Raw genomic sequence first — 57254 nt, 5'->3', positions numbered from 1 at the left:
CCGCTGGACGAGACGGCGGTGGCCTCGGCGGCGGCGAAGCTCAGCGGGTCGGTGAAGGTCGGCCCGAAGCTGCGCCGAGTTCTGGCCGGAGCGTCCGGAAACCCGCGCTACGTCGGGGAAATCGTGAACGGCTTGACCCGCGAGGGCGGCCTGGCGGTCGCCGATGGCCGCTCCGAGCTGGTCAAAGGTGACGCCGGGATGCCGCGCTCGCTGGCCGAAGCCGTCGTCGGGCGGCTCGCCTTCTTCGACAGCCAGACCACCGGCCTGCTGCGGATGGCTGCGCTGCTGGGCTCCACGTTCTCGCTGACCGAACTGTCCACCGTTTCAGAACGTCCCGTGTCCGCGCTGGTCGGCTACATCGAGGAAGCCCTGACCGCCGGGGTTCTGGTGGAATCGGGGCTGCAGCTGAGCTTTCAGCACGCGCTGGTCCGCCAGGCCCTCCACGAGACCACCCCGACCGCGCTGCGGCTGGCGCTGCACGAGCAGGCGGCGCGGGTCCTCGAGGACTCCGGGGCTCCCGTCGAGCGGATCGGCGAGCAGCTGCTCGCCTCGATCACCATCGGCGACGACGAGGTCGACGACTGGGGGCTGGACTGGCTGGCGCGCAACGGTCGCGCGCTGGCCCACCGTGTCCCGGCCTGCGCCGCGGAAGTCCTCGAAGCCGCGCTCGTCCCGATGCCCGCCAAGGCCGAGCAGCGCGACGTCCTGCTGGCCGCGCGCGTGCTGGCGCTGGTGCAGCTCGACCGCCCCGAACGGGCTCACGAGCTCAGCGAACGCGCGCTGGAGGAGGTCGACGACCCGGCCTGCGCCGCGGAGCTGAGCTGGTACCGGGTGTGGTCGCTGGCCGTGCGCCGGAAGGGCGACGAGGCCGCCGCCCTGGTCGCCGAAGCCGAGGCCACACCCGGTTTCGGGCTCCGGTGGCTGGCCCGGATGCGCGCCACGCTCGCCCAAGCGCAGCTGATGGCCGGCAACTTCACCGAATCCGACGAGACCGTGGGCCGGGCGCTGGCCGAGGCCCGCGAATCCGGCGACGACTACGCGCTCGGCCTCGCCTTGCACGTGCGGGGCACCGCGCGGGCGCGCAACAGCGATCTCGCCGAAGCCCTCGTCAGCTACCAGCAGGCCGGAGCCGCGCTCGGCGATTCCCTGGAGAACGCCGACCTGCGGCTCCAGGTGCTCAGCAACCGGATGATGCTGCTGTTCGCCCTCGGGCACGCCGCCGAGGCCGAGACCGTGCTGCACGAGATGCTGGCCATCGCCGAGAGCAGCGCCACCCCGTCGCGGCTGGCCGTCGTGCGGCTGTCGGCGGCCAACCACTACTTCACCGTCGGCCGCTGGGACGACGCCGCCGCCGAGCTGCAGGCTGCCGGTGAGCTCACCGGGGAGATGACCCCGCACCAACTGCGCTGGCTGCACGGGCTCTCGGCGATGCTGGCCGGGTATCGCGGCCAGCGCGAGGCCTTCGAACAGCAGCTGGCGGTGGCCGGGGAGGCGACGCCGGATTCCCAGGAGAACTCGGGTTTCCTGATGGTGGCCGGTGTGCTGGGCGCCGAGATCGATGGCGACCTGCAGCGGGCGAAAGCCATTCTCACCGAGGCCCTGGACGCCAGCGAGCGCATCGGCAGCAACTACGTGTGGCTGCCGATGCTGGTCCGGTTCGCGTTGCAGACCGGCGACGAGGAGACCGCCGCCCGCGCCACCAACGCCTGCGTGCAGGGCGCCACGGTCGGCGCCGCGCCCAACATCCTCGCCGCCGCGCAGCACTGCCGCGGCCTGCTCGACGGCGACCCGATCACGTTGCGCGCCGCCATCGAGCACTACGACAAGACCAACCAGCCGCCCAAGCGCGCCCGGGCCCTGGAGGACCTGGCGGCGGTCCTGGCCGAGCGCGGCGAGATCCCCGCCGCCCGCAAGGCCTACGTGCAGGCGGTGGAGATCTTCAACAACCTGGGTGCGAACTGGGACCTGCAGCGCGCCGCCGCCAGGATGCTCCCGCACGGGATCCGGACGCCGCGCGCCAAGCGGCTGCGCGCCACCACCGGCTGGGAGGCGCTGACCAAGACCGAACGGCAGGTCGCGCTGCTGGTCGGGGACGGCAAGTCCAACCCGGAGATCGCCGCCGAACTGTTCGCCTCCCGGCGCACCATCGAGGTGCACGTCTCGCACGTGCTGGCCAAGCTCGGCGTGCGCTCCCGGGTCGAGGTCGCGGTGGAGGCGACCGGACACCGCGCCTGACCATCAGGGCCTCTGACGGTTTTCGCGTGCTCCAGGTCACAAGAACTTGCCCCGGCTCGTGAGTTGAGCTCACGATCGACCTGAAAACAATCAGGCTTCCTGATGGTCAGCGTTAGGCAGAGAGGTTCACCATGCCCGCTTCGCATGACGGAAATCCCTGGGGTGACACGGTTCTCGTCGACTTCGAGGACGGCATCGCCTGGGTGACGCTCAACCGCCCCGACAAGCGCAACGCGATGAACCCGGCCCTCAACGACGAGATGGTGCGCACCCTCGATGCCCTCGAAGCCGACCCGCGATGCCGCGTCCTGGTGCTCACCGGGGCCGGCGAGGCCTGGTCGGCGGGCATGGACCTCAAGGAGTACTTCCGCGAGGTCGACGAGGCCGACGACCCGTCGGTGCAGATCAGGGTGCGCCGCGCCAGCGCCGAGTGGCAGTGGAAGCGGCTGGCCAACTGGTCCAAGCCGACCATCGCGATGGTCAACGGCTGGTGCTTCGGCGGCGCCTTCACCCCGCTGGTGGCCTGCGACCTGGCGATCTCCGCCGAGAACGCCCAGTTCGGGCTGTCGGAGATCAATTGGGGCATCCCGCCCGGCGGCGTGGTCACCCGCGCCCTGGCCGCCACCGTCAGCCAGCGGGACGCGCTGTACTTCATCATGACCGGCGAACTCTTCGACGGTCGTCGTGCCGCCGAGATGCGCCTGGTCAACGAGGCGGTCCCCGCCGAGCGGCTGCGCGAGCGCACCCGCGAACTGGCCGCCAAGCTCGCCACCACCAACCCGGTCGTGCTGCGCGCGGCCAAGGTCGGCTACAAGGTCGCCCGCGACATGCCGTGGGAGCAGGCCGAGGACTACCTCTACGCCAAGTTCGAGCAGTCCCAGTTCCTGGACGACACCAACGGCAGGCAGAAGGGCATGAGCCAGTTCCTGGACGACAAGTCGTACAAGCCAGGACTTTCCGCCTACAAGGACTGACGCGCGCCCTCCGGCACCCGTCCTGCTCGGCCGTGCGGGTGCCGGAGCCGCAGTGCGTCGCGATCGGAGCGGAACGGACGGTGAAAATGCGCGATGATGGGGTGGTGACCGCCGACGATGCTCAGCCGTTGACCCTGTACCTGGTCAAGCGTCTGGAACTGGCCATCCGGGCCCGGATGGACGAGGCGCTGCGCCCGCTGGGGCTGACCACGCCGCAGTTCACCGCGCTGACCGTGCTGCGGCACCGCGACGGGCTGTCGTCGGCCCAGCTGGCGCGCCGCTCCTTCGTCACGCCGCAGACGATGAACGAGATGGTGCGCGCGCTGGAGCGCAACGGTCACCTCGAACGCCACCGGGACCCGGACAACCGCCGGGTGCTGCTCATCGCCCTCACGCCATCAGGCCGTGACCTGCTGGAACGGTGCGACCCGTTGATCTCGGGGATCGAGGCGGAGATGCTGGGCGCGATTCCTGAGGTGCAGCACGCGCTGTTCCGGCAGAGCCTGGAGCTCGGCTGCGACGCGCTCGGCTGACGGTGGCAGAGGAGAACGGGTGGACGTCGAGGAATACCTGCGGCACGACGGCCTGGGACTGGCCGAGCTGATCGCGTCGGGACAGGTGACGGCGAGCGAGCTGCTGGAGGCGGCCAGGTCCCGGGCGAAGGCGGTCAACCCCGCCATCAACGCGATCGTCGCCTGGCTCGACGACCACGCCGGGCAGCGCGTCGCCGGGGAGCTCTCCGGCCCGTTCGCCGGTGTGCCGTTCCTGCTGAAGGACCTGCACCAGGACCTGGCCGGGACCCAGAGCGCCGACGGGTGCCGCGCGCTGGCCGGCCGCAAGGCCACCAAGACCGACACCGTCGTGCAGCGCTGGCTGGACGCCGGCCTGGTCGTCTTCGGCAAGACCAACACGCCCGAGTTCGGCTCCAAGGGGGTCACCGAGCCGGTCCTGTTCGGCCCGGCGCGCAACCCGTGGGACCTCCAGCGCACCCCGGGCGGCTCCTCGGGCGGCTCGGCGGCAGCGGTGGCGGCGGGGATCGTGCCGGTCGCCGCGGCCAGCGACGGCGGCGGCTCCATCCGGATCCCCGCGGCCTGCAACGGGCTCGTCGGCCTCAAACCCGGGCGCGGGCTGATGCCGGCGGGGCCGGTCGAGAGCGAGCAGCTCAACGGCCTGGCCACCAACGGCGTCATCTCCCGCACCGTGCGCGACTCCGCCGCCATGATCGACGCGCTGATCGGGCCCGAACCCGTCAGCCCCTTCGCGACGGCCCTGCCGGATCGGCCGCTGGCCGAGCAGCTCGACGAGGCACCCGGCACGCTGCGCATCGGCTACACCGCCCGCTGCGCGCTGCGCGAGCAGCCGCACCCCGAGGCGGTGCGGGCGGTCGAACGCGCGGCCGAGCTGCTCACCGAACTCGGCCACGAGGTCGAGGAGGTCGACCCGCCGCACGACGACCGCCAGCTGGGGCGGGACTTCCTGCTGATGTGGTTCGTCCACCAGGCCGTGGAGACCGACCGCATCAGGCGCGAAACCGGTTGCGGGGACGAGGGGTTCGAGCCCGACACGCTGATGATGGCCGCGCTGGGCCGGATGGCCGGTGCCGCCGAGCTCCAGCAGGCCCAGGAGCGGCGACGCGAGCACGTCGCGGCGCTGGCCGGTTTCCACGGCCGCTACGACCTGCTGCTGACGCCCAGCCTGGGTGAGCCGCCGATCCAGGTGGGATCGCTGGAAACCCCGCCCTCGCTGCAGGCGATCTCCCGGGTTCTGGTGCGCACCAGGACCACCCGCGTGCTGCGGTTGATCGGCATGGTGGACCAGATCGTCGAGAAGAACCTCGCCTGGGTGCCCTACACGCAGCTGGCCAACATCACCGGACGCCCGGCGATCAGCCTGCCGCTGCACCGCACCGGCACCGGCTTGCCGCTGGGCGTGCAGTTCGTCGGTCCGCTGCAGAGCGAAGCGCTGCTGCTGCGCCTCGCCCGCCAGCTCGAAGTGGCCGCCCCCTGGACCCAACCAACCCCGCTTCTGGAGGCTGCTTAGTCGGGCCAGGCGGGGTGGCGCTTCTCGAGGAACGCGGCCATTCCTTCGCGGGCGGCCGGGAGCTGTGATGCGGCGGCCATGACTTCCAGCGCGATGGCGTAGGCGTCCTGCTCGGGCCGGCCGAGCTGGGCGTAGAGGGTCTGCTTGCCGAGGCCCTTGCTGGTGCGGCTGCCGCGCGTCGCGCGGGCGAGCAGGTCGCCGACTGCCTCGTCCAGCGCGTCGTCGGCGGCGACCCGGTTGACCAGACCCCAGTCCAGCGCGGTGGCCGCGTCGATGACGTCACCGGTCAGCGCCATCTCCATCAGCCGCTTGCGGCCGATGTTGCGGGCGACCGGGACCGCGGGCGTGTGGCAGAACCAGCCGCCCTTGCCGCCGGGCAGCGTGAACCCCGCCGATTCGGCGGCCACCGCCAGGTCGCAGGCGCCGACCAGCTGGCACCCGGCGGCGGTGGCCAGGCCGTGCACCTTGGCCAGCACGACCTGCGGCACCGACTGGATGGTGTCCATCAGCTCGGTGCACAGCTGGAGCAGTTCGCGCACCCCGGTGAGGTCGCGCGCGGCGACGTCGCCGAAGTCGTGCCCCGCGGAGAACACCGGGCCGGCACCGGCGAGCACGATTCCCGTCGCGTCGGACTCGCCTGCCGCCCGGAAGGCCGCGAGCAGCTCGGCGAGGTGGTCGTGGGAGAGGGAGTTGCGGCGAGCCGGCCGGTTCATGGTGATCGTGACGGTCGCGTCGTCCCGCTCGGTCAGGATGTGCGCGTAGTCGTCCATCTGGCGACCGTACCGCGAACGGAGATCAACAAGTGGAAACCAGTGCTTCCAATTGGTTGAACCAATTCCGCCGATTGGCGGTACAGGCCCCCGGTGCGCGTTTGAAGAATGCGGGTTACCCGGGGTCGCGAACCGTTCACATCCGACGTGGGCGGGAAGTAGGAGGTGCGGGCGTTGACGTTGCCGGACGAGTTCAGCCGGGGAGAGCGGTTCACCGCTGTCACCACCGGAGTCCTGGTGGCGTTGCTGCCGGTCCTCGCGATGCGCAGCGATTCGACGCTCGACGCGGGCGACCAACGTCCGCACGCGGCGACCGCACCGGCGCCCAAGCCTCCCGCCGGCAACCGCACGGGGGTCAACGGGCGCACGTCCCACGATCCGGTCCTCAGCCCTCGGTTCCACGAGGACCTCCGGCGCGGCGGGATCGAACGCGGTACGGGACGGCTGGGGCAGATCCCGCCCGGGACGCTGGGGATTCCCGGCGTCGTGCTGGCCGCCTACCAGCGCGCGCAGGACTCGCTGGCGAAGTCGGACCCGGGATGCGGCCTGCACTGGTCGGTGCTGGCCGGGATCGGGCGCGTGGAGTCCAACCACGCCAGGTCCGGGCAGGTCAACGCCGCCGGGCGGACCCACTCGCCGATCCTGGGGCCGCGGTTGACCGGCGGACCGGGCATCGCGGCGATCCGCGACACCGACGGCGGCGGGCTCGACGGCGACGCCGCGTGGGACCGGGCGGTCGGGCCGATGCAGTTCATCCCGAGCACCTGGCGCTCCTACGCGCACCGCGGCGCCGACCCGCACAACGTCTTCGACGCGGCCCTGACCTCCGGCCGCTACCTGTGCGCGGGAGGCGGGAACCTCCGCGACCGGAACCAGCTGGCCGCGGCCATCTTCCGCTACAACCCCTCGGAGACCTACGTCCGCACCGTCCTGGCCTGGGCGGACCGCTACGCCAAGGGCGTGATCACCACGCCGGGGCTGCCGCCCGGCGCGGTGGACCCCACACCGTCCTTGGTGGACACCCCGCCCGGGGTGCCGATGGGTACGGCACCCGCACCCGCGGGCCCGGCCCCGGCAGGGCCGGCTCCGGCAGGCGCCCCGCCGGCACCCCCGCCAGGCCCGGCACCGGCACCCGCCCCGGCTCCAGCACCCGCGCCTGCCCCGGCACCGGCGCCCGCGCCCGCTCCGGCACCCGCCCCGGCTCCAGCACCCGCTCCCGAACCGGCCCCGCCGCCTCCGCCGTCCTCGAGCGAGCCGCCGCCCCCGCCGCCGAGCGAACCTCCGCCGTCCAGTCCCCCGCCGCCGGAGCCCACCTCATCGGCCCCGGCCGAGCCGGCGGAATCCACCACGACGGCCCCAGCCTCGTAGCGCATCGGACTGCTGCGGCTTCGCGGGAATCGGTCAGGTGGGCGTCATAGGCGGGGCGGAAGTCGGCAACGGGTAGCCGAGTTGGGTGGAGATCGTGGTGGCCGACTCGGCCGTCGCCCGGCCCGCCGCGTCCAGGTCGGGGAGGCAGGTCGTGGGCGCTGAGATGTTGAGGGCCGCGATGACCCGCCCCCGGAAGTCCCGGATGGGAGCCGACACACCGGAGAGGCCCGGTTCGAATTCCTCGGTGACCTTGGCGTAGCCGGTGCGGCGCGCTCGCTGGATCTCGGCCCAGAGCTGCGGCAGCGACCGGGTTTTCGGGTCGTGGCCACCGGTGAGTTCAGCGGGGAAGCGGATGTGCAGCTCGTCAGGGGACGCGTCGAGCAGCAGGACGCGACCTGCCGAGGTGCAGTGGGCGGGCACGCCGCGGCCTTCCCAGTCGTGGGCGCGGTAGGAGTGCCCGGAGACCGACAGCACGGTCAGCACCTCCTCGTCGCGCAGCACGCACAGGTGACCGGTCTCCTCCAGCTCGGCGGACAGCCGGTGCAGCACGGGCTCGGCGGTGCGCACCAGCCGGTCCTCGACCGTGCGCGCGACCAGCGAGAACAGCCGCCACCCGAGCCGGTATTCGAGCGTGTCCGGATCGCGCTCCACGACCCCTTCCTCCGCCAGTGCCTGCAGCGCGCGGGAGACCTGGCTCTTCTCGCGGCCGGTCAGCTGGGCGATGCGCACGACGCCGAGTCCGCCCGAGCGCTGCGCCTCCGGCGAGGCGAGGGCGTCCAGCAACGCCAGGTCGCGGCGGAGTCCGTGCCCGGTGGGCCTGGTCGAGGGCATGCGCGGAGCTTAAGCACGGCGGTTGGCATGAGCGCAACGCGCGTTGCGATGTGCCGAGATCGCTTGCCGGTCGCGGCCGGGCGTTCCTAACGTCGAAGCGGATCGGAGGCGCCATGCAGATCGTCGACATCACCCTGGACCGGCTCCGCCTGGAGCTCGACCCGCCGCTGCGCGCGGCGTGGGATCCCGACCCGCGCGGGCACTTCGACGCCACCCTCGTCCGGGTCCACACCGACGAGGGGATCACCGGCATCGGCTCCGGCGATGCGATGGACGGCTTCGAGGCCGTCCGGGACCTGTTCGTCGGGCAGGATCCGCTCAACATCGTCCGGCACGTGCGGGCGATCGAGACGGCGAACTTCCACGGCGGCCGGTTCTGGCCGCTGGAGGCGGCGCTGTGGGACGTCGTCGGCAAGGTCGCGGGCCTGCCGGTCGCGAACCTCTTCGGCGGTGCCGCCCGCTCGCTGCCCGCCTACGCCTCGACCGCCGAGCTCAAGTCGCCGCAGGAGCGGGTCGAGGTCGCCTGGCAGGTGCGCGAATCCGGGTTCCGGGCGATGAAGATCCGCATCGATCGGGACCGCACCGAGGAGGGCATCGCCGCGGTCGCGGCCGTCCGGGACGCGCTGGGGCCCGAGTTCGCGATCATGGTCGACCTCAACCAGTCGTGGCGGATGGCCGGTGACACCGCCGACGCCACCGACCTCACGGCCACCCGAAGGCTGGTCCGGCGGCTGTCCGAACTGGACGTCTTCTGGGTCGAAGAACCCCTCCCGTACCCCGATGCCGACGGGTTCCGGCGGCTCCGGGCGGACAACCCGGGCGTGCGGATCGCGGCGGGGGAGATGCACCACTCCGTCCCGGAACTCCTGTCCTACCTGGAGCAGGACGTGCTGGACGTCTACCAGATGGACGTGGTGCTGGCCGTGGGCATGCACCGGGCGCGGACGCTGGCCGAGCTGGCGCAGCACAAGCACCGCGCGTTCACGCCGCACAGCTGGACCAACGGCATCGGGCTGCTGGCGAACCTGCACGTGTCGGCCGGTGTCGGCGGCGGACCGTTCTTCGAGTACCCCTACGACCCGCCGGGCTGGACGCCGGAGCGGCGCGACTTCATGCTCGCCGAGCCGGTGCGGGTCAACGCCTCCGGTGAGCTGGAGGTGCCGCAACGGCCGGGCTTGGGCGTCGAACTGGACGAGGAGGCCGTGCAGCGGTGTCGGATCGGCTGAGCGTGGCAGCGGCAGGGCGGGTGGAGTTCGGCCCCGGGGTGCTCGCGGAACTGCCCGGGTTCATCGAATCACTCGGCGAGGAACGGGTTTTCGTCGTGACCGACCGAGAGCTGCGGGCCAGCGGGATCGTGGGGCGGATCGAGCGGATGCTCGGCGACGTCGAGCACGTCGTGCACGAGGACATCGGCCCCAACCCGCCGGTCTCCGAGGTCGATCGTGGCGCGGCCCGGCTGCGGGAGTTCGGCCGGGCGGTGGTCCTCGCGGTCGGCGGCGGCTCGGCCCTGGACGCCGCCAAGGGGATCGCGCTGCTGGCGGCGAACCCCGATGCGACCGCGTCCGACCCACCCGCCGACCCGCTCGACGGACTTCCGCTGGTGGCGGTGCCCACGACGGCCGGAACCGGCGCGGAGACAAACGGTTTCGGCGTCGTCGAGAACCCCTGCCGGCGCTGCAAGGTCTACATCGGACACTCGTCGGTCCGCCCGCGCATCGCCGTGCTGGACCCGGAGCTCACCGTCGGCCTGCCGCCGGCCATCACCGCCGCCAGCGGTTTCGACGCGCTCGTGCACGGCGTCGAGTCGCTGGCCTCGCGGGGCGCCAACCCGTTCTCGCAGGCCTCCGCGACGCAGGCGATCACCATGCTCGGCCGGTCGCTGCCCACCGCCTACCGGGACGGAACCGACCTCGACGCCCGGTCCGAGGTGCTGCTCGGCGCGCACCTGGCCGGGCACGCGCTGACGCTGTCCGGGCTGGGCCTGGTCCACGGCATCGGCCACGCCCTGACCGCCCAGGCCGGGATCCCGCACGGCGTGGCGCTGGCCGCGGTGGCGGAGGAGGTCATGGCCTTCAGCGCCGCCGAGGCCGACCGCGCCTACGCGACCACCGCGGCCGCCCTCGGTGCCGCCGACGCGATCGGCGCCGTGGCCGGGATCGGGGCGGCGCTGGAGATCAAGAAACCGCTGCGCGAGCTCGGCGTGCACCGGGAGCAGCTGCCCGCGATCGCGGCAGGCGCGGCGTCGGACGCGGTGACCCGCAACGCGCCGCGCCTGCCGGAGGAACGCGAGATCCTCGAACTGCTGGAGGCCGTCTACTGAATCAGTGGAGGGTGTCGAGCGCGTCCTTGGCGAACGGAACGAGCTCGTGCTGCCGGTCGGCGAGCACCTTCTCCGACCACTGCGGGTCGGCGAGCAGCGCGCGGCCCACCGCGACCAGGTCGAACTCCTCGCGCTCGAAGCGCTCCAGCAGCCGCTCGATGCTCTCCACCGAGGCGCCCTTGGTGCCCAGCGTCTCCGGCTCGAACATCGCGTCCAACCCGACCGAGCCGACGGTGATGACCGGCTTGCCGGTGAGCTTCTTGGCCCACCCGGCGACGTTGAGCTCCGAGCCGGACTCGGGGAACTCCGGCTCCCAGTAGCGGCGGCCCGAGGCGTGGAAGGCGTCGACGCCGGCGTCGGCCAGCGGCGCGAGGATGTCGGCGAGCTCGTCGGGGTCCTCGGCCAGCTTGGCGTCGTAGTTGTGGGCCTTCCACTGCGAGAAGCGCAGCACGACCGGGAAGTCGGGGGACACCCGCTCGCGGACCGCCTTGACGATGTCCGCGGCGAACTTGGTGCGCTCGACGTGGTCGCCGCCGTAGGCGTCGGTGCGCTTGTTGGTGCGCTCCCACAGGAACTGGTCGATCAGGTAGCCGTGCGCGCCGTGCAGCTCGATGCCGTCGAAGCCGATGCGCTCGGCGGCCCAGGCGGCCTCGGCGAAGGCGTTGATCAGGTCGTCGATGTCGGTCAGGGTCAGCGGCGAACCGGCGCCCGGCGCGCCGTCGAGGCCGATGCCCGACGGGCCGACGACCGGGGCGTCCTTGAACGGACCGGCACCGGCCGGGCGCTGGATGCCCACGTGCCACAGCTGCGGCATGATCTTGCCGCCCTCGGCGTGCACGGCCTTGACCACGCGCGACCAGCCGGCCAGCTGCTCCTCGCCGTGGAAGCGGGGGACGCGCGAGCTCATGCCCGCCGACGGGTGGTCGACGAAGGTGCCCTCGGTGATGATCAGCCCGGTGCCCGCGGCGGCGCGGCGCGCGTAGTAGGCGGCGACGTCCTCGCCGGGGATGCCGCCCGGGGACATGGTGCGGGTCATCGGCGCCATGACGATGCGGTTGGGCAGTTCGGCGGAACCGAGCGTGAACGGGCGGGCCAGTGCCTGCGAAGCGCGACTGCTCACAGCGATGATCTCCTGTCCTGCGTTCCAGGCGTGACGTCCCGGAGCTGAAGTGTGCAAGACAAAGGTACATATTCGATTCAGGAAACTGCAACTGTGACAGTCGCTATTATGGTTGCGTTGCTAGACTGCGGCCTGACCTGCGGACGGAGGTGGAAGACGTGCTCGACATCCGGTTCTGCCGCGCGCTCCAAGTGATGATGCGGCTGGCCATCGCGGCCGAGGAGGGCTCCGAGGTCCGCAGTTCCACCCAGTTCGCCGAGGAGCTGAGCACCAACCCCAGCCTCGTGCGCAAGCTCCTCGTCCCGCTGCACAGCGAAGGCCTGGTGATCTGCACCAAGGGTCGTGGCGGCGGTGCCAGGCTGGGCCGACCGGCCGAGGAGATCACCCTCGCCGAGATCTACCGCTGCGCCGTCGGCGACAAGCCGCTGTGGGCGCGCTCGCCCGACGGCGAGCACGTGTGCATGGTCGCCGCCCGCACCGGCGAGTTCTTCGCCAACCTCACCGCCGAAGCCGAACGAGCCGTGCTGACCTCCCTCGGCGACCGCACCCTCGCCGACAGCGTCCGCGAGATCCGCGCCCTCGACGCCGAACCCGCGCGGCGATGACTTGCGGTTGACGCGACGTCAACTGGTTGGCTGCTGGCCATGAACCCGCTGCAGCACACGCCGCTGACCATCGGCCAGGTCGCCGAGCTCGCCGACGTCTCGCCCCGCACCATCCGCCACTACCACCAGGTCGGGCTGCTGGGCGAGGCCGAACGCGACTCCGCCGGACGGCGCGTCTACCGGACCTCCGCGATCGCGCGCCTGCTGTGGATCCGCAAGCTCGCCGACCTCGGCCTGAGCCTGGCTCAGATCAAGGACGTCGCCGACGGTGCCACCGGGCTGGAGGAACTGCTCGACGGCGTCGAGCGGGAACTGGCCGAGCAGGAGGCGCGGATCGCCCGGCAGCGCGAGTCGCTGCGCCTGGTGCGCGCCGCCGGTGGCGCGCCGGCGCTGATCGGCGAGGTCGGCAGCGAGACCGAGCAGGTCTCGCGGATGCGCCGGCTCGCAGGCGTTCCGGGCGAGCAGCAGCGGGACATGCTGCTGCTGGTGGAGAAGGCGTTCGGCCCGCAGCGCGCCGTGCTGCAGGCCGCCACCGACAACCTCGCCGCCACCGACGAGCACCTGCGGGCGCTGACCGACCGCGTCACCGACCACTACGAGCACCTGGCCACGGCCGACCCCGACGACCCGAGGGTCGAGGAGTGCGTCCGCGACCAGGTCGAACTCGCCGAGGCGGTCCGGCGCGCGGAGCTCGCGGCAGGCATCGACGGCGACGCCCTCTGGAGCGACCTCGCACCCGAAGAAGCCCCGGATCCCGAGGTCAAGGCCCTGGCGATCCAAGCCATGACCTCCGAGGCCCCGCAGTTCTCCCCGGCCCAGCACCGGGCCATGCGCCTCTACTTGGCCCGCGCCGTCCACACGTGAGCGAACCCCCCAGCGGGCACTGCCGCGGTCCACCCCGGCTCCCGCGGCCCGAACCCGGATTTCAATGGAGATCAGAATCACGAGTTCAATGGAAATCGGGGTTGCGATTTCCATTGAAATCCGGTCATGGGGGTGACCGGTCGGGGGCGGTGGTGGTCAGGCGGTGGTGTGGCGGTAGCCCTCCACGGCCACGCGGGCTGCCCGGGCGGACTTCTCGACCACGAGCTCCGGGGTGTAGCCGTGCTTGGTGAAGACCCCGTTGAGCCAGAACGCGCCGTAGCCGTGGGCCTGGGTGAACAGCTGCTCCATCAGCTCCAGGGCGTCGGCCGGGGCGGCCACCGACATGGTGCGGAGCAGGAACTGGTCGGTGAGGCGCCGGGTCTGGTCGTGGAGCTCGGCGTAGCGGGGGCCTTGCAGGACGTCGGCGTTGATGAGGTCCATGCCGACCCGCTGGCGGATCAGGTAACCGGTGTAGGTGCCCGCTGCCGCGGCCAGGCCTTCGACCGGGTCGGCCTGCTCGGCGGCGGCCTGCTCGACCTCGTCGGCCAGCTGGCGGGCGACCTCGGTGGCCACCCCGGCCAGCAGGCTCTCCCGGTCGGGGAAGTGCCGGTAGGGCGCACCGGGGCTGACCTGGGCGCGGCGGGCCACCTCGGCGACCGAGAAGCCGTCGACGCCCCGCTCGGCGATCAGCTTCAGCGAGACGCGCACGAGTTCGGCGCGCAGATCGCCGTGGTGGTACTTGCTGCCCATGTCCTGGATCACAGCTCCCGATCGGAATATGTAAGACCCCTCTTACGTCTCGATGTAAGGAGGCTCTTACATCGAGAGCGTGTGCACAAGCTGTTCCTTGGAGGGTTCATGAGCACGATCACGAACGCTATCGCCGTTCCGTCCCCGGGGGCACCCCTGGAGCAGACGACGATCACGCGACGTGACCTGCGCCCGGACGACGTGCTGATCGACATCGCCTACGCCGGCATCTGCCACAGCGACATCCACCAGGCCCGCGAGGACTGGGGCACCGCCATCTTCCCGATGGTGCCGGGCCACGAGATCGCGGGCACCGTCGCCGCCGTCGGCTCCGAGGTGACCAAGTACCAGGTCGGCGACCGCGTCGGCGTCGGCTGCATGGTCGACTCCTGCGGCGAGTGCGAGTACTGCCAGGCGGGCACCGAGCAGTTCTGCGTCAAGGGCAACGTCCAGACCTACAACGGCGTCGGCTTCGACGGCGAGAACACCTACGGCGGGTACAGCCAGCAGGTCGTGGTCAAGGACGCCTTCGTCTGCGGCATCCCGGAGGGCATCGGCCTCGACGTCGCCGCGCCGCTGCTGTGCGCCGGCATCACCACCTACTCGCCGCTGCGCCAGTGGGGTGCGGGTCCGGGCAAGAAGGTCGCCGTCGTCGGCCTGGGCGGACTCGGCCACATGGCGGTCAAGCTGGCCGCGGCGATGGGCGCCGAGGTGACGGTGCTCAGCCAGAGCCTGAAGAAGCAGGAGGACGGCCTCAAGCTCGGTGCGAAGGACTACTACGCGACCAGCGACGAGTCGACCTTCCAGACCCTGGCCGGTCGCTTCGACCTGATCCTCAACACCGTCTCGGCCGAGCTGCCGATCGACTCCTACCTGGGGCTGCTGCGCGTCGGCGGCGCGATGGTCAACGTCGGTGCGCCGGGCACGCCGCTGTCCTACAGCGCGTTCTCGCTGATCGGCGGCAACAAGTCGCTGGCCGGCTCGATGATCGGCGGCATCGCCGAGACCCAGGAGATGCTGGACTTCTGCGCCGAGCACGGCATCGGCGCGGAGATCGAGACCATCTCCGCCGACCAGGTCAACACCGCCTACGAGCGCGTCACCGGCAGCGACGTGCGCTACCGCTTCGTCATCGACACCGCCACCATCGGCGCCTGACGAACGATCGCGGAGATCCCGGGGGCGCCGAACGCGGGACGCGGCGCCCCCGGGATCGTTCACTCCGGGCGGTAGACGTGCAGCGCTCCGTCGCGGGCGGCGAACTCGAAGACGTTGCCCATCAACGACACCTCGCCGTCCCGGGCCAGCGCCACCGGTGAGCCGAGCACCTCCACCAGGACCCGGTCGCGCTCCTCCTGGACGTAGGCGCGGTTGTGGAACAGCGCCCCGGTGATCGCGCCCGCGACGAACCGGGTTCGCGAGAACGGCAGGTCCGCGCGGATGTAGCGGACGTCGAGCACCCCCGTGTCCAGCCGGGGCCGCCAGGTCGGGGCCAGCCCCTTGGGCTGGTAGCCGTTGCTGCCGGCGAAGAACAGCCAGATCTTGCGCCGAATCCCGTTGATCCGCACCGGGATCGGCTCCGCCCTGGCCAGCACCCGCACCAGGGCCGCGGCTCCGGCCGGCCACTTCCCCCAGCGCTGCGCCCACTTCGCGCGCAGCCGCACCATGTCCGGGTAGCCGCCCAGGCTCGCGGTGTTGACGAACCACTGCTGCGGGAGGTCGTCGACCAGCACCGTTCCCAGATCGACGTTGACCGCCGAGCCGGTGCGCAGCGCCTGGACCGAGTCGACGGCGCTGGTCACCCCGAGGTCGCGCGCGAAGTGGTTGAACGTCCCGGCGGGCACCACCAGCAGCGGCAGCCCGCGCACCGCCGCCACGGCCGCTGCCGCCGCGACGCTGCCGTCACCTCCGGCCACACCGAGGGCCTTGGCCTCGCCGGTGGTGTCGAGGTGGGCGTGCAGCCGCTCGGTCAGGTCGCTGCCGGGCACCGGGTGCACCAGCTCAGCGCGCGGCAGCAGCTCGGCCAGTTCGGCCGAGGGGTCGCGGGCGGGATCGCCCGAGGAGGGGTTGACCAGCAGGACCAGGCCCTCGCCGTCCTCGACCGCGACCGTGCGCGTGCTCGGACGCGCGATGCCGGGAGTCGAAGGCCGGACCGGCCACCACCGGCTGGTCGCCACCGCCACCGCGGTGCCGATCGCGGCGCCGAAGAGCACGTCGGTCGGCCAGTGCACCCCGGTGTGCACGCGGGAGTACGCGACCGCCCCGGCCAGCGGCAGCAGCGCCAGTCCCAGTTCCGGCGCCTCCATCGACGCGGCCGCGGTGAACGCGGCGGCCGACGCGGCATGACCGGACGGGAAGGACGACGACGAGGGCGGTGCGCTGAGCCTGCGCCGCGCGGGCAGCAGGTTCGCCGCCGGTCGGCGGCGGGGGAGCAGCGGCTTGCCGATCCCGTTGGTCACCGCGCTGGTGAACGCGATGGCGCTGGTCCCGCGCAGGGCCGCTCGCCGCAGCCGTCCGTGCCTGGTGGCCAGCACCGCGGCCACGCCCAGCCACAGCTTGCTGTGGTCGGCGAGGTGGGTGAGCCCGCGCAGCGCGGGATCGGCGGTGCTGCGCGGCCACGAGGCGGAGCGCAGCACGAAGTCGTGGTCGGCGGACTTCAGCCGGCGGACCACCCCGCGCACGCAGCTCAGCACGTCGAGGACCCTAGCCCGCGCGGCCGGTGCTCACCGCCCGTCGGTGTCCCGGAAGATCACCCAGCGCATCACGCTGTACATGTAGACCGCCTCGCACAGGCCCGCGATGATCCGCGAGGCGTGGTACTGCAGGCCCAGCGCCGCCAGGCCGCTGCCGAGCCCGAGGATGAACGCCAGGTAGTTGATCAGGATCGCCACCGCGTAGAGCACCGCCTGCGGTCCGACGGGAGCGTGCGAGCGGAAGTTCAGCGCCCGGTTGAGCACGAAGCTCAGCGCGAAGGCGATCAGGTAGGCGACGGTGAAGGCCACCGGGACCGGCCAGTGCAGCGCGCTGCGGAACAGGGTGAGCAGCAGCAGGTCGAAGGCGAACGTGGAGCCGTTGATCAGCGCGAAGCCCAAGAAGCTGGGTGCCACGACGCGCGAGAGCCCGAAGGGGAGTCTTCGCGTCACGGCTTCCATCGCGGTGTGGAACCGCTGCCCGAGGTCGGGCGTGGACTGCGGTGCGTTCGGCTCGGCCTTCTGCCCGGCGGTCATGCCGCAACGATGGCATGCCGGGGTGAACGCGACCCGTCGAGGGGGCGTCCGGCGCGTGATGGTGGCGCCTATTGCTTCAGTGGAAAGTGAAACCAATTCGAAATCGGTGTGCCGGAGGGCGGACCAGATCAGTCCACAAAGGATTGCGAAAGAAGTTCGCCCGGCCGTTCGCCGTTCAACGACCCCGCCGTGAAGATCGACATCGGATGGCGCATAATTGATCCCGGCAGCGCGTGCTCTCCTGCCCAAATTGTGCTCTTTACCTACTTTTCGCTGGTGAGAACTGTGTCCAAGCACGCCCAGCCCCGCCCGGAGTCCGGCCTCACCCGGATCGCCGAAGGCGGGCGCACCTGTCCGGTCCCGTCCGACATGATCGCCCTGCACGGCCCGTGGGGCACCCGCCGAGCCAAGCGCCGCCTGATCTCCACCGGCGTCGTCACCGCCGACGTCGGCGCCCGCGCCTGACGCGACACCCCCATGGGGTGCGGTCCGCGACCTGGCGGAGGTAGAAAGGACGCCATCGGTGTCCTCGAACTTCGCAGGAGGCGGATCATTCGCATCGAGCGGCCTGTCACCAAAGCGGCCCTGGTGGTCAACGTGCACTCGCGCACCGGGGGCAAGGCCTACGCCTACGCCCTGGACCGGTTGCGCGAGCTCGGCGTGCCCCTGGGAGCCACCTATCCGCTGCACGACCCGTCCCGGCTGGTCGAGACCGTCGACTCGGCGGCCAAGAGCGGCCACGACCTGATCATCGTCGGCGGGGGAGACGGCAGCGTCAGCTCGGTGGTCGACTGCCTCGCGCACCGCGACGTCCCGCTCGCGCTGCTCCCGCTGGGCACGGCGAACGACTTCGCCCGCACCATGCACATCCCCGACGACCTCGACGGTGCCTGCCAGACCATCCTCGGCAGCCACATCGTCGACGTCGACCTCGGGCTGTGCGGGGACAACTACTACGTCAACCGGGCCTCGGTGGGCATCGGCGCGGAGGTCGCGCAGGCCATGTCGCCTCAGCTGAAGCGCTACGTCGGTCCGCTGGCCTACCCGGTGGCCACCGCCAAGGCGTTCCTCAAGCACCGGCCGTTCGCGGCGAAGCTGCGCTTCCCCGACGGCGACCACGAGGACCGCGAGTACGGCAAGCTGCTGCAGGTCTCGGTCGCCAACGGCCGCTACTTCGGCGGCGGGCAGCTCGCCGCCAGCGACTCCGGCATCGACGACAACGCGCTGGACATCACCGTTCTCCGGCAGGGCAACATCAGCCAGCTCGCCGGCGTGGTGCGCGGGCTCAAGACCGGGGAGCCGAACGACCAGGTCGAGCAGTTCCGCACCCGTGCGGTCGAGATCGTCACCGACGAGCCGCAGCCGATCAACATCGACGGCGAGGTCGTCTCCAGCACGCCGCAGACCTTCAAGGTCGCGCGCAACGCGCTGCACGTCGTCACGCCGCGCACCTGGGCCGACGGCGAGGCTCCCGAGTAGCTCAGGTGTAGGCCGACGGGGTCGGCAGGTCGCCGAGCAGCGCGTACCTGCCGACCTCGACGCGCTTGTAGGCCACCGGGTCGTGCAGGCTGTGGGTGCGCAGGTTGCGCCAGTGGAGGTCCATGCCGACCGAGTTCGCGGTGGCGCGGGCCCCGGTGAGCTCGAAGACCCGGTTGGCGGTCTCCAGGCCCGCGTCGATCGCCCGCTGCTTGGCCGCGGAGACGAGAACCGCTGCCCGGCCCCGGTTCTCGCGCGTCACCGACTCGCGGTCGGCGTGCAGCAGCTGCGCCAGGTTCGCCCCGGCGGCGTCGGTGAGCGTCTCCGCCGCCCACAGCTTCGACTGCAGGTCGCCGTACCCCTCCAGGACGTAGAACTCCTCGGCACCGGAGTTCTTGCCCTCGCCGCCGTAGGGCCAGGCCCGGGTGTGCCGCCGGGTGTAGGCGACGCCCGCGCGCAGCGCCGCCTGGGCGATGCCGAGGTAGAAGTTGGCGAACACCAGGTGCAGCGCCGGCACGTGCAGGGTGCTGAAAGCGGAAGAGCGGTAACGCTTGTCGACGTACCCGGCCGCCGCCGACCACGGCACCCGGACGTCGGTGATCTCCACGCTGCCGGAGGCGGTGAGCCGCTGGCCGAGGTTGTCCCAGTCGTCGCCGAAGGTGATCCCGTCCTGCCGGGACGGCACGACCGCGAACACGCTGCGCCCGCCGGGTTCCAGGGTTCCCTCCAGCACCAGCAGGTCCGAGACCTTGGCGCCGGTGGAGAAGAACTTCTTGCCGCGGTAGACCAGCGCCTCGCCCTCGTCGGAGACGATGAGGTCGTTGTCGCGCGGGTTGACCACGCCGCCGAAGAAGTGCTCGTTGCGGGTGTAGAGCTCGTCGACCTCGGCGATCTGTTCGGGCGTGCCGACCAGCCGCATCGCCCACGCCCACACGTAGTGGTGGCCCAGCAGCTGGCCTATCGAACCGTCGCCCGCGGCGACCTCGCGCACCACCCGGCAGGCGGTGGTCCAGTGCTGCTCGGCGCCGCCGTGCTCCGCCGGACCCAGCAGGGTCACGAGTCCGGATTCCTTGAGCAGGCGGACTTCCGCGGTCGGAGGCGCACCGGCCCGGTCGCGCTCCACGGCGTCGGCGGCGAGAACTCGGGCGACCGCACGGCCTCTCGCGATCCACTCTTCGGCGGTCGACGGTCTGGGCTGATCGGCCCAGCGTGGAATCTCGTTGCTGATCAAGGCCATCCCCTCCGAGGAGTCCGGGCCCCGGCGTCCGACCTGACCGCCGGCGAAGCGAAAACGCCACGACGCCACGCACGATAGCGCCTCCGCGATCAGGGGCCGGGGTGGGTGCGCGGGTGCGAAGTCCGTGCCGCGTTCGGCGATGAGCCGGTGTTCGCGAGGTTTGCTCCGGTTGGAGTGTTGTTTCCGGGAGTTCTGCTCCTAGCGTGTTGGGAAAGCCCTTTCTTCTCGTCCTGCGGAGGTTGACGATGAATTGGAAAGCGTTGTCCACGGTCGGTGTCGTGCTGGCCGCGGTGGGGATCGGCAGCGGCGTGGGCGTCGCCGCTGCGGCCGACGTGCCGGTGGAGGCGACGATCCAGGTCGGTGCGGGCGAGACCTTCGACGGGAGCGGGGACCGCTACTTCGGGGCGGGTGACCTGGGCGAGGGCGGTCAGGGGGAGGGGCAGCCGGCGATGTTCGAACTCGCCGACGGCGCGACCCTGTCCAACGTGGTCATCGGTGCGCCGGCCGCCGACGGGGTGCACTGCCTCGGCTCCTGCACCTTGCGCAACGTCGTGTGGGAGGACGTCGGGGAGGACGCGGCGACCTTCCTCGCCACCGACCCGGCGGCGACGATGACCATCGAGGGCGGCAGCGCCAGCGCGGCCGACGACAAGGTGTTCCAGCACAACGGCCTCGGGACGATGATCATCCGGAACTTCGCGGTCAACGACTTCGGCAAGCTCTACCGCGCGTGCGGCAACTGCGACACCAACCCGCAGACCCGGCACGTGCAGCTGGAGAACATCACCGCGATGGCGCCGGGCACCAGCCTGGCCGGGATCAACGTCAACTACGGCGACACCGCGACCTTCACCGACATCACGATCGTCGGTGACCGGGAGATGGACGTGTGCACCTGGTACGAGGGCGTCACCGACGGTGAGCCCACCGAGACCGGAAGTGGCCCCAGCGAGCAGTGCCGCTACGACCCGGCTGCGATCCGCTACGAATAACCGGAGCACTGGACTCCACAAGTCCACGTTTCCCCTGGTCAACTGCTGTGAAGTTGGCCGGGGGTCCGGGTCCGCTCATCCGCACGGGTTAGCCTGGTCGGGGCGTTCGAGCGGAAGGGCTTCGTGTGACAGAGGTGGGCGCGCTGCTCGCCGGCCGGTACCGGCTGGAGCGGCGATTGGGCAGCGGCGGCATGGGCGTGGTGTGGCTGGCCTCCGACGAGCTGCTGCAGCGCCCGGTCGCGGTCAAGCAGCTCAGCGCGGCCGAGGGAGCCAGTCCCGAGGTCGCCGAGGAAGCGCGGCAGCGCGCGATGCGCGAGGGCCGCATCGCCGCGCGCCTGCACCACCCGAACGCGGTGGCCGTGCACGACGTGACCGAGCACGACGGCTTCCCCGTGCTGATCATGGAGTACCTGCCCTCCCGCAGCCTCGCCGATGTGCTGGCGGAGAAGGGCCGGATGACGCCGGGCGCGGTGGCGAGCATGGGGGCGCAGGCCGCTGCGGCCCTGGACGCGGCGCACGCGGCCGGGATCACCCACCGCGACATCAAGCCGGGCAACCTCCTGCTCGGCGACGACGGCACCACCAAGATCACCGATTTCGGCATCTCGCACGCCGCCGACGACATCGCGGTCACCCGGACCGGAGTCATCGCCGGCACGCCCGCCTACCTGTCGCCCGAGGTCGCCCGGGGGCACGCGCCCACACCGGCCTCGGACGTGTACTCGCTGGGCGCCACGCTGTACGCGGCGGTCGAGGGCATCCCTCCCTTCGGGGACGAGGCGACGAACTCGATCGCGCTGCTGCACGAGGTGGCGGCCGGGCAGTTCCGCCCGCCGCAGATGGCGGGCGTGCTGGCACCCGTGCTGGCCCGGATGCTGCAGGTGGACCCGGCGCAGCGGCCCACGCCCGCGCAGGCGAGCGAGGCGCTGCAGGCCGTGGTCTCCGGGGCGCCCTCGCCGCTGCCCGAGCCCGACCACACCCAGCCGATCTCGGCGGTGGCCGCCGCCGCGCCCGGCGGCGGAACGCGCCTGGACAACGTCCCGGTGCGCAGCCCGCGACGGTCCCGGCGCTGGATCTACCTGGCCGCCGGCGCCGCCGCGGTGGTGCTGGTCCTGCTGGCGGTCCTGCTGCCCTCCGGTGGCCAGGAGCAGCCGAAGGAGCAGGCGGCCGCGCCCGCGGAGCTCGAACGGGTCGTCTCCGACTACTACGCGCTGCTGCCCGAACACCCGGGCAACGCGTGGACGCGGCTGGGCACCGGTCTGCAGGCGCAGGGGCGCGCGGGCTACGAGGGCTTCTGGTCGAGCGTCGCCGACGTCCGGGTCGTCGAGCCTCCCCAAGCCAGCGGTCCTGGCGTCGTCCGCGTGACCGTCGAGCTGGTCATGCCCGACGGCACCCGCATCACCGAGCTCCACCAGCTCGGGTTGCGCGGTGCGCAGCAGCCGAAGATCGAATCCGACGCGATCCTGAACTCCTCGACCAGCGCTCCGCCTCCGCCCCCGCCGCCACCGGCCCGCGTCGAGCCTCCCCGCGAGAAGGAGGAGGGCAAGAAGGACGAGAACAAGGGCAACGAGGACCGCAAGGGCGAAGAGGACAAGAAGGGCGAGGACAACTGACCGGTCGTGAACGGGAAGGCCGAGTCGTGCGCACGCTGCTGATCGACAACCACGACTCCTACACCTACAACCTGTTCCACCTGCTGGCCCGGGTGAACGGCTGCGAGCCGCACGTGGTCACCAACGATGCGACCGGGGCGCTCGACCTCGACGCCTACGACAACGTCGTCCTCTCGCCCGGTCCCGGCACCCCCGAGCGCGCCCGGGACTTCGGCATCTGCGCCGAGGTGCTGGCCAGGGCCACCGTTCCGGTGCTGGGCGTGTGCCTGGGACACCAGGGCCTGGCGGTCAGCGAGGGCGCGAGCGTGGTGCCCGCCCCGGCCGCGCGGCACGGTCACCGCACCCGCGTCACCCACGACGGCGACGCGATGTTCGCCGGGATCCCCGCCGAGTTCGGGGCCGTGCGCTACCACTCGCTGTGCGTGGCCGAGCCCGTCCCCGAGGAGCTGCTGGTGACCGCCCGCGCCGAGGACGGCGTGGTGATGGCGTTGCGGCACAGGCGGTTGCCGCGCTGGGGCGTGCAGTTCCACCCGGAGTCGGTCGAATCCGAGCACGGCGAGAGGTTGCTCGCCAACTTCCGCGACCTCACCCCGGGCCGAAGCCCCGCGCCGCCGGTGCGGCCGGTTCGAGAAGTGCCGGCGCAGCGCCGGTTCCGCGCGAATGTCGTGGAGCTGGAGGGGGCGGTGGACGCCGAATCCGCGTTCGCGCAGCTGTTCTCCCGGTCCGAGAACGCGTTCTGGCTGGACAGCTCCCGGGTCGAGGCCGGCCTGTCGCGTTTCTCGTTCCTCGGCGACGATTCCGGTCCGCTCGGCGAAACCCTGGTCTACCGGGTGGGTTCCGGTGACGAGCCGGTCCTCGACCGGTTGCAGCGGGAGCTGCAGCGCTGCGAGATCGAGGCGCCGCCCCTGCCGTTCGACTTCACCGGGGGCTACGTCGGCTACTTCGGCTACGAGCTCAAGGCCGACTGCGGTTCGCCCAACCGCCACCGCTCGCCGACCCCGGACGCGGCGTGGATCTTCGCCGACCGGTTCGTCGCCGTCGACCACCTGCGGCAGCGCACCTACCTGGTCGCGCTGAGCGAAGGCGACCGCTCCGAGGCGGTCGACTGGCTGGCGGGCACGGCCGCGCTGCTGTCCCGGGCACCGGAGCTCGCCGAACCCGATGACGTCGAGCCCGTCCCGGTGGAGTCCGCGCTGGCCCGCGATCGCGCCGAGCACGTGCGAGACGTGCTCAGGTGCAAGCAGCTCCTGCTGGCGGGCGAGAGCTACGAGATCTGCCTGACCAACTCCGCCGAGCTGCCGGCCGCCGAAACCGCCCTGGAGACCTACCGCCGCCTGCGCCGCCGGAACCCCGCGCCGTACTCGGCCTTCCTGCGCTTCGGCGGGGTGGAGATCGCCTGCTCCTCGCCCGAGCGGTTCCTCAAGGTCACCCCGGACCGGGTCGTGGAGGCCAAGCCGATCAAGGGGACCGCTCCGCGCGGCAGCGAACCCGAGGAGGACGCGCGGATCCGCCGGGAGCTGGCGGCCGATCCCAAGACGCGGGCCGAGAACCTGATGATCGTCGACCTGATGCGCAACGACCTCGGCCGGGTGTGCGCGGTGGATTCGGTGCACGTGCCCGAGCTGATGGCGGTGGAGTCCTACGAGACCGTGCACCAGCTGGTCTCCACGATCCGCGGGTCGCTGCGCGAGGAGCAGGACGCGATCGACTGCGTGCGCGCGTGCTTCCCCGGCGGGTCGATGACCGGTGCGCCGAAGCCCCGCACGCTGGAGCTCATCGGCGAGATCGAGGACCGCGCCCGGGGCGTGTACTCCGGCGCGATCGGCTACCTGGGTTGCTCGGGGGTGGCCGACCTCAACATCGTCATCCGCACGATGGTGCTGGTCGACGGCCGGTGGCAGGTCGGTGCGGGCGGTGCGATCGTGCTGGACTCCGATCCAGCGGCCGAGTTCGAGGAGATGCTGCTCAAGGCCGCCGCGCCCACGCGCGCGCTCCCGTCACCCGGGCGCGCGCATGGCGGTGGCCAGCAGGGCCGCGGCCGGGCCGGTGAGCTGAAGGCCTGAGCGCCAGACGGCGTGCAGCGGCCGCCGCAGGTCCAGCTCGCTCACCGGGACCTCCACGAGCCGGTTCTCGGCCAGATCGGTGGCCGCGGCCAAGACGCTGAGCACCGCGGGACCGGCGCCGGCGACGACGGCGTTGCGCACGGCCGTGGTGGAGCGCAGCTCCAGCAGCGGGGCCACCGGGGTCGCGCCGACTTCCGACAGCGCGCGGTAGAGCTTCTCGCGGGTGCCCGAGCCGTGTTCGCGCACGATCAGCGGGGTCGCGGCCAGTTCGCTGGGGGTCAGCGGCCGTCGCAGCCGGGTCCAGGGGTGCTCGGGCGGGACGATGACGACCATGCGGTCGCCGGTCACGTAGCGCACCGAGACGCCCTCGGGCGGGTCGGGCGCTTCGATGAAGCCGAGGTCGGCGTGGCCGTGCCGGACGGCGTCGGCGACGGCGGCGGAGTTGGTGACGTCGAGTTCCAGGTGGACCTCGGGCAGGGCTTCGCGCAGCTGGCCGATCCAGCGCGGCACCAGGTACTCGGCGACGGTCATGCTCGCCGACACCCGCAGCTTGGACTCCTGCTGGGCGCGCAGCGCCCGGGCCCCGTTCATCAGCCCGTCGACGTGCGCGAGGACCTCGCGGGCCCAGCCGCACACCATCTCCCCGGCCGGGGTGGTGGTGCAGCCCTGCCTGGTGCGTTCCAGCAGCGCCAGGCCGAGCTGCCGTTCGAGCCGGTTGAGGCGCTTGCTGGCCGAGGGCTGGCTGATGCGCAGCTCGGCGGCGGCCGCACCGATGCTGCCCAGTTCGCCTACCAGCACCAGCAGCCGCAGCGATTCCGAGTCGGGTGCGGTCATGCCCGAAGGGTAGGTCTTCGACCCGGTCCGTGGGAGCTGGGCATTCCACTCGGCTATGACGACCTGCGCGGGTGACGGCTACCGGGTGGGTGCGAGGTCGGCGAACCTGATCGGTGTGAAGACGCTGACCAGCACCGATTCCGCCCTGCTTCCGGGACTCGCGCTCACCGCAGCGGCCGTCGCGGTGGCGATGGCGGTGTCGTCGCAGGTCCCGGCGCTGAGCGCGCTGACCGTCGCGGTCGTGCTCGGTGCCGTGGTCGGGAACCTGCCGCGACAGCCCGAGGCCGTCCGGCCCGGTCTGGCTTGGGTGGCGCGCAAGCCGCTGCGCGCCGGCGTGGTGCTGCTCGGGCTGCAGCTGAGCGTCGGGCAGCTCGTCGGGCTGGGCTGGGGCACGGTGCTGGCCGTGCTGATCACCGTCGTGGCCACCTTCGCCGGCACCGTGTGGCTGGGCCGGGTGCTGGGGGTTTCGCGAGGCCTGTCGATGCTGGTGGCGACGGGGTTCTCGATCTGCGGTGCCTCCGCGGTGGCGGCCGTGGAGGGCGTCGTGGACCGCGAGGACGAGGACGTGGCGACCAGCGTGGCGATGGTGACGGTGTTCGGCACCATCGCGATGGTCGCGCTCCCGGTGACCTTCGCGCAGACGGGCGTCGGCGGTGATCTCGCCGGCCGCATCGCCGGTGCCGGCGTGCACGAGGTGGCGCAGGTGGTGGCGGCCGCGTCGCCGCTGGGCGCGTCGGCGGTGGCGATCGCGGTGGTGGTCAAGCTCAGCCGCGTCGTGCTGCTGGCCCCGCTGGTGACCGCGGTCAGCCTGCTGCAGCGGCGCGGGGCAGGCAAGCGACGTCCGCCGATCATGCCGCTGTTCGTCGTCGGCTTCCTCGTCGCGGTGGCCGCGCGCAGCAGCGGTGTGCTGCCCGAGCTCGCGCTGGACCTCGCCAAGCCGGTGACCACGCTGCTGCTGACGGCCGCGCTGTTCGCCCTCGGCACCACGGTCCGCGTCGCCGCGCTGATGCGCACCGGCCCGCGCGCCTTCGCCCTGGGCACCTGCTCCACGATCCTGGTGACGACGCTGGCGACCACGACGATGGGCCTGCTGAGCTAGGGACTGCTGGGCTGCGAAGGAGAACGCGGCTTCGCCGCACGCTCTGGCGTCCGCAGGGTGAGATCGTTGATCCGGTTGTTGACACCGGTCGTGGACGCTGGTGGCATGAGTGCGTGCTCGCTGCGGATCTGCTGACCAAGCGCCGCCACGTCGACCTGGTTCGCGTGGCCGCGCAGGCGTGTCGCGTCCGCTGATCGTCAGCCTCTTCCTTTCCTCCCCTCTCATCCGGCGTCGTCGTGCCCGTTTCGTGCTGCCGCGCGCCGTTTTTCGCCACCCCGGTTCGAGGAGCCCTCGATGGCAACCACTTCAACCGCGCCCGCTTCGGTGGCCGCCGTGCTCCGCGGCGACGCCGATGTGCTGGCGCAGGCCCGCCGCCTGGCCGATTCCTTCGCGGTGGAGGCCGCCGACCGCGATCGACAACGCCGCATCCCGCGCGCCGAGCTCGACGAGCTGTCGGCCAGCGGCCTGCTGGCCGCGACTGTTCCCGCCGAGCACGGTGGTGCCGATGTCGGAACCCGCACCCTGCTGGAGGTGTTCCGGCTGCTGGCCGCCGCCGACCCGAACATCGCGCAGATCCCGCAGAGCCACTTCGCCTACGTCAACGTGCTGCGGGAGAGCGGAACACCGCAGCAGAAGGAGTTCTTCTTCGCGGAACTGCTGGCGGGCAAGCGCTTCGGCAACGCCCAGTCCGAGACCGGCAGTCGGACGGTGCAGGACATCCAGACGAGGCTGAGGCCCAGCGGCGCGGGCGATTTCGTGCTGCACGGCAAGAAGGGCTACTCCACCGGTGCGCTGCTGGCGCACTGGATCCCGGTGCTGGCCAAGGACGACGCCGACCGCCTCCAGGTCGCCTACGTGCCGCACGACGCCGAGGGCCTCACGGTGATCGACGACTGGGCGGGCATGGGGCAGCGCACCACCGCCAGCGGCACCGTCGAACTCGACCGGGTGCGGGTGCCCGCGGATCGGGTCGTGCCGCACCACCTGACCTTCCAGCGCCCGCAGCTGCACGGCGCGCTCGCCCAAGCCCTGCACGTCTCGATCGACGTGGGCATCGCCGGGGGAGCGCTGGCCGACGCCGCCGAGTTCGTCCGCACCCGCAGCCGTCCGTGGGGTGAGGCGGGCGTGGACACCGCCGCCGAAGACCCGCTGACCGTGCAGCGCTTCGGCGAACTGGCAATCCGGTTGCGCGCCGCCGAAGCGCTGCTGGAGAAGGCGGGTTCGGCCATCGATGAGGCCCGCGCCGAGCTGACCGAGGACTCCGCCGGGGCCGCCTCCATCGCGGTGGCCGCGGCGAAGGCGTTCGCCGACGGCACGGCCATCGAGCTGACCAACGCGCTGTTCGAGGTCTCCGGCACGCGTTCCAGCCTCGATTCCACCAACCTGCACCGGCACTGGCGCAACGCCCGCACCCACACGCTGCACGACCCGGTGCGCTGGAAGATCCAGCACGTCGGCCGGTACGCGCTCAACGGCACGCTCCCGCCCCGGCACGGCCAGATCTGACCCGAAACGAGGACCCCTCATGCTGATCGAAGAGCAGGACGTGGTGTCGGCCATCGACGCCGGGCAGGCCGTGGTCGTGCACGGGGCCGGCGAGGAGGGCGGGATCGTGTTCGCCGCCGACCGCGCCGGGATCGACAACACCGCGTTCGCCGTCCGGCACTCCTCCGGCTTCCTGTGCGTGGCGTTGCCCGAAAACCGTTGCGACGAGCTGTCGTTGCCGCCCATCGCGCCCCGGGCGCGGCGCGACACCGGGGTGATCGCGTGCGTGACGGTCGACGCCTCGGTCGGGGTGAGCACCGGCATCTCCGCGGCCGACCGCGCGCGGGCCGCGCGCGTGCTCGCCGATCCGAGTGCCGTGGCCGCCGACCTGACCCGCCCCGGGCACCTGGTGCCCATCGCCGTCGACCTCGACTCCCCGCGCGCTGGGCTGGCCCAGGCCGCCTTGCGGCTGGTGACGCTGTCCGGGAACGCACCTGCCGCGGTGTTCGCCCACCTGGTCAGCCCGGCCGATGAGACCCGCATGGCCACCGGGGACGAGCTCCGCTCCTTCGCCGCCGACCACGGCCTGCCCGCCGTGCCGGCCTCGGAACTCACCGAGCGGCGGCACGTCGACCTCGCGCGCGTCGGCGCGCAGTCGTGTCGCTGACCCAGCGCTGAAAAAACCCCTGACAACCAGGGGGTTCCCGTCCGCAACGCGCGTGGTTCACGTGCGTCGATCCCGCCTGCCCAACTTCCGCTCGCATTGGAGCAGCTCGCATGCCGGTCAACGAACCGCTGAAGTTCGCCTACTGGGTCCCCAACGTCAGTGGTGGCCTGGTCACCAGCACCATCGAACAACGCACCGAGTTCACCTACGACTACAACAAGAAGCTCGCCGTGCTCGCCGAGAACAGCGGCTTCGAGTACGCCCTCAGCCAGGTGCGCTACGCCTCCAGCTACGGGGCCGCGCAGCAGCACGACCCGGCCGCGTTCAGCCTCGGCCTGCTCACGGCCACCGAGCGGCTCAAGCTCATCGTCGCCGCCCACCCGGGGCTGTGGCACCCGGCGATCCTGGCGAAGTTCGGGATCACCGCCGACATCATCTCCGAGGGCCGGTTCGCGGTGAACATCGTCAGCGGCTGGTTCAAGGACGAGTTCACCGGCCTCGGCGAACCGTGGCTCGAGCACGACGAGCGCTACCGCCGCACCGAGGAGTTCATCCGCGTGCTGCGCGGCCTGTGGACGCAGCCGAACTTCGAGTTCTCCGGTGACTTCTACCAGATCCACGACTTCAGCCTCCGGCCCACGCCCCACGACGTGCCCGGCAGACCACACCCGGAGATCTTCCAGGGCGGCAACTCCACCGCCGCCCGCAGACTCGCCGGGCGCGTGTCGGACTGGTACTTCAGCAACGGCAAGGACTTCGACGGCTTCTCCGAGCAGGTCGCCGACGTCCGCGGGTTCGCCGCCGAGAACGGGCACTCGGTGCGCTTCGGGCTCAACGGTTTCCTCATCGCCCGCGACACCGAAGCCGAAGCCCGCGACGTGCTGCGCGAGATCGTCGACAAGGCCGACGTCGGTGCGGTGGAGGGTTTCCGCAAGTCCGTGCAGCAGGCCGGGAACTCCACATCGGACGGCAAGGGCATGTGGGCGGACTCCGAGTTCGCCGATCTCGTGCAGTACAACGACGGATTCCGCACCGGCCTGATCGGAACACCGGAGCAGATCGCGCACCGCATCATCGAGTACAAGAAGCGCGGCGCGAACCTGCTGCTGCTCGGATTCCTGCACTACCTCGAAGACGTCGAGCACTTCGGCGAGAAGGTCCTGCCCATCGTCCGCGAACTCGAAGCCGAACTCGACCGCACCGGCGATCCCGTCGGTGTCCGCTGATGTCCCGCACACGGAACGAGGAGAAACCATGACCGCCACCGCACAACGCCGCTTCACCGACCGACCCGACACCACCTCCGGCTGGGTCCAGCGCGCCCGTGAGGTCGCCGGCGTGCTCGCCGAGACCGCGCTCGCCCGCGACCGCGCCAACGAGACACCGCACGAGGAGGTCCGGCTGCTCAAGGAATCGGGCCTGGTCACGCTGCTCGGGCCGCGCGAGCACGGCGGAGCGGGCGAGACCTGGCAGACCGCCTACCGCGTCATCCGCGAGGTCGCCAAAGGCGACGGATCGATCGGCCAGCTGCTCGGCTACCACTACCTGTGGGCGTGGGCCGCGCGGCTGGTCGCCACCCCGGAGCAGATCGCCGAGGTCGAGCAGCTCTACACCAGCAACGACTTCTTCTTCGGCGGCGCGGTCAACCCGCGCGACGACGACCTGGTCATCACCGACGAAGGCGACACGCTGGTCTACCGCGGCCGCAAGTCGTTCTCCACCGGCAGCAAGGTCTCCGACCTGACCGTGCTGGAAGGCGTGCTGGAGGGCACCGACACGCACATCTTCGCCATCGTGCCCTCCCAGCAGGAGGCGATCGTCTACGGCAACGACTGGGACAACCTCGGCCAGCGGCTCACCGAATCCGGCAGCGTGCAGATCAACGGGATCCGCGTGCCGTGGGCCTCGGCGGCCGGGTTCGTGGACAAGCAGTTCCAGCCGCTGACCTACAACACCCTCAACGTGCCCACCATCCAGCTGGTGTTCACCAACTTCTACCTCGGCATCGCCCAAGCCGCGCTGGAGACCGGGCTGTCCTACACCTCGCGGCACACCCGCCCCTGGCCCTACGGCGGCGACAACAAGGACTCCGCCGGCGAGGAGTTCTACGTCCTCGACGGCTACGGCGACCTGCAGGCCAAGCTGTGGGCGGCCGAGGCGCTGGTGGACAAGGCGGGTGAGGAGATCTCGCAGCTCCTGCACGCCGAGCGGGAGGCGCTCACCGAGCAGCAGCGCGGCGCCGTGGCGGTGCGCATCGCCGCCGCCAAGCAGCGCGTCATCGACGTGGGCCTGGAGATCGCCACCCGGGTGTTCGAGCTGACCGGCGCCCGCGCGTCGTCGAACTCCGTCGGCCTGGACCTCCACTGGCGCAACCTGCGCACCCACAGCCTGCACGACCCGGTGGCCTACAAGCGGGTCGAAGTCGGCCGGTACGCATTGCTCGGCGAGGTTCCCGAACCAACCTGGTACACGTGACCGGACCGTGAAGCGGGGGGGGGGGGGGGGGGGGGGGGCCCCCCCCCCCCCCCCCCGCCCCGCCCCCCCACCCCCCCGTGGTCCCCGGGGCGCCGGGGGGGGGGGGGGGGGGCCCCCCCCCCCCCCCCCCCCCCCCCCCGCTTCGTCGTCCCCCGCGTCACCGCACAGGGGCCAGACGCCGGTCTCGTAGCGGCTGGGCGGCCGGGGGAGTCCGAAGTGGTCTCGGAGGCTGGTTCCCGCGTAGTCGTGGCGGAAGAGCCCCCGCCTGCGCAGTTCCGGGACGACGTGGTCGACGAAGGTCTCCAGCCCGGAGGGCAGGACGTCGGGCATGAGGTTGAACCCGTCCGCCGCGCCGTTGCGGAACCAGTGCTCGATGGTGTCGGCGATCTGCTCCGGCGTGCCGATCGCGTAGCGGTGACCGCCGCCCAGCAGGGCGAGTTCCCGCGCGGTGAGGCCGTCCTGCCGGGCGTACCCGGCGACCGCGCGGGCGAAGCCCCGGGAACCGCGCTTCTGGTCGAGGTTGGCCAGCAGGTGCTCCGGCACCGGCGCGTCCAGGTCGAGGTCGCCGACCAGCGCGGAGTCCTCCCACGCGTCCCACAGCGCGGTGACCACGTCGACGAACTCCTCGGCGCGGCCGTAGCGGTCGTCGTGGCCGGGCAGCTCCGGCAGCCCGAAGTTCGGGGCCACCGTCGGGTCGTAGGTCGTGACCGCGTTCCACGCCGCCCGCCCCCGGCTGATGTGGTCCAGCGAGGAGAACCTGCGCGCCAGGTTGAAGGGACCGTTGAACGTCGTCGACGCGGTGGCCACCAGGCCGATGTGCGTGGTCGCCGCGGCGACGGCGGTCAGCAGCACGGTCGGTTCCAGGCCGAGCGTCGGCCGGACCCGCGGGTCTTCCCACAGGCCTGGGATGTCGGCGAGGAACACCGCGTCCAGCTTTCCGCGTTCGGCGGTGCGCGCGATGTCGCGGTAGAAGTCGATGTCGAGGTGGGCGAACGGGTCGTCGTGGGTGCGCCACGCGGCGGCGTGGATCCCGGCGTTGTACATGTTCACGCCGAGGTGCAGCTGTCTCATCCCGGCCCCCCGATCAAGCGGGGACGGCGACGGGGCGGTCGGACAGCGCCGGCAGCCGGTGCGTTTCGGCCGCCAGGTACGCCGAGACCGCGGTGAGCGCCGACAGCACCGCGTAGAAGACCACGATCAGCCACGGCTGACCGCCTCCGGCGATGAGCAGGCTCGCCGCGATCAGCGGGGCCAGCCCGCCGCTGAGCACCGAACCGAACTGGTAGCCGATGGACGCGCCGCTGTAGCGCACCCGGGTGCCGAACAGCTCGCTGAACCACGCGGCCTGCGGTCCGTACATGGCGTCCTGGAAGACGTTGATGCCCACCACGACCGCCAGCACCACCAGCACCGGCGACCCGGAACCGACCGCCAGGAAGTAGGCGGGCAGGAACAGCCCGCCGCCGATCGCGCCGAACAGGTACAGCGGCTTGCGCCCGACCCGGTCCGACAGCAGCGCCCACGCGGGCGTGCTGATCAGCCCGAGCGCCGAGGAGATCAGGATCGCGGTGAGCCCCACGCTGTTGTGCGTGCCGAAGTGCTGGGCTATGTAGGTCAGGCCGAAGGTCGTGTAGATCGTGTAGCCGCCGTTCTGCGACAACCGCATCCCGGCGGTCAGCCAGAGGTTCTTCTGCTGGGTGCGCACGACCTCCAGCAGCGGTCACCGGGCGAGCTCGTCGCGGTCCCGCGCCTCGGTGAACACCAGGCCGTCGTCGAGCTTGACGCGGATGACCAGGCCGATCGCGATGAGCACGATGCTGGCCAGGAACGGCAGCCGCCAGCCCCACGCGTCGAACGACTCGTTGCCGATCAGCCAGCGCACGGTGGCGAAACCACCCGAGGCCAGCAGCATTCCGGCCGGGGAGCCGACCTGCACCAGGCTGCCGTAGAAGCCGCGCCTGCCGGGCTCGGCGTGCTCCACGGCCAGCAGCGCCGCGCCGCCCCACTCTGCCCCTGCGGCCAGCCCCTGCAGCAGCCGCACGGTCACCAGCAGCGCCGGGGCGGCGAGCCCGACCTGGACGTAGGTGGGCAGCAGGCCGATCGCGAGGGTGGCGATGCCCATCAGCAGCAGCGAGCCGACCAGCATCGGCTTGCGGCCGACGCGGTCGCCGAGGTGCCCGGCCACCAGCGCGCCGACCGGCCGCGCCCCGAACCCGGCGGCGAACGTGGCGAAGGCCGCCAGCGTTCCGGCGGTGGGGCTGATGTCGGGGAAGAACATCCGGTCGAACACCAGCGCCGTCGCGGTGCCGTAGAGGTAGAAGTCGTACCACTCGATGGTGGTGCCGACGAAGCCGCCGATGCCGGCCTTGGTGGCCGGATCGCGCAGAGTCCTGCTCATGGTTGTGTCGTCCCTTGGGTCGAGATCGTTGGGGTGCAGGCGATTTCGATCAGGGACGACAGGCGGCCGCGGTCACGCGCGCGAGGTCGACGTGGCGACGGGCGACCAGCTGGACCATGACCGGAAGTATGTGCGCCCGGGCGCGTCCCGCCAAGGTCGTCCACCGAGTGAGAAGGGCCCCGCGGCCACCAGTGGTTTCCCAGCACGTGAATGTCGTTGACACCGCTGATCGGCGGCTGGCACGGTCGGGAACGTGGATGAACCGAAGCTGTTCGTGCGGCTGCACGTCGACCTGCGTCGCGTGACGTCGGCGTCCTGTTCGGCCTGAGCCCCACCTGTTCTCCCGCGCTCGCAGGAACTCTCACCTCGCCGGTTGCCGAAACCGGGCACGTCTGCTCAGGAGCATCCTGTGACCGCATCCGTCACGCAGTCCCACGACGCGATCACCACCTTCCGACCGCTGTTCACCCGCATCGCCGAGACCGCTGCCGGTCGAGACCGGCAGCGCCGGTTGCCCTTCGAGGAGGTGCGGTGGTTGCGCGCAGCCGGCATCAGCACGCTGCGGCTGCCCGAGGAGCGCGGCGGTTCCGGGCTGACGCTGGACGAGCTGTTCGGGCTGCTGGTGGAACTGGGCGAGGCCGACCCGAACTTCCCGCAGCTGCTGCGCGCGCACATCATGTTCACCGAAACCGTGCTGCACCAGCAGGATTCGCCGCAGCGGGAGCGCTGGCTCGGGCTGCTGGCCCCGACGGGGCGCTGGTGGGCAACGCGATCAGCGAGACCGGATCGGCGGCGGTCGGTCGGGTCAGCACCCGTCTCACCGAACGCGGCGGGCGGTTGCTGCTCAACGGCACGAAGTACTACACCACCGGCAGCCTCTACGCCGACTGGATCCAGGTCTCGGCCGAACGCGAGAACGGCGAGTCCGTGCGCGTCCTCGTCCCGGCCGACGCACCCGGGGCGGCGCAGCGCGACGACTGGGACGGGTTCGGGCAGCTGACCACCAGCAGCGGCACCATCGAGTTCACCGACGTCGCGGTCGACCCGGCCGACGTCGCGGTGGGCGAGTCGGGGCGCACGCTGCGGCCCGCGGTGGCGCAGCTGGTGCTGCTGAGCTGCCTGGTCGGCATCTCCCGCAGCGCCGCCGCCGACGTCACCCGCTTCGTGCGGGAACGCCGCCGCTCCTACAGTCACGCCAGCGCCGCGCTGCCCAAGGACGATCCGCTGGTGCAGCAACTCGTCGGCGGGTTGCACGCGACGAACTCCGCCGTCGAGGCCACCCTGCACGCCGCCGTCACCCCGCTGCAGCGGGCGCTGTCGGCGCAGCGCGCCGGGGAGGTCACCGACGAGGAACTGGACCGGGCCGAGCTCGCGGTCTCCCAGGCGCACGTGGTGATCGCCGAGCAGGTGCTGGGCGCCATCACCAGGTCGTTCGACGTCGGCGGCGCGTCCATCGTGGGCCGCGAACTCGCCCTCGACCGGCACTGGCGCAACGCGCGCACCCTCGCGGTGCACAACCCCGTGCTGTACAAGGCGCGCGGCATCGGCGACTGGGCGATCAACGGCACCGACCCGATCTACCGGTGGACACCCGGAACAGTCAGCTGACCTGGAGGAACCGTGCCGACCGAATCCCAGCCCCTGCGCCACCTCGGGTTCCTGACCATCGGGTCGTTCGACGAGGCCGATCCCGGCGCCGGGCACGAAACCACGCTGCAGATCATCGAACTGGGCGAGCAGCTCGGCTTCGACAGCGCCTGGGTGCGGCACCGGCACCTGCAGTTCGGGATCTCCTCGCCGGTGGCGGTGCTGGCCGCCGCGTCGCAGCGCACCCGGCACATCCAGCTGGGCACCGCGGTCACCCCGCTGGGCTGGGAGAACCCGCTGCGGCTGGCCGAAGACCTCGCCACCGTCGACGTGCTCTCCGGTGGTCGCCTCAACCCGGGCATCAGCGTCGGCGCGCCCCGCGCCCACGACGACGTCACGGCGGCGTTGTACCCGGACAGCGCCGAACACGAGGACTTCAGCTACCAGCGGTTGGCGCGGCTGCTCGCGCACGTGCGCGGGGAAGCGGTGACCGGGTGGAGCGGGACGGAGGGCTTCGAGGAGTTCTCCGACCGGGTGCAGCCGCACTCTCCCGGCCTCGCCTCGCGGCTCTGGTACGGCGGCGGCAGGCTCGGCTCGGCCCGGTGGGCGGGCGAGCACGGCATGAACCTGCTGACCAGCAGCGTCGTCAAAGCCGAGGAGTCCGAGGACTTCGCCGAGATCCAGCGGTCGCTGATCCGCACCTTCCGCGCCCACCACCCCGACGGCGAGCGGGCGCGCGTCTCGCAAGGCCTCGTGGTCATCCCCACCGACTCGGCCACGCCCCGGCAGCGCGCCAAGTACACCGCCTACGTCGAACGCCGCACCCCGCGCACCACCGCACCGCAGGGGCCCGCGCGACTGCTGTTCGCGCGCGACCTGCTGGGCACCTCCGAGCAGCTCGCCGAGCAGCTCCACGCCCACGCGGGGTTCCGCGAGGTCGACGAGGTCGCGTTCGCGCTGCCGTTCACCTTCGACCACGACGACTACGCCCAGATCCTCACCGACATCGCCACCGAGCTCGGCCCCCGCCTCGGCTGGAAACCCGCGCACTGAGGGGAACGCGTCCTTGAACACCAGGAAACGACTGCGGCTGAGCGCTTTCGTGATGGCCACGACCTCCCACATCCTGGAGGGGCAGTGGCGGCGACCGGACGCCCAGCAGCACCGCTTCGACGAGCTGGCGCGCAGGCTGGAGGACGCGCGCGTCGACGCCATGTTCTTCGCCGACGTCGTCGGCCTCTACGGCAACTACCGGGGCAGCTGGGACATCTTCGCCACCGAGGGGCTGCAGATCCCCTCGCACGACCCGTCGGTGATGATCTCCGCGCTCGGCGCCGCCACCGAGCACCTGGGGCTGGCGTGGACGAGCTCGGTCATCCAGGAGCACCCGTTCAACTTCGCCCGCCGAGCAGGCACGCTGGATCACCTCACGCGCGGGCGCGTGGGCTGGAACATCGTCACCTCGGCGCTGGAGAACTCCCACCGCAACTTCGGGATGCCCGGACTCACCCCGCACGACGAGCGGTACCGTTGGGCCGACGAGTACGTCGACGTCGTCTACAAGCTCCTCGAGGGCAGTTGGGACGACGGCGCGCTGCGGCGCGACAAGACCGCGGGCGTGCACGCCGACCCGGCGGGGATCAACAAGATCCACCACTCCGGCGAGCGCTACCAGGTCGACGGCCCGCACCTGGTGGCGCCGTCACTGCAGCGCACGCCGGTGCTGTTCCAGGCGGGCAACTCGCCTGCCGGGATGGATTTCGCCGCGCGCAACGCGGAAGCGGTGTTCATGTTCGCCGGTTCGCCCGAGAGCGCGGCGAAGGTGACCGGCAACGTCCGATCCCTGGCGAGCCGCCACGGGCGCCGCCCGGAGGACCTGCTGTTCTTCGCCGGTCTGTCGTTCGTGGTGGGCAGCACCGAAGCCGAGGCGCGGCGGCGCAAGGACGACGCGGACGCCTACATGTCCGTCGAGGGCCTGGCCGCGCACATGCTCGGCGGCATGGGCGTCGACCTCGGCGACGCGCCGGTCGACACACCGTTGAAGGACCTCGAGGTCGAAGGCGCGCGGGGGATCCTGCAGTCGATCATCGACTCGGTGCCGGGTGGTTCGCCGACCATCGAGGACATGGTGCGCTACCGCGCCGAGCGGATGCGGCTGGTCGGCCCTCCGGAGCGCATCGCCGACGAGCTGGAACGCTGGCAGGACGCGGGGATCGACGGCGTCAACGTCATCAACCACGTCATCCCCGGCAGCTACGACGAGGTGATCGAGGGCTTGCTGCCCGAACTCCGCCGCCGCGGACTGGCGCAGACCGACTACGCCCCGGGCACCTTCCGCGAGAAGCTCTTCGCCGACTCCGGCCCCCGCCTCAACTCCCGCCACCCGGCGGCATCCCACCGCGGAGCCTTCCGCAACACCCCGCGCTGACCCCTCGTCCGGCCCGGTGGATTCCAATTTCGCGCGAAATTCGAATCCCCCGGGCACTGTGTGACGGACTTGACATGGGAAGACCCTGCCAGGCGTGAGGGTGCATTCAAATTTCGCGCGAAATTCTAAGGTTCCGAGGGGGACTCGAAATTCGCGCGAAGTTCGAATGGCCGCGTCAGCGGGTCTCGGTGGGGTTGATCTGGGAGGAGGGGATCGCCGAAGCGGTCGTGCCCCACTTGTGGAGGATGCGCTGGTAGGTGCCGTCGGCGATGAGCTCGTTCACCGCCGCCTGCAGCACCGGGGCCAGCGGTGAGTTCTTCGGCAGCGCGAAACCGACGTCCAGGCGCCGGAACTCGTTGAGGAAGCGCAGCCCGGGCTGCTGGGTGGTGGCGTAGCGCAGGCCGTTGATGGTGCTCATCAGGACCTCGACCTTGCCCTGCTGCAGCGCCGAGTACATGGCGCTCTGCTCGGCGAAGACCTGCACCTCGTACGGTGCCCGCCCGATCTGGGCGCAGCGGTCCCGGTTGGCGTTGAGCGTGGCCTCGAACGTCGTGCCCGCGCCGGTTCCGATCGTCCGCCCGCACAGCTGGGTGACGTCGGTGATCTCGCCCAGATCGCTGTCCCGGCGGACCGCGAACCCCTGCCCGTCGTCGATGTAGGTGACGAAGTCGATCGTCTTCTTGCGCTCCTCGGTCACGCCGAAGTTCCCGGTCCCCACCTGGAACTTGCCGCTGCCGAGTGCGGGCAGGACCGCCTCGAACGCGGCCTCCCTGCGGTCGATCCGCACCCCGAGCACTCGTGCCACGGCATCGGAGATGTCGACGTCCTGGCCGACCACGGTGCGGTTGTCGGCCAGGTGGAACGCCGACGGGGGAGAGCCGGTGGAGCTGCCGAAGGTCAGCGAGCCGGACTGCCGGACCTCCGGTGGCAGCAAGGCGGCCACGGCCTCGTCCTTCGGAACCGACGACACCACGTCGGTGGCGACGTCCAGTCCGGGTGCGGAATCGGTGGCCAGGCCGGACGAGCACCCGGCCAGCAGACCAGCGGCCAGCAGCACCACCGCGGTTCTCAAGCGCGTGAGCATGAGCGTGAATTCCCTTCTGGGGCAACGTGCGTGGAGGTGGTGGCGTGCCCGGGCGAGGGAAGTGGGAGAGAAACCGGACTTGAGCCGGCGAGAGTTCAGGGATCAACCGCGACACGACGCCGACCACACCAGGGCCAGGTCGATGTGGTGGCGCTTCACCAAGCGGGATCGACGGATCACCAGGCGAGAATCGCCTTCTCGCGCAAGGAGGTCAAGGACGATCAGTCCGTGGGACGCGGTTGACGCCCGGTCCGCGCGAGCTACCGTTGATCCCGGTGGCGGTCGGGCGAGGCTTTCCCCTCGAAGGAGGAAAGTCGCCTCATGACCCAGTCTTCAGTGGCCGAGATCGTGCGCGCGGACGCGGCGCCGACGCAGGTCCTGCCCGCGCGGCACGTCGGCAGGTGGCTCGCGGCTCTCGTCGCGATCGTGGTGTTCGCGCTCGTGGCGCGATCGGTGGCCACCAACCCCCACTTCCAGTGGCAGGCGGTGGCCGCGTACTTCACGTTGCCCGCCGTGCTCAGCGGCCTGTGGCTGACGCTGTGGCTCACCGCGGTGACGATGGTGCTCGGGTTCGTCCTGGGCACCGCGCTGGCGGTGATGCGGCTGTCCGGCAACCCCGTGCTCAACGCGCTCAGCTGGTTCTACACCTGGCTGTTCCGGTCCATCCCGCTGCTGGTGCAGCTGCTGTTCTGGTTCAACATCGGTGCGCTCTACCCGTCGGTGAGCATCGGCCCCTGGTTCTCGGTGAACACCGTCGACCTGATCGGCGGCACCGCCACGGCCGTCATTGGCCTGGTGCTGCACGAGGCCGCCTACGCCGGGGAAGTCGTGCGCGCCGGGATCCTGTCGGTCGACGCCGGGCAGACCGAGGCCGCGCAGTCGCTGGGCATGACGCGACTGCGGATCCTGCGCCGGATCGTGCTGCCGCAGGCCATGCGCTCGATCATCCCGCCTGCGGGGAACATGCTCATCGGAACGCTCAAGGGCACCTCGATCGTCAGCGTCATCGCGGTGCACGACCTGCTGTACTCGGTGCAGCTGATCTACAACCGCAACTACCTGGTGATCCCGCTGCTGCTGGTCGCCACCCTCTGGTACCTGGTCGTCACCTCGCTGCTGACCACCGCGCAGTACTACGTCGAACGCCACTACGCCCGCGGCTCGCAGCGCGAGCTGCCGCCCACGCCGCTGCAGCGGTTCCGCCGAGTCCTGGAGAGGAGGACCGATGCTCGACGTGCGTGAGGTGCGCAAGAGCTTCGGGCAGACCGAGGTGTTGCGCGGTGTGGACCTGTCGGTCCGACGCGGCGAGGTGACCTGCGTGATCGGCCCGTCCGGGTCGGGCAAGAGCACGCTGCTGCGCTGCATCAACCACCTGGAGAAGGTCGATGCGGGCCGCGTCGAGATCGACGGCGACCTGGTGGGGTACCGGGAATCGGGCGGCAAGCTGCGAGAACTCCCGGACCGGCAGGTGGCCCGGCAGCGCGCCGGGATCGGCATGGTGTTCCAGGACTTCAACCTCTTCGGCCACCTGACCGTGCTGCAGAACCTCGTCGAAGCCCCGATCGGCGTGCTCGGCCTGCCGAAGGAGGAAGCGGTGGCGCGTGCTCGCCGGGAGCTGCGCCGGGTCGGGCTCGAGGGTCGCGAGAACGCCTATCCCCGCCAGCTCTCCGGGGGCCAGCAGCAGCGGGTCGCCATCGCGCGCGCCCTGGTGGTGGAACCGAAGCTGCTGCTGTTCGACGAGCCCACCAGCGCGCTCGACCCGGAACTGGTGGGCGAGGTGCTGGCGGTGATGCACGACCTGGCGCGCGCCGGGCAGACGATGGTCGTGGTCACCCACGAGATCGGTTTCGCCCGCGAGGCGGCGGACTCGGTGGTGTTCCTCGACGCGGGCGAGGTCGTCGAAACCGGTCCGCCGGGCGAGGTCCTGACCAACCCGAGGCACGCCCGCACCCAGGAGTTCCTCCAGCGGACGCTGTGATGTGCTGCGGGTCATGAGCGCCCCGGGAACCGCGCGGACGCCACGTCCGACCACCTGGACGTGGGATCGATCGCGAGGAGAGCTGCGGTGGACGAGATCGGTGTGATCGGGGCCGGCGGTGAAGGGCTCGCGGTGGCCGCCTACCTGGCTTCGAGCGGCCACCGGGTGCGGATCTGCACTCGAAACCCGGAGCGGGTGGCCGGGATTCGCGACTCGGGGCGGGTTCGGGTGGCCGGGGAGTGGGACGGCGAGTTCCCGGTCGTCGAGGTCACCGCCGACCCGGGTGAGCTGGCGTCGCGCTGCCGGGTCGTGGTGATCGCCGCGATCACCACCGCCTACCCGGAGATCGCGGCCTCGCTGGCCGACCGCCTCACCTCGGACCACGTGGTCGTGCTGTTCTCCGGGAAGCTCTGCGGCAGCGCGGAATTCGCCACGGCGTTGCGCCGATCCGGGGCGCCGGAGGTGGACGTGGTGGAGACCGACGCGCTGTTCGCCGCCCGGCCCGACGGCGATCGCGGGGTGCGGGTCCTGGGCGTGAAGCGGTGGAACCTGCTCTCCGGGGCCACCGCCGGTGCGGTGCAGCGGCACGCGCCGCTGCTGCGGGAGTGGTTCCCGCAGCTGGAGAACGCCATCAATCTCGTCCACAGAGGACTCACCGACTTCGGGGCGGTCGCGCACGCGCCGATCGCGCTGGCCAACCTCGGCACCATCGACCGGGGCGAGGAGCTGCTGTTCTACCGCGAGGGCGTCTCCGACCGCACGGTCGCGCTGCTCACCGACGTCGAGCAGGAGTTCCGCGCCGTCGCCGCCGCCTACGGCGCCACCCTGATGCCGATGCCGGAGGTCCTCGACCGCTACTACGGTTGCACCACCACCGGGCTGCTGGCGGCGATGCGCAGCGCGCAGCCGTACCGGACCATCCTCGCCCCCGCATCGGTGGACCACCGCTTCCTGCACGAGGACATCGCCTCGACGCTGGTGCCGCTGGAAGCGCTCGCGGACGCGGCGGGAGTCGCGACGCCGATGGTCGGCTCCATCATCAACGTCATGTCCACGCTGGCCGGAAAGTCCTTCCGCCGCACCGGGAGGACCCTCCAGCGGCTCGGCTGGGCCGAGTTGAGCTGCGCGCAGATCCGCCGGGGGCTCACAGCTGCGGGAAGCGGCGCCGTTCGAACTTCGCCGCCAACGCCGGGTAGATCCGCGGCAGCAGTCTGACCATCAGGTCCACCAGCTTCGCGTCGTTGCCGACCAGCACCCGCTCCTTACCGGCCTCGACACCGTCGACGACGATGCGCGCGGCCTGCAGCGGCGGCATCTTCAGCAGCTTCTCGTTGTAGGTGCGCACCCGCGCCTCGTCCTCGGGAGTCACCTCACCGCGTCGCCGCGCGTCCGCCAGACCGGCCGAGGCGATGTTGGTGCGCACCCCACCGGGGTGCACCACCGTCACCTTCACCGGGTGCCCGGCCAGCAGCATCTCGCCGCGCAAGCTCTCGGTGAACCCGCGCACCCCGAACTTGCTGGCGCAGTAGGCGGTGCTGCGCGGCTGGCCCATGATGCCGTTGAGACTGGAGACGTTCACCAGGTGACCGTCACCGGAGGCGATCAGGTGCGGCAGGAACGCCTTGCTGCCGTGGATCACGCCGAACAGGTTGACCCCGAGCACCCGCTCGTAGGTCTCCCAGTCGTTGTCGGCGACCGCACCACCCGCGGCGATGCCCGCGTTGTTGTAGACCTGGTGCACCACGCCGAAATGGGCGGCGACCGACGCCGCGTAGGCCTCCACGGCCTGCCGGTCGCTGACGTCCAGTCCGGCCGAGTGCACCTGCGCGCCCAGCGCGTGGAGCCGGTCCACCGTGTCGGCCAGGCCGAGCTCGTCGACGTCGGAGACCGCCAGCCGCGCACCCCTGCGCGCCAGCTCGAAGGCGATCTCGCGCCCGATGCCCGAACCCGCGCCGGTGACGACGGCGACCTTGCCTCGAACCTCGCTCATCAGGCCTTCTCCTCCACCGGGGTGCGGATGTGGTCGGTGGTCGTCGCCACCAGCCGGTCGATCAGGCCGGGCGCGATGTGGTGGCCCATGCCGTCGATCTCGACGTAGCGGGCGCCCGGGATCGCCGCGGCCGTGGCGCGGCCGCCGCTGACGTGCACCATGCGGTCGGTGTCGCCGTGGATCACCAGCGTCGGAAGGGTGATCCGCCGCAGCTCCGCCGTGCGGTCACCGCTGGCGTGGATCGCGCCGATCTGGCGCGGACGGCCCTCCTTGGCGCTGGTACCGCCGCCGCGCTCCCACAGCCCGGCCGCCCAGGCGCGCTCCAGGTCGTCGTCCGGCGGGAACGACGCCGAGCCGATGTGCCGCAGCATCCACAGGTGCCGCTCCACCGACTCCTCGACGGTGCGCGTCGGGCCCTTGGCCATCCGCACCAGCGTCGACCGCGCCGGCTGGCCGACCGCGCGGGCACCCGTGGTGGAGAAGATGGAGGTCAGCGAGCCGACCCGGTCGGGGTGCCGGGCGGCGACGATCTGGGCGATCATGCCGCCCATCGACATCCCCACCAGCTCCACCCGCTCGAGGCCCAGGTGGTCGAGCAGGCCGACGGTGTCGGCGGCCATGTCGCCCAGGTCGTAGGCGTCCGGCCTCGGCCGGGCGAACAGCTGCCGCAACCGGCCCGGCGGGGGAGCGTCGATGCGCGAGGAGCGGCCCGCGTCGCGGTTGTCCAAGCGCACCACGCGGAACCCGCGCTCGGTGAACCCGTCGACCAGCCGCTGCGGCCACGACGTGAGGTCCAGGCCCAGGCCGGCGATGAGCACCAGCGGAGTCCCGTCCGCCGGGCCGTCGAGGCGGTAGCAGATCCGCGGGCCGGCGGGCAGGTCGACGAAGCGGTCCTCGCTCACCTGGCCACCGCCGCTCGCACCTCGGCGCGGGAGAAGCGCAGCTCGGGGTCGGTGACGCTGTCGGAGCGCAGCAGCTTGACGTCCGAGTGGTAGCTCAGCGAGGTCAGCCACGGCATCCGGTCGCCCTGCTTGGGCAGCTGGTCCACCGCGCGCTGGATGTAGCCGGCGCCGAAGTCCAGGAACGGGCGCTTGGGCATCGCCGGATCGCTGGGCACCGGGCGGCAGATGTCGAGCCCGTAGTGGTCCATGTGGGACAGCAGGCGGCAGAAGTGCTCGCACAGCAACCCGATCTTCAGCGTCCACGACGAGTTCGTGTAGCCGATCGCGAAGGCGAAGTTCGGCACGCCCGAGAGCATCATGCCCTTGTAGGCGATCGTGTCCGGCAGGTTCACCCGCTCACCGTCGACCACCAGCGGGACGCCGCCGAAGGGCTGCACGTTCAGGCCGGTGGCGGTGATGATGACGTCCGCCTCCAGCTCCGCGCCGGAGCGCAGCTGCACGCCCCGCTCGGTGAAGGTCTCGATCTGGTCGGTGACCACCGAGGCCTGGCCCTGCCGGATCACCCGGAACAGGTCGCCGTCGGGCACTGCGCACAACCGCTGGTCCCACGGGTCGTAGGGCGGGTTGAAGTGCGTGTCGACCGGATAGCCCTCGGGCAGCGCCTTGGCGTTGATGAAGCGGATCAGCTTGCGCGCCGCCTTCGGGAACCGCTGGCAGAAGCTCCAGATCAGCCGCTGCTGCAGGATGTTCTTGCGCCGGGCGATCGCATAACCGCGCTCCGGGCCGAACAGCCGGCCCGCGATGTTGGCGACCGCGTCCTTCTTCGGCACCGGCATGATGTAGGTCGGCGTGCGCTGCAGCATCGTCACGTGCGAGGCCGTGCCCGCCATCGCCGGCACCAGCGTCACCGCCGTCGCGCCGCTGCCGATCACCAGCACCTTCTTGCCCGAGTGGTCCAGGTCCTCCGGCCAGTGCTGCGGGTGGACGATCGGGCCCGTGAAGCGCTCGCGGCCCTCGAAGTGCGGGGTGTGGCCCTCGTCGTAGCGGTAGTAGCCGCCCGCGCTGAAGATCCAGCCCGCGCTGAGCCGGTGGCGCTCACCGGTCTCGGGATGGGCGATGTCGACCAGCCAGCGCGCCTGCTCGGTCGACCACTCCGCGGCGACCACCTGGTGGTGGAAGCGGATGTGGGGTTCCAGGGCGTTCTCGGAGATGGTCTCGCGCAGGTACTTCAGGATCCGCGGCGCCGAGGCGATCGACTCCTCGTCCCGCCACGGCTTGAACTCGTAGCCGAAGGTGTGCAGATCGGAGTCCGAGCGGATGCCGGGGTAGCGGAACAGGTCCCACGTACCGCCCGAGGCGCCGCGCGCCTCCAGGATCGCGAAGGTCTTCGCGGGGTGCGAGGTCTTGAGGTAGCGGCCTGCGCCGATACCGGAGATGCCTGCTCCCACGACGAGGACGTCGAGGTGCTCGACCGGGGTTTCGGTGGTGCTCACTGGGCTGCTCCCCGCGGACGGACTGCTGGTTCGTAGAGGAGCATGCCGGTCACCGGCCGACTTGCGCCACAGCGACATGCACCAGGATCATGCGGTGATGGTGCACAACGCTGCGTCCGAGTGGCCGAGGGTGTCCCCGCGCGTGCGGGAGCTGTTCCGGCGGGGAGCCGAGATCGCCCTCAGCCCGCAGGCCGAGTGGATCGAGGAGCTGCACGCCGCCGCGCTCGGCGGGGCCCGGGTGCGGCTGGTCGCCGAGGACCCGGCGCTGGCCGCCGCCACCCGCCGGGCCAACCTGGCCAACCTGCTGCACTGGGCGGCCGCCAACGTCCAGGACCCCGGGCGCCGGGTGCCCGCCAACACCGGCTCCGAGCTGCTCGAAGCCTCCCGCGACCTGGTGCGGCGAGGCCTGGACGAGACCGCGCTGGACTCCTACCGGACCGCGCAGAACGTCGCCTGGCGGCGCTGGATCGAGATCGTCTTCGGACTCACCGACGACCCCGGTGAGCTGCGCGAACTCCTCGACGTGTCGGCCCTGTCCATCGCGACGTTCATCGACGACACCGTCGCCGCGGTCAGCGAGCGCATGCAGCACGAGCGCGACGAGCTCACCCGCGGTGCGCACGCCGAACGCCGCGCCGCCGTGACGTTGCTGCTGGAAGGCGCGCCGATCGGGCGGGCTCGTGCCGAGAGCCAGCTCGGCTACCGGCTCTCCGGGCCGCACACCGCCGCCATCGTCTGGAGCGGCGCGGCAGGGTCCGAGCAGGTCGAAGCCGCCGCGGAGGAGGTCATGCGCGCGGCCGGGGCCGATCACCGGCTCACCGTCATCGCCAGCGCCGCCGCCACGTGGGTCTGGCTGCCCGTGGCCACCGCGCCGCCCGTCGACGAGCTCGCCGCGCGGCTGGCCGAGCACCCCGACGTGCGGGTCGCCGTCGGCAGGCCCGGCACCGACGTGGAGGGCTTCCGCCGCAGCCACCTCGACGCCGCGACCACGCAGCGCATGGTCGCCCGCCTCACCTCGCCGCAGCAGGTCGCCCGCTACCAGGACGTGCAGCTGGTGTCGCTGCTGACCAGCGAGCCCACCCAGACCGAGGAGTTCCTCGCCGACACCCTCGGCGAGCTCGAGCACGCCGACGCCGACACGCGCGCCACGGCCCTCACCTACGTGCGCGAGCTGGGCAGCACCACCCGCACCGCCGAACGCCTCTACACCCACCGCAACACGGTGGTCCGCCGCCTCGCCCGAGCCGACGAACTCCTCCCGCGCCCCCTCGCCGAGAACGCCCTCGCCGTGGCCGCGGCCCTCGAAACCCTCCACTGGCGCGGCACGGGCTAGCCACCCGGTGCAGATGCCCGGTTTCAGCCCGTGTTCGCGCCCGTGGATCGGAAAAAGGGCGGCCGCGGAGGGTTTTCCGCGGCCGCCCTTCAGACGGCTGTCAGAACCAGTGGGCGCGTCCGCCGATGGCGTGGCCGGTGGAACCGGCGATGGCGAACACCGCCCCGAGCACCACGGCGACGATGCCGAGGATCCAGATGATCTGGACGCCGGTGAGATAGCCGACGACGAGGAGCACGATTCCCAGCATGATCATGAGGTTCGTCCTTTCCTCCGGCGTACCGTCCCCTCCCGGCTACCCGCGGGCGTCGATCTCTACTCCTCGAAGCCCGGAACGTTTGCCGACCGCGCCGGCGAGGGAAGCCTGCGGGGCGTCCGACGAGAGCAGGGGAGGGGTCGTGGTGGCGTGGGCGTTCGACCGGGCCGTGGTGACCGGCGGCGCCGGGTTCCTCGGCGCGCCGATGTGCGCGGAGCTGCTGCGTCGCGGCACCGCGGTGCACTGCCTCGACAACTTCAGCACCAGCGGGACCGACAACGTCCGGGAGTTGCGGTCGGACCCGAGGTTCGAGCTGGTCGAACACGACATCGCCCGCGAACCCGTCCACGCCGAGAACGTCGATCTCGTGGTGCACCTGGCCTCGCCCGCCTCGCCGGTGGACTACCTGCGGATGCCGGTCGAGACCATGCGCGCCGGCAGCCACGGCACCGCGCACGCGCTGGATCTCGCCGAGCGCGCCGGGGCGCGCTTCCTGCTGGCCTCCACCAGCGAGGTCTACGGCGATCCGCTGCAGCACCCGCAGCGCGAGGACTACTGGGGCAACGTCAACCCGGTCGGACCGCGCGCCGTCTACGACGAGGCCAAGCGCTACGCCGAAGCGCTGACCTCCTGCTACCGCGCGCACCGGCGCGTCGACACGCGCATCGTCCGGGTGTTCAACAGCTACGGCCCGGGCATGCGCCCCACCGACGGGCGCCTGATCTCCACCTTCGTCTCCCAGGCGCTGGCCGGCGAGCCCATCACCGTCAACGGCGATGGGAGCCAGACGCGTTCACTGTGCTATGTGGACGACACCGTGCGCGGCCTGCTCGCCGTGGCCGCCGGTGACCGCACCGAGCCGGTCAACATCGGCAGACCCGACGAGATGACCGTGCTGGAGATCGCCGAGCTCGTGCGGTCGCTGACCGGATCGTCCTCGCCGATCACCCACCTCGCCGCCGTCGCCGACGAACCGACCCGCCGTTGCCCGGACATCACCGTCGCCGCGCAGCGGCTCGGCTGGCGGCCGCAGGTCGACGTCGCGGAGGGACTGCGCCGCACGATCGACTGGTTCGCCGCGCGGCCCGCCACCGCGGCGGCTGGTTGACGATTTTCCTTGCGCGTCAAAGCGAATGTCCTGGCCCGGTGTTTACGAGCCGCTGCACAGGGTAGCGGTATAGGACAGGAAGGCCTGCGCTCGCCCACGACGGGAGGACGACCGTGCGAATCCTCGGGATCAACGCCGTTTTCCACGACCCGGCGGCCGCCCTCGTGGTCGATGGCCGCACCGTGGCCGCCGCGGAGGAGGAACGCTTCTCCCGCCGCAAGCACGGCAAGACACCGGTCCCGTTCGCAGCGTGGGAACAGCCCGAGCAGGCCGCGGCGTGGTGCCTGCGCCAGGGTGGGATCGAGGCGTCCGAACTGGACGCCGTCGCCTGCTCCTACGACCCGGCGCTGGTGGACGAGATGCTGGGCGGGCTCGACCCGGGCTGGGAGTGGCTGCGCACGACCTTCGCCGAGCGGGCGCCGCACTTCCTGGCCACCGCGCTGCCCGGGATGGACCCCGACTCGGTGGTGTGCGTGCCGCACCACGTCGCGCACGCAGCCTCCGCCGCGCTCGCCGCGCCGTTCGACGACTGCGCGGTGCTCACCGCGGACGGCCGCGGCGAGAGCACCTCGGGCCTGGCCGGGCGCTACTCCGGTGGCGGGCTGACCACGCTGGCGGAGCAGCGGTTGCCGCACTCGCTCGGGCTGATGTACGAGGAGCTGACCGAGCACCTCGGCTTCCGCCGCTCCAGCGACGAGTACAAGGTCATGGCCCTGGCCTCCTACGCCGAGCCCGCGTTCCTGGCGGACTTCCGCGAGCTGATCCGCAGCACCGGCGACGGCCACTACGAGATCGACCGGATCGACTGGGAGCGCTGGGCGCCGCGCCGCTCGGGACGGGAACCGTTGGGGGACAAGCACGCTCAGCTCGCCGCGAGCGTGCAGGCCCGGCTCGAGGAAGTGCTGCTCGACCTCGCGCGGTGGCTGCACGAGAACACCGGCGAAACCCGACTGGCGATGGCCGGCGGGGTGGCGCTGAACTGCGTGGCCAACACCCGGATCGCCCGCGAAGGCCCGTTCGAGGAGGTGTGGGTGCAGCCGGCGGCGGGCGACTCCGGCACCGCGCTGGGCGCGGCCTTGGAGCTCGCGGCGCGGCACGACGAGCCGGTCGCGCCGATGCCCGGCGCCGACCTGGGCCGCGGGTGGAGCGATGAGGAGATCGAGAACGCCTTGCGCACGGCCGACCTCGCCTACGAACGCCCGGACGACGTCGCCGAGGTCGCTGCCGAGGCGCTGGCGCGCGACGAGTCGGTGGGCTGGTTCCAAGGGCGCAGCGAGTTCGGCCCGCGCGCGTTGGGTCACCGCTCGCTGCTCGCCCACCCCGGCAACGCCGACAACGTCGAACGCCTCAACGACATCAAGGGCCGCGAGCAGTTCCGGCCGGTCGCGCCGATGGTGCTGGCCGAGCGCGCCGCCGAGCTGTTCGACCGCGGCCCCGAGCGCAGTCCGTACATGCTGTTCGTGCACGACGTGCGGCCCGAGTGGCGGGACCGGATCCCGGCGGCCGTGCACGTCGACGGCACCGCCCGTCCGCAGACCGTCGACCGGGACCGCGAACCGCTGGTGGCCGGGCTGCTCGACACCTTCGCCGCGCGCACCGGCATCCCGGCGCTGATCAACACCAGCTTCAACACCGCCGGCCGGCCGATGGTCGACAGCCCGGCCGACGCCCTGGAGTGCTTCGGGGCGTCACCGATCGACCTGCTGGTGCTCGGCCCCTTCGTGGTCCGCCGCAGGGGTGAGCGCGCATGACCGCGCAGCACGGTGACTACACCGTGGTCATCCCGACCACGGGCCGCGAGAGCCTCTCCGGGACGCTGGCGGCGCTCGACACCGGGCGCGGTCCCGGTCCCCGCGAGGTCGTGCTCATCGACGACCGGCCCGAAGCGGACGCCCCGCTGCCGCTGCCGCGCGGCCAGCTGCCGATCCGCGTCGTGCGCTCCGGTGGGCGCGGGCCCGCGGCGGCGCGCAACATCGGTTGGCGGGAAGCGGGAACCGAGTGGGTGGTGTTCCTGGACGACGACGTCGTGCCCGCGGCCGAGTGGCGCGAGCAGATCGAGGACGATCTCGACGTCGGCCCGGACGTGGGTGCCTGCCAGGGCGACATCGTCGTCCCGCTGCCGAGCGAGCGCCGCCCCACCGACGCCGAACGCGACACCGCCGCGCTCGCCGACGCGCTGTGGATCACCGCCGACATGGCCTACCGGCGCGAAGCGCTCTCCGCCTGCGGGGGTTTCGACGAGGAGTTCCGCCGCGCGTTCCGCGAGGACGCCGATCTCGCGCTGCGGGTGCGGGCCGTCGGGTGGCGGCTGGTCCACGGCGCCCGCGTGACCAGCCATCCCGCGCGCCCGGCGGGTTTCCTCGCCAGCGTCCGCGCTCAGCGCGGCAACGCCGACAACGCCATCATGCGCCGCAAGTACGGCGAGCACTGGCGCAGGATGATCGGCGAAGGGCCCGGCCGGATCCGGCGCCACCTGGCCACCACGGCGGCCGGAGGCACCGCGCTCCTCGCCTGGGCGCTGGGCGCGCGCCGCGCCGCCGCTCGGGGCGCGGCGGTCTGGCTGGGACTGACCGCCGAGTTCACCGCCCGGCGCATCATCCCGGGACCGGGCACGCCCGCCGAGGTGGCGCGGATGCTCGTCACCAGCGCGCTGATCCCGCCCGCCGCCTGCCTGCACCGGTTCCGCGGCGAGCTGGAGGCGCGCACGAGCAGGCCGCGCACGCCCGCCGCGGTGCTGTTCGACCGGGACGACACGCTCATCCACGACGTGCCCTACAACGGCGATCCCGCCCGGGTTCGCCCGGTCCGCGGGGCGCGGGAAGCGTTGGATCGACTGCGGGTCGCCGGCATCCCGATCGGCGTGGTGAGCAACCAGTCCGGCGTGGCGCGCGGTCTGCTGCGCGACGAGGACGTCGTCGCCGTCAACGCCGCGGTGCAGCGCGAGCTGGGACCGATCGACACCTGGCAGTGGTGCCCGCACGACGACAGCGCCGGATGCGCTTGCCGCAAACCGAAATCCGGGCTGATCGAACGAGCCGCGGCCCGGTTGCGGGTGCCGCCGCGGGCCTGCGTGGTCATCGGTGACACCGGCGCCGACGTCGCGGCGGCCCACCACGCCGGTGCCAGGGCGATCCTGGTGCCCACCGAGCGGACCAGGACCGAGGAGACGACCAGGGCGCTCGTCGAAGCCGAGGTCGCGCCGACCCTCGAGGCCGCTGTCTCCCGCGTGCTGCGGGACGGCCGGGTGCGCGCGGCGACGCGGCGCCCCGTCCGGCAGGAGGTGCCGCGATGAGGATCGACATGGTTTCCGAGCACGCCAGCCCGCTGGCGGCACTCGGCGGAGCCGATGCGGGAGGCCAGAACGTGCAGGTGGCGGAACTGGCGACCGGGCTGGCCCGGCGCGGGCACGACGTCGTCGTGCACACCCGCCGCGACTCGCCGACGCAATCCGAGCGGGTGCGCACCGACGAGGGGTTCACCGTCCGGCACGTGGCGGCCGGGCCGCCCGAACCGATGCCCAAGGACGAACTGCTGCCCCACATGGACGCCTTCGCCGCGCAGCTCGCCGAGACCTGGGCGAGCGCGCCACCGGACCTGGTGCATGCGCACTTCTGGATGAGCGGTCTCGCCGCCCAGCGCGGCGCCGCTGGTCTGGACGTGCCCCTGCTGCAGACCTTCCACGCGCTGGGCCGGGTCAAGCGGCGCGAGCAGGGCGCCAAGGACACCAGCCCGCCGCAGCGGATCGAGCTGGAGGCCCAGGTCGCCCGCGGCGCCGACCGCGTGATCGCCACCTGCACCGACGAAGTCGGCGAGCTCGCCGAGATGGGCGTGCCGCCGGAGCGCACCGCGATCCTGCCCTGCGGCATCGACGTCGACCGGTTCTGCCCGGCCGCACCGCGCCAGCCGAAGCGCGGGCCCGCCCGGATCCTCAGCATCGGCAGGCTGGTCGAGCGCAAGGGCGTGGACGTGGTGATCCGCGCGATGCGCGACCTCCCCGACGCCCGGCTGCTCATCGCGGGCGGGCCGCGGGAGGCGGAGTGGGCCGACGACCCGGAGGTCAACCGGCTGCAGGCGGTGGCCCGGCAGGCCGGCGTCGCCGACCGAACCGAGTTCCTGGGGCAGGTCCCGCACGACGACGCCCCGGATCTCCACCGGTCGGTCGACGTGGTCGCCAGCGTCCCCTGGTACGAGCCGTTCGGCACCGTGCCGCTGGAGGCGATGGCCTGCGGTGTGCCGGTCGTGGTCAGCGCGGTCGGCGGGCACCTCGACACCGTCGTGGACCGCCGGACGGGGCTGCACGTGCCACCGCACGACCCGGCCGCGACCGCACGGGCCGTGCGCGAGCTGCTGGACCGGCCGGGCCTGCGCGCCGAACTCGGAACCGCAGGCGCGCAACGAGTTCGGGCCCGCTACGGGTGGGACCGGCTCGTCGGCGAAGCCGAGGACATCTACCACCAGGTGCGTTCGGCGCAGTCCAGGAGGGCCGCGGTGGCCGCCGCGCCGGGAGGGGGAGCACCGTGATCGAACAGCACTTCCAAGACCTGGGCGCCGCCGCGTGGCACACCAGCTCCGCCGCGCCGAAGCTGCGCGGCTGGGCGGGCACGCTCGCGGACCGGCTCAGCGCCGGAGCACGCCTGCTGACCTGCGGAAACGGTGGCAGCGCCGCGGAAGCCCAGCACCTGTCGGGCGAGCTGACCGGGCGATTCCTGCGAGACCGCAGGCCGTACTCGGCGATCGCGCTGCACGCCGACACCTCGGCGTTCACCGCGACGCTCAACGACTACGGCGAGCAGGAGGTCTTCGCCCGCGCCGTGCGCGCGCACGGGCGTCCCGGTGACGTGCTGGTCGCGTTGTCGACCAGCGGGCGCAGCCAGAACGTGCTCGCCGCCGCCAAGACCGCGCGGGAGCTGGGCTTGCTGACCTGGGCGTTGACCGGACCCGTCCCGAACGACCTCGCCGCCGTCTGCGACGACGCGGTGGCCGTCGAGGCTCCCGGCGTGGCCACGGTGCAGGAGATCCACCTGGCGCTGATCCACGCGCTGTGCGGCGAGTTCGACGCGCTGACCGCTGAGGAGGCACCGGAAACCCGGTGATCACCACGCTTCTCGTGCTGCGCGCCCTCGGGCTGGGCGATCTGCTCACCGCCGTCCCGGCGCTGCGCGGGTTGCGGCGCGCCCACCCGCAGCACCAGGTGCTGCTGGCCGCGCCGGAACCGCTGGGCGCGCTGCTGGACCTGCTGCCCGAGGTGGACGAGCTGGTACCCGCGCCCGGGCTGGCGGAATTCCGCTGGCAGCGGGGTGAACCGGACGTCGCGGTGAACCTGCACGGCAGCGGGCCGGAGTCGGTGCGCGCGGTGTGCTCGACGGGGGCCCGCCGGATCCTGTCCCACCGGCACCCGGCGGCGCCGCCGCTGGCCGGGCCGGTTTGGGAGGCCGAGCAGCACGAGCGGCAGCGCTGGTGCCGGCTGCTGCGGCACCACGACATCGACGCCGATCCGGACGACCTGCTGCTGCCGACGCCGCTGGAGGTTCCCCGCCCGGGGACCGTGATCGTGCACCCGGGTGCCAGTCACGGCGCCCGGTTGTGGCCGGTGGACCGCTACGCCGACGTGGCGCGCTGGGCCGCGGACGCCGGTTCCGACGTGGTGCTCACCGGTTCCGGCGCCGAGCGCGCACGCGCCTCGCGAGTGGCCGAGCTCGCCGATCTCGCGCCGGAGGCGGTGCTGGCCGGGCGCACCGGGTTGCGCGAGCTGGCGGCCCTGGTCGCCCACGCCCGCCTGCTGATCTGTGGCGACACCGGAATCGCCCACCTGGCCAGCGCGTTCCGCACGCCGTCGGTGGTGCTGTTCGGGCCGGTCGCACCCCGCTACTGGGGCCCGCCCGCGGACGACCGGCACATCGCGCTCTGGCACGGCCGCAGCGGTGACACCTTCGCCTCCGAACCGGACCCGGGCCTGCTGGCCCTGACCACCGAGCAGGTGCTCGACGCCGCGCGGAAAGCCGTGCGGGCAGCGTGAATCAGGGCCGCTGGCCGACGCCGGTGCGCAGCTCCTGCACCCTGCCGCCCGGGATCGGCGAGCGCAGCGGTGGCGTGTCGTCGCCGGTGGCCGAGCGCAGGCCGCGCAGGAAGCCCGCGACCGCCGAGGTGGAGTCGTGCACCGGGGTCCAGCCGAGCTCGGTGCGCGCCCTGCTGGTGTCCATGACCGGCAGCCGCATGAACGTCTCGAACAACCCCGGCGACGCGGGCACCAGGTGCAGGTGCCACGCCGCCGACAGCGCGCCGCGCACCAGCCACGGCGGGACCGGGATCGGCCGGGCGTCGAGGAGTTCGGCGAGCTCCGAGGCGTCGATGACCGGGTCGGCGGCGACGTTGAACGCGCCGGCGACCTCCGAGCGCACCGCGAGCCGGTAGGCCTGGCCCACGTCGTCGCTGTGCACGGCTTGGAAGCGCAGTCCGGCGGGCAGCGGGAACGCGGGCAGCAGCTCGGGGCGGGCCAGCCGGTTCGGCAGGAACGGCCCGATGAACAGGCGCCGCTGCTCCTCCGCGGACTCGGGTTTGAAGCAGAACGCGGTGCGCATCCGGACGACCTCGATGTCGGGGTACCGCCGCTCGAAGGAGTCCAGGTAGCGCTCCAGGTAGACCTTCTCCCGGCTGTAGGCGGCGTTCGGCCAGCCGTGCGTCGGCCAGGACTCGTTGACCGGCTGGCGTCCGCGCCCGGGGGAGTAGGCGGCGATCGACGAGGCGTGCACCAGCTTGCGCACCCCGGCCGCGGCTGCGGCCTCGAAGACGCGGATCGAACCGAGCACGTTGTTGCGCCAGGTCGTCACCGGATCGTGCGTGGGCTGGAACAGCCAGGCCAGGTTGACGACGGTGTCGGTGGAGGCGAACCGGCCCACCAGGTCGTCCTGGCAGATGTCGGTGCTCGACCAGTCGACGTCCGCGCCGAGCGCGGACGGCTCCCTCCGGGACAGCGCGGTGATCTCGACGTCCGGGTCCTCGCGCAGCGCTGCCACGACGCTGGTCCCGAGGTTGCCCGTCGCACCGACGATCGCGACTCGCCGGTCGTCTCCGGACGCACTCATGCCCACCTCCCGTGCTCTGCGAGACCTCCCCCTCGGGCTTCCCCGCACGCGGCACCGCAAACGCCCGAGTTTCACCGCGCCTCGAACTGGAAAGGTCACGGTCGTGTCCGCAGGTGAGACGAGCTCCCAGGAATTCGGGCGGATCGCGGTCGGCATCGTCGCCGACCCCGGAGTGCCCACCGAGATCGCCGAACGGCTCGCCCAGGAGATGCCGGACGAGCTGCGCTCCCGAGTCGCCGAGGACGTCGACTGGCGCGTGCGGACGAGCTCGGAAGAGCTCCCGCTGGGCGACGACGGCACCATCGACATGGCCGAGAAGGCCGCGGAGAAGGGGCGCAGCGAGCACTGGGACCTGCTGACCTGCCTGACCGACCTCCCGCGAGTGGACCCGGCGGGCGCGGTGGTCGCCGACGCCGACACCGACAGCGGGGCGGCGCTGGCGTCGGTGCCGGCGATCGGCTGGATCCGGCTGCTGCCCTACGCCCGCCGGGTGGCGGTGCACCTGGTCGGCCTGCTCGCGCGGGAGACGTTGGGGCTCAAGACGAGTCGCGAGGACGACGGGTACCACGCGGGCAGCTGGGGCGTGTTCGGTGTCCGCGTCCGGCAGATCCCGTCCAGCGAGGAGAACGTCGACTCGAACCTGGTGCTGCCGGGACTGCTCGGCAAGATGCGCCTGCTGTTCGGGATGGTGCGCGACAACCGGCCGTGGTGGCTGGTGCCGGGGCTGTCGCGCGCGGTCGCGGCCGGTGCCGGTACGGCGGCCTTCGGCGTGTTCTTCCCCAGCATCTGGAGCCTGGCCGACAGCCTCACCGCCACGCGGCTGATCCTGATCAACTTCTTCGCCGTGACCGCGATGGTCGGCTGGCTGATCGTGCACAACGGCTTGTGGGAGAGCCCCGGCGGCGACCCGGCACAAGACCCGGATGTACAACGCCGCGACGCTGTTGACCGTGACCATCGGTGTGAGCTGCATGTACGCGCTGCTGTTCGCGGTGACCGCGCTGGGATCGGCGACGGTCATCAGCCCCGAGTTCCTCAGCGGTCAGCTGGGCCATCGCGCCGGGCCGCTGGACCACCTGGCGCTGTCCCGGCTGGCCAGCTCGATGGGCACGGTCGCCGGGGCGCTGGGCTCGAGCCTGGAGACCGAGTCCGCGGCGGCGGGCCACCTACAGCAAGCGCGAGCGGGAGCGCCGCGCCCGGCGTCGCCGCGAGCAGCGCGAGACGAGGCAGGTTTGACCCCTCCACTGCGGGGCAATGCCGTCGGGTGACGACGATCCGCCGAGGAGGTCGCTGGTGAGGGCACTGACCTGGCACGGTCCGCGGGACGTCCGAGTGGAGGACGTGCCCGACCCGAAACTGGAATCCGACACCGACGCGATCATCCGCGTCACCAGCAGCGGGATCTGCGGTTCCGACCTGCACCTCTACGAGGTGCTGGCGCCGTTCCTCGACACCGGTGACGTGCTCGGGCACGAGGCGATGGGCGTGGTCGAGGAGACCGGCTCCTCGGTGTCGCACATCGCGCCCGGCGACCGCGTCGTGATCCCGTTCAACATCGCCTGCGGCCACTGCTGGATGTGCGAGCGCGGCCTGCACGCCCAGTGCGAGACCACGCAGGTCCGCGACCAGGGCAGCGGCGCGGCGCTGTTCGGCTACACCAAGCTCTACGGCAGCGTCCCGGGCGGTCAGGCCGAGTACCTGCGGGTGCCGCAGGCCCACTTCGGGCCGGTCAAGGTGCCGGAGGGGCCGCCGGACGAGCGGTTCGTGTACCTCTCCGACGTGCTGCCCACCGCCTGGCAGGCCGTCGAGTACGCCGACGTGCCCAGGGGCGGCAGCGTGGCGGTGTTCGGGCTCGGCCCGATCGGGCAGATGGCCGCGCGCATCGCCCAGCACCGCGGCTTCCACCCGATCGGCGTCGACCTCGTGCCCGAGCGGTTGGACATGGCCTCCCGGAACGGCGTCCGCACCGTCGACGCCAGCGCGCACGACGACGTCACCGAGGTGGTGCGCGACCTCACCGACGGGCGCGGCGCCGACTCGGTGATCGACGCGGTGGGCATGGAGGCCCACGGCTCTCCGGTGGCCGAGCTGGGGCAGAAGGTCGCCAGCGCGCTGCCCGAAGCGATCTCCGAACCTCTGATGTCCACCGCAGGCGTGGACCGGCTTTCCGCGCTGTACCAGTGCATCGACTGCGTGCGGCGCGGCGGCACGATCTCGCTCAGCGGCGTCTACGGCGGCATGGCCGACCCGATGCCGATGCTCACGCTCTTCGACAAGGGCGTGCGGATCGCCATGGGGCAGGCCCACGTCAAGCGCTGGATCCCCGAGCTGATGCCGCTGGTCGCCGACGAATCCGACCCGCTGGGCGTCCGCGACCTGACCACGCACCGCATGCGGCTGGAGGACGCCCCGCACGGCTACGACATCTTCCAGCGCAAGCAGGACGGCGCGATCAAGGTCCTCCTCGAACCCCACTCCTGACCGCGCCGGAATCGGCCGCTCAGCGCTCCGGGCGGTGACCACCCCCGCGGGCAACCCCCCCCCCGCAGGTCACCAAAAGAGGAGGGGCA

The 57254-nt window shown here is 71.9% G+C and carries 51 protein-coding genes and 3 pseudogenes (1 of these 54 running past the window's edge); 37 read left to right on the top strand and 17 right to left on the bottom strand.

Annotated elements, in window-relative coordinates; translation table 11 throughout:
* The 4 genes from R4I43_RS28955 to R4I43_RS28940 form a co-directional block, all read left to right on the top strand.
* Positions 1-2235: the 3' portion of an ATP-binding protein gene (locus tag R4I43_RS28955; RefSeq protein ID WP_324268873.1), read on the top strand. The gene continues 549 nt to the left of window position 1, outside the view; only the last 2235 of its 2784 coding nucleotides appear in the window; its start codon lies beyond the left edge, outside the window; it ends in the stop codon at positions 2233-2235.
* 131 nt (positions 2236-2366) lie between these two features.
* Positions 2367-3209: a p-hydroxycinnamoyl CoA hydratase/lyase gene (locus tag R4I43_RS28950; RefSeq protein ID WP_324268872.1), complete on the top strand. Its 843-nt coding sequence runs from the start codon at positions 2367-2369 to the stop codon at positions 3207-3209.
* An 86-nt stretch (positions 3210-3295) separates the two neighbouring features.
* On the top strand, positions 3296-3742 hold the full coding sequence (locus R4I43_RS28945) for a MarR family winged helix-turn-helix transcriptional regulator (protein WP_324268871.1): 447 nt from the start codon (positions 3296-3298) through the stop codon (positions 3740-3742).
* Between the two features lie 19 nt (positions 3743-3761).
* The gene (locus R4I43_RS28940) at positions 3762-5249 is read left to right on the top strand and encodes an amidase (protein WP_324268870.1); all 1488 of its coding nucleotides are present in this window, start codon (positions 3762-3764) and stop codon (positions 5247-5249) included.
* Here R4I43_RS28940 and R4I43_RS28935 read toward each other — a convergent pair.
* Complete coding sequence (locus R4I43_RS28935; RefSeq protein WP_324268869.1) at positions 5246-6019, bottom strand: enoyl-CoA hydratase-related protein; 774 nt, start codon at positions 6017-6019, stop codon at positions 5246-5248. The genes R4I43_RS28940 and R4I43_RS28935 overlap by 4 nt on opposite strands.
* Positions 6020-6193: 174 nt before the next feature.
* Between R4I43_RS28935 and R4I43_RS28930 the strand changes: the two genes are divergently transcribed.
* Positions 6194-7387, top strand: coding sequence for a lytic transglycosylase domain-containing protein (locus R4I43_RS28930; protein WP_324268868.1), 1194 nt, complete (start codon positions 6194-6196; stop codon positions 7385-7387).
* A 33-nt stretch (positions 7388-7420) separates the two neighbouring features.
* Here R4I43_RS28930 and R4I43_RS28925 read toward each other — a convergent pair whose 3' ends face one another.
* Positions 7421-8218: an IclR family transcriptional regulator gene (locus R4I43_RS28925; protein ID WP_324268867.1), complete on the bottom strand. Its 798-nt coding sequence runs from the start codon at positions 8216-8218 to the stop codon at positions 7421-7423.
* 113 nt (positions 8219-8331) lie between these two features.
* On the opposite strand from R4I43_RS28925, the gene R4I43_RS28920 reads away from it, so the two are divergent.
* Both R4I43_RS28920 and R4I43_RS28915 read left to right on the top strand, forming a co-directional pair.
* Positions 8332-9444: a mandelate racemase/muconate lactonizing enzyme family protein gene (locus R4I43_RS28920; RefSeq protein WP_324268866.1), complete on the top strand. Its 1113-nt coding sequence runs from the start codon at positions 8332-8334 to the stop codon at positions 9442-9444.
* Positions 9429-10538: an iron-containing alcohol dehydrogenase family protein gene (locus R4I43_RS28915; protein ID WP_324268865.1), complete on the top strand. Its 1110-nt coding sequence runs from the start codon at positions 9429-9431 to the stop codon at positions 10536-10538. Before R4I43_RS28920 ends, R4I43_RS28915 begins: the two co-directional genes overlap by 16 nt.
* A gap of 1 nt (position 10539) precedes the next feature.
* Here R4I43_RS28915 and R4I43_RS28910 read toward each other — a convergent pair whose 3' ends face one another.
* The gene (locus R4I43_RS28910; RefSeq protein WP_324268864.1) at positions 10540-11658 is read right to left on the bottom strand and encodes an NADH:flavin oxidoreductase; all 1119 of its coding nucleotides are present in this window, start codon (positions 11656-11658) and stop codon (positions 10540-10542) included.
* A gap of 158 nt (positions 11659-11816) precedes the next feature.
* Between R4I43_RS28910 and R4I43_RS28905 the strand changes: the two genes are divergently transcribed.
* Complete coding sequence (locus R4I43_RS28905; protein WP_324268863.1) at positions 11817-12263, top strand: Rrf2 family transcriptional regulator; 447 nt, start codon at positions 11817-11819, stop codon at positions 12261-12263.
* 39 nt (positions 12264-12302) lie between these two features.
* Positions 12303-13127, top strand: a complete 825-nt coding sequence (locus R4I43_RS28900; protein WP_324268862.1) for a MerR family transcriptional regulator — start codon at positions 12303-12305, stop codon at positions 13125-13127.
* Positions 13128-13283: 156 nt separating this feature from the next.
* Here R4I43_RS28900 and R4I43_RS28895 read toward each other — a convergent pair whose 3' ends face one another.
* Entirely contained in the window at positions 13284-13877 is a 594-nt protein-coding gene (locus R4I43_RS28895; protein WP_324268861.1) for a TetR/AcrR family transcriptional regulator, read from the bottom strand.
* 108 nt (positions 13878-13985) lie between these two features.
* On the opposite strand from R4I43_RS28895, the gene R4I43_RS28890 reads away from it, so the two are divergent.
* The gene (locus R4I43_RS28890; protein ID WP_324268860.1) at positions 13986-15035 is read left to right on the top strand and encodes an NAD(P)-dependent alcohol dehydrogenase; all 1050 of its coding nucleotides are present in this window, start codon (positions 13986-13988) and stop codon (positions 15033-15035) included.
* Positions 15036-15094: 59 nt separating this feature from the next.
* On the opposite strand, the gene R4I43_RS28885 is transcribed toward R4I43_RS28890, so the two are convergent.
* Both R4I43_RS28885 and R4I43_RS28880 read right to left on the bottom strand, forming a co-directional pair.
* Positions 15095-16570, bottom strand: a complete 1476-nt coding sequence (locus R4I43_RS28885) for a bifunctional phosphatase PAP2/diacylglycerol kinase family protein (protein WP_324268859.1) — start codon at positions 16568-16570, stop codon at positions 15095-15097.
* A gap of 30 nt (positions 16571-16600) precedes the next feature.
* Positions 16601-17029, bottom strand: a complete 429-nt coding sequence (locus tag R4I43_RS28880; protein ID WP_324268901.1) for a GtrA family protein — start codon at positions 17027-17029, stop codon at positions 16601-16603.
* Positions 17030-17380: 351 nt separating this feature from the next.
* Here R4I43_RS28880 and R4I43_RS28875 point away from each other — a divergent pair, with 351 nt between their 5' ends.
* Complete coding sequence (locus R4I43_RS28875; RefSeq protein WP_324268858.1) at positions 17381-17569, top strand: hypothetical protein; 189 nt, start codon at positions 17381-17383, stop codon at positions 17567-17569.
* A 123-nt stretch (positions 17570-17692) separates the two neighbouring features.
* Positions 17693-18583 (top strand): diacylglycerol/lipid kinase family protein, encoded by an 891-nt coding sequence (locus R4I43_RS28870; RefSeq protein WP_324268857.1) that lies wholly within the window; start codon positions 17693-17695, stop codon positions 18581-18583.
* A gap of 1 nt (position 18584) precedes the next feature.
* Here the strand turns inward: R4I43_RS28870 and R4I43_RS28865 are convergent, their stop codons facing one another.
* Positions 18585-19817, bottom strand: coding sequence for an acyl-CoA dehydrogenase family protein (locus R4I43_RS28865; protein ID WP_407691332.1), 1233 nt, complete (start codon positions 19815-19817; stop codon positions 18585-18587).
* A 245-nt stretch (positions 19818-20062) separates the two neighbouring features.
* Here R4I43_RS28865 and R4I43_RS28860 point away from each other — a divergent pair, with 245 nt between their 5' ends.
* The 3 genes from R4I43_RS28860 to pabB all read left to right on the top strand — a co-directional run bounded on the left by R4I43_RS28860 (position 20063) and on the right by pabB (position 24485).
* Positions 20063-20809, top strand: coding sequence for a pectate lyase (locus tag R4I43_RS28860; RefSeq protein ID WP_324268855.1), 747 nt, complete (start codon positions 20063-20065; stop codon positions 20807-20809).
* A gap of 125 nt (positions 20810-20934) precedes the next feature.
* Positions 20935-22422, top strand: coding sequence for a serine/threonine-protein kinase (locus R4I43_RS28855; RefSeq protein WP_324268854.1), 1488 nt, complete (start codon positions 20935-20937; stop codon positions 22420-22422).
* Between the two features lie 26 nt (positions 22423-22448).
* Positions 22449-24485, top strand: a complete 2037-nt coding sequence (pabB, locus tag R4I43_RS28850; RefSeq protein WP_324268853.1) for an aminodeoxychorismate synthase component I — start codon at positions 22449-22451, stop codon at positions 24483-24485.
* On the opposite strand, the gene R4I43_RS28845 is transcribed toward pabB, so the two are convergent.
* A complete protein-coding gene (locus tag R4I43_RS28845) occupies positions 24420-25319 on the bottom strand; it encodes a LysR family transcriptional regulator (protein ID WP_324268852.1) in 900 nt (299 codons plus the stop codon). The genes pabB and R4I43_RS28845 overlap by 66 nt on opposite strands.
* 55 nt (positions 25320-25374) lie before the next feature.
* On the opposite strand from R4I43_RS28845, the gene R4I43_RS28840 reads away from it, so the two are divergent.
* The 5 genes from R4I43_RS28840 (at position 25375) to R4I43_RS28820 (ending at position 31045) form a co-directional block, all read left to right on the top strand.
* The gene (locus R4I43_RS28840; RefSeq protein ID WP_324268851.1) at positions 25375-26418 is read left to right on the top strand and encodes a YeiH family protein; all 1044 of its coding nucleotides are present in this window, start codon (positions 25375-25377) and stop codon (positions 26416-26418) included.
* Between the two features lie 294 nt (positions 26419-26712).
* Positions 26713-27924, top strand: a complete 1212-nt coding sequence (locus tag R4I43_RS28835) for an SfnB family sulfur acquisition oxidoreductase (protein WP_324268850.1) — start codon at positions 26713-26715, stop codon at positions 27922-27924.
* 19 nt (positions 27925-27943) lie between these two features.
* Positions 27944-28570 (top strand): 3,4-dihydroxy-2-butanone-4-phosphate synthase, encoded by a 627-nt coding sequence (locus tag R4I43_RS28830; protein ID WP_324268849.1) that lies wholly within the window; start codon positions 27944-27946, stop codon positions 28568-28570.
* Between the two features lie 110 nt (positions 28571-28680).
* Positions 28681-29796 carry a dimethylsulfone monooxygenase SfnG gene (sfnG, locus tag R4I43_RS28825; RefSeq protein WP_324268848.1) on the top strand — a complete coding sequence of 372 codons (1116 nt, stop codon included), beginning with the start codon at positions 28681-28683 and terminating at the stop codon, positions 29794-29796.
* Positions 29797-29824: 28 nt separating this feature from the next.
* Complete coding sequence (locus tag R4I43_RS28820; RefSeq protein ID WP_324268847.1) at positions 29825-31045, top strand: acyl-CoA dehydrogenase family protein; 1221 nt, start codon at positions 29825-29827, stop codon at positions 31043-31045.
* A gap of 651 nt (positions 31046-31696) precedes the next feature.
* On the opposite strand, the pseudogene R4I43_RS28815 reads toward R4I43_RS28820, so the two are convergent.
* From R4I43_RS28815 to R4I43_RS34450, 3 genes and pseudogenes are all read right to left on the bottom strand, one after another.
* Positions 31697-32089, bottom strand: a pseudogene (locus tag R4I43_RS28815) (LLM class flavin-dependent oxidoreductase); the annotation flags it as partial.
* A 40-nt stretch (positions 32090-32129) separates the two neighbouring features.
* Positions 32130-33443 (bottom strand): annotated as a pseudogene (locus R4I43_RS28810) (MFS transporter).
* Between the two features lie 49 nt (positions 33444-33492).
* Complete coding sequence (locus R4I43_RS34450) at positions 33493-33561, bottom strand: putative leader peptide (protein WP_407691331.1); 69 nt, start codon at positions 33559-33561, stop codon at positions 33493-33495.
* A 135-nt stretch (positions 33562-33696) separates the two neighbouring features.
* On the opposite strand from R4I43_RS34450, the gene R4I43_RS34445 reads away from it, so the two are divergent.
* The 5 genes and pseudogenes from R4I43_RS34445 (at position 33697) to R4I43_RS28790 (ending at position 37458) form a co-directional block, all read left to right on the top strand.
* Positions 33697-33771 carry a putative leader peptide gene (locus tag R4I43_RS34445; RefSeq protein WP_363792279.1) on the top strand — a complete coding sequence of 25 codons (75 nt, stop codon included), beginning with the start codon at positions 33697-33699 and terminating at the stop codon, positions 33769-33771.
* Positions 33772-33852: 81 nt separating this feature from the next.
* A pseudogene (locus tag R4I43_RS34440) lies at positions 33853-34128 on the top strand (acyl-CoA dehydrogenase family protein); the annotation flags it as partial.
* 74 nt (positions 34129-34202) lie between these two features.
* Positions 34203-35051 (top strand): acyl-CoA dehydrogenase family protein, encoded by an 849-nt coding sequence (locus R4I43_RS28800; protein WP_324268845.1) that lies wholly within the window; start codon positions 34203-34205, stop codon positions 35049-35051.
* A 12-nt stretch (positions 35052-35063) separates the two neighbouring features.
* Entirely contained in the window at positions 35064-36083 is a 1020-nt protein-coding gene (locus R4I43_RS28795; protein WP_324268844.1) for an LLM class flavin-dependent oxidoreductase, read from the top strand.
* A 13-nt stretch (positions 36084-36096) separates the two neighbouring features.
* Entirely contained in the window at positions 36097-37458 is a 1362-nt protein-coding gene (locus tag R4I43_RS28790) for an NtaA/DmoA family FMN-dependent monooxygenase (protein WP_324268843.1), read from the top strand.
* A gap of 175 nt (positions 37459-37633) precedes the next feature.
* Here R4I43_RS28790 and R4I43_RS28785 read toward each other — a convergent pair whose 3' ends face one another.
* The gene (locus R4I43_RS28785) at positions 37634-38530 is read right to left on the bottom strand and encodes an ABC transporter substrate-binding protein (RefSeq protein ID WP_324268842.1); all 897 of its coding nucleotides are present in this window, start codon (positions 38528-38530) and stop codon (positions 37634-37636) included.
* A 333-nt stretch (positions 38531-38863) separates the two neighbouring features.
* Between R4I43_RS28785 and R4I43_RS28780 the strand changes: the two genes are divergently transcribed.
* The 3 genes from R4I43_RS28780 (at position 38864) to R4I43_RS28770 (ending at position 41735) form a co-directional block, all read left to right on the top strand.
* Positions 38864-39784 (top strand): amino acid ABC transporter permease, encoded by a 921-nt coding sequence (locus tag R4I43_RS28780; protein WP_324268841.1) that lies wholly within the window; start codon positions 38864-38866, stop codon positions 39782-39784.
* Positions 39768-40520, top strand: coding sequence for an amino acid ABC transporter ATP-binding protein (locus tag R4I43_RS28775; RefSeq protein ID WP_324268840.1), 753 nt, complete (start codon positions 39768-39770; stop codon positions 40518-40520). Before R4I43_RS28780 ends, R4I43_RS28775 begins: the two co-directional genes overlap by 17 nt.
* A gap of 87 nt (positions 40521-40607) precedes the next feature.
* Complete coding sequence (locus R4I43_RS28770) at positions 40608-41735, top strand: NAD/NADP octopine/nopaline dehydrogenase family protein (RefSeq protein WP_324268839.1); 1128 nt, start codon at positions 40608-40610, stop codon at positions 41733-41735.
* Here the strand turns inward: R4I43_RS28770 and R4I43_RS28765 are convergent.
* From R4I43_RS28765 to R4I43_RS28755, 3 genes are read right to left on the bottom strand one after another with little or no spacing between them, the layout of a single operon-like run.
* Complete coding sequence (locus R4I43_RS28765; RefSeq protein WP_324268838.1) at positions 41665-42510, bottom strand: SDR family NAD(P)-dependent oxidoreductase; 846 nt, start codon at positions 42508-42510, stop codon at positions 41665-41667. The genes R4I43_RS28770 and R4I43_RS28765 overlap by 71 nt on opposite strands.
* Positions 42510-43412 (bottom strand): alpha/beta fold hydrolase, encoded by a 903-nt coding sequence (locus tag R4I43_RS28760; RefSeq protein WP_324268837.1) that lies wholly within the window; start codon positions 43410-43412, stop codon positions 42510-42512. Before R4I43_RS28760 ends, R4I43_RS28765 begins: the two co-directional genes overlap by 1 nt.
* On the bottom strand, positions 43409-44905 hold the full coding sequence (locus R4I43_RS28755) for a flavin-containing monooxygenase (RefSeq protein WP_324268836.1): 1497 nt from the start codon (positions 44903-44905) through the stop codon (positions 43409-43411). Before R4I43_RS28755 ends, R4I43_RS28760 begins: the two co-directional genes overlap by 4 nt.
* A gap of 97 nt (positions 44906-45002) precedes the next feature.
* On the opposite strand from R4I43_RS28755, the gene R4I43_RS28750 reads away from it, so the two are divergent.
* Complete coding sequence (locus tag R4I43_RS28750) at positions 45003-46238, top strand: PucR family transcriptional regulator (protein ID WP_324268835.1); 1236 nt, start codon at positions 45003-45005, stop codon at positions 46236-46238.
* A 100-nt stretch (positions 46239-46338) separates the two neighbouring features.
* Here R4I43_RS28750 and R4I43_RS28745 read toward each other — a convergent pair whose 3' ends face one another.
* Positions 46339-46494 (bottom strand): hypothetical protein, encoded by a 156-nt coding sequence (locus tag R4I43_RS28745; protein WP_324268834.1) that lies wholly within the window; start codon positions 46492-46494, stop codon positions 46339-46341.
* Positions 46495-46639: 145 nt separating this feature from the next.
* Between R4I43_RS28745 and R4I43_RS28740 the strand changes: the two genes are divergently transcribed.
* From R4I43_RS28740 to R4I43_RS28715, 6 genes are all read left to right on the top strand, one after another.
* Positions 46640-47602 (top strand): NAD-dependent epimerase/dehydratase family protein, encoded by a 963-nt coding sequence (locus R4I43_RS28740; RefSeq protein ID WP_324268900.1) that lies wholly within the window; start codon positions 46640-46642, stop codon positions 47600-47602.
* A 113-nt stretch (positions 47603-47715) separates the two neighbouring features.
* Complete coding sequence (locus R4I43_RS28735; RefSeq protein WP_324268833.1) at positions 47716-49353, top strand: carbamoyltransferase family protein; 1638 nt, start codon at positions 47716-47718, stop codon at positions 49351-49353.
* A complete protein-coding gene (locus tag R4I43_RS28730) occupies positions 49350-50894 on the top strand; it encodes an HAD-IIIA family hydrolase (protein WP_324268832.1) in 1545 nt (514 codons plus the stop codon). The genes R4I43_RS28735 and R4I43_RS28730 overlap by 4 nt, the downstream gene beginning before the upstream one ends.
* Positions 50891-52123: a glycosyltransferase gene (locus R4I43_RS28725; protein ID WP_324268831.1), complete on the top strand. Its 1233-nt coding sequence runs from the start codon at positions 50891-50893 to the stop codon at positions 52121-52123. The genes R4I43_RS28730 and R4I43_RS28725 overlap by 4 nt, the downstream gene beginning before the upstream one ends.
* Entirely contained in the window at positions 52120-52695 is a 576-nt protein-coding gene (locus R4I43_RS28720; protein ID WP_324268830.1) for a D-sedoheptulose-7-phosphate isomerase, read from the top strand. The genes R4I43_RS28725 and R4I43_RS28720 overlap by 4 nt, the downstream gene beginning before the upstream one ends.
* Complete coding sequence (locus R4I43_RS28715; RefSeq protein ID WP_324268829.1) at positions 52692-53618, top strand: glycosyltransferase family 9 protein; 927 nt, start codon at positions 52692-52694, stop codon at positions 53616-53618. Before R4I43_RS28720 ends, R4I43_RS28715 begins: the two co-directional genes overlap by 4 nt.
* A gap of 1 nt (position 53619) precedes the next feature.
* Here R4I43_RS28715 and R4I43_RS28710 read toward each other — a convergent pair whose 3' ends face one another.
* Positions 53620-54684 carry an NAD-dependent epimerase/dehydratase family protein gene (locus tag R4I43_RS28710; RefSeq protein WP_324268828.1) on the bottom strand — a complete coding sequence of 355 codons (1065 nt, stop codon included), beginning with the start codon at positions 54682-54684 and terminating at the stop codon, positions 53620-53622.
* Between the two features lie 103 nt (positions 54685-54787).
* On the opposite strand from R4I43_RS28710, the gene R4I43_RS28705 reads away from it, so the two are divergent.
* Together R4I43_RS28705 and R4I43_RS28700 are read left to right on the top strand one after the other, a co-directional pair.
* Complete coding sequence (locus R4I43_RS28705; protein ID WP_324268827.1) at positions 54788-55981, top strand: hypothetical protein; 1194 nt, start codon at positions 54788-54790, stop codon at positions 55979-55981.
* Positions 55978-57165 carry a zinc-dependent alcohol dehydrogenase gene (locus R4I43_RS28700; RefSeq protein WP_324268826.1) on the top strand — a complete coding sequence of 396 codons (1188 nt, stop codon included), beginning with the start codon at positions 55978-55980 and terminating at the stop codon, positions 57163-57165. The genes R4I43_RS28705 and R4I43_RS28700 overlap by 4 nt, the downstream gene beginning before the upstream one ends.
* The last annotated feature ends 89 nt before the right edge of the window (positions 57166-57254 follow it).

Origin of the sequence: Saccharopolyspora mangrovi, assembly GCF_035320975.1 — a bacterium.
GTDB lineage: Bacteria > Actinomycetota > Actinomycetes > Mycobacteriales > Pseudonocardiaceae > Saccharopolyspora > Saccharopolyspora mangrovi.
The sequence above is the reverse complement of the archived record's forward strand: the minus strand, read 5'-3'. Positions and strand labels throughout refer to the sequence as shown.

Coding starts and splice junctions, on each gene's coding strand:
- R4I43_RS28765 (WP_324268838.1), bottom strand. CDS start 42,510: ATGAGCGAGGTTCGAGGCAAGGTCGCCGTCGTCACCGGCGCGGGTTCG.
- R4I43_RS28745 (WP_324268834.1), bottom strand. CDS start 46,494: ATGATCATGCTGGGAATCGTGCTCCTCGTCGTCGGCTATCTCACCGGC.
- R4I43_RS28725 (WP_324268831.1), top strand. CDS start 50,891: ATGAGGATCGACATGGTTTCCGAGCACGCCAGCCCGCTGGCGGCACTC.
- R4I43_RS28775 (WP_324268840.1), top strand. CDS start 39,768: ATGCTCGACGTGCGTGAGGTGCGCAAGAGCTTCGGGCAGACCGAGGTG.
- R4I43_RS28935 (WP_324268869.1), bottom strand. CDS start 6,019: ATGGACGACTACGCGCACATCCTGACCGAGCGGGACGACGCGACCGTC.
- R4I43_RS28710 (WP_324268828.1), bottom strand. CDS start 54,684: ATGAGTGCGTCCGGAGACGACCGGCGAGTCGCGATCGTCGGTGCGACG.
- sfnG (WP_324268848.1), top strand. CDS start 28,681: ATGCCGGTCAACGAACCGCTGAAGTTCGCCTACTGGGTCCCCAACGTC.
- R4I43_RS28860 (WP_324268855.1), top strand. CDS start 20,063: ATGAATTGGAAAGCGTTGTCCACGGTCGGTGTCGTGCTGGCCGCGGTG.
- R4I43_RS28895 (WP_324268861.1), bottom strand. CDS start 13,877: ATGGGCAGCAAGTACCACCACGGCGATCTGCGCGCCGAACTCGTGCGC.
- R4I43_RS28900 (WP_324268862.1), top strand. CDS start 12,303: ATGAACCCGCTGCAGCACACGCCGCTGACCATCGGCCAGGTCGCCGAG.
- R4I43_RS28780 (WP_324268841.1), top strand. CDS start 38,864: ATGACCCAGTCTTCAGTGGCCGAGATCGTGCGCGCGGACGCGGCGCCG.
- R4I43_RS28920 (WP_324268866.1), top strand. CDS start 8,332: ATGCAGATCGTCGACATCACCCTGGACCGGCTCCGCCTGGAGCTCGAC.
- R4I43_RS28945 (WP_324268871.1), top strand. CDS start 3,296: ATGCGCGATGATGGGGTGGTGACCGCCGACGATGCTCAGCCGTTGACC.
- R4I43_RS28835 (WP_324268850.1), top strand. CDS start 26,713: ATGGCAACCACTTCAACCGCGCCCGCTTCGGTGGCCGCCGTGCTCCGC.
- R4I43_RS28890 (WP_324268860.1), top strand. CDS start 13,986: ATGAGCACGATCACGAACGCTATCGCCGTTCCGTCCCCGGGGGCACCC.
- R4I43_RS28865 (WP_407691332.1), bottom strand. CDS start 19,817: ATGGCCTTGATCAGCAACGAGATTCCACGCTGGGCCGATCAGCCCAGA.
- R4I43_RS28730 (WP_324268832.1), top strand. CDS start 49,350: ATGACCGCGCAGCACGGTGACTACACCGTGGTCATCCCGACCACGGGC.
- R4I43_RS28925 (WP_324268867.1), bottom strand. CDS start 8,218: ATGCCCTCGACCAGGCCCACCGGGCACGGACTCCGCCGCGACCTGGCG.
- R4I43_RS28840 (WP_324268851.1), top strand. CDS start 25,375: ATGACGACCTGCGCGGGTGACGGCTACCGGGTGGGTGCGAGGTCGGCG.
- R4I43_RS28950 (WP_324268872.1), top strand. CDS start 2,367: ATGCCCGCTTCGCATGACGGAAATCCCTGGGGTGACACGGTTCTCGTC.
- R4I43_RS28820 (WP_324268847.1), top strand. CDS start 29,825: ATGACCGCCACCGCACAACGCCGCTTCACCGACCGACCCGACACCACC.
- R4I43_RS28880 (WP_324268901.1), bottom strand. CDS start 17,029: ATGGAAGCCGTGACGCGAAGACTCCCCTTCGGGCTCTCGCGCGTCGTG.
- R4I43_RS28830 (WP_324268849.1), top strand. CDS start 27,944: ATGCTGATCGAAGAGCAGGACGTGGTGTCGGCCATCGACGCCGGGCAG.
- R4I43_RS28845 (WP_324268852.1), bottom strand. CDS start 25,319: ATGACCGCACCCGACTCGGAATCGCTGCGGCTGCTGGTGCTGGTAGGC.
- R4I43_RS28750 (WP_324268835.1), top strand. CDS start 45,003: ATGGTGCACAACGCTGCGTCCGAGTGGCCGAGGGTGTCCCCGCGCGTG.